The 56,200-nt window shown below is 62.5% G+C and carries 55 protein-coding genes (1 of these 55 cut by a window edge); 26 read left to right on the forward strand and 29 right to left on the reverse strand.

Features of this window, described 5'->3' with window-relative positions; genetic code table 11:
• The first annotated feature begins 117 nt into the window (after window positions 1-117).
• Window positions 118-393, forward strand: coding sequence for a hypothetical protein (locus HK439_RS22540; RefSeq protein WP_190293743.1), 276 nt, complete (start codon window positions 118-120; stop codon window positions 391-393).
• 119 nt (window positions 394-512) lie between these two features.
• Here the strand turns inward: HK439_RS22540 and HK439_RS22545 are convergent, their stop codons facing one another.
• The 6 genes from HK439_RS22545 to HK439_RS22570 all read right to left on the reverse strand — a co-directional run bounded on the left by HK439_RS22545 (window position 513) and on the right by HK439_RS22570 (window position 6,632).
• Window positions 513-1,667, reverse strand: a complete 1,155-nt coding sequence (locus tag HK439_RS22545; RefSeq protein WP_190293744.1) for a thiolase family protein — start codon at window positions 1,665-1,667, stop codon at window positions 513-515.
• Window positions 1,664-3,103 (reverse strand): AMP-binding protein, encoded by a 1,440-nt coding sequence (locus tag HK439_RS22550; RefSeq protein WP_190293745.1) that lies wholly within the window; start codon window positions 3,101-3,103, stop codon window positions 1,664-1,666. Before HK439_RS22550 ends, HK439_RS22545 begins: the two co-directional genes overlap by 4 nt.
• 25 nt (window positions 3,104-3,128) lie before the next feature.
• Window positions 3,129-3,683 (reverse strand): biotin transporter BioY, encoded by a 555-nt coding sequence (locus HK439_RS22555; RefSeq protein ID WP_190293746.1) that lies wholly within the window; start codon window positions 3,681-3,683, stop codon window positions 3,129-3,131.
• A 2-nt stretch (window positions 3,684-3,685) separates the two neighbouring features.
• Window positions 3,686-4,345, reverse strand: a complete 660-nt coding sequence (locus HK439_RS22560) for an energy-coupling factor transporter transmembrane component T family protein (RefSeq protein WP_190293747.1) — start codon at window positions 4,343-4,345, stop codon at window positions 3,686-3,688.
• Window positions 4,342-5,097, reverse strand: coding sequence for an energy-coupling factor ABC transporter ATP-binding protein (locus HK439_RS22565; protein WP_209012008.1), 756 nt, complete (start codon window positions 5,095-5,097; stop codon window positions 4,342-4,344). Before HK439_RS22565 ends, HK439_RS22560 begins: the two co-directional genes overlap by 4 nt.
• A gap of 131 nt (window positions 5,098-5,228) precedes the next feature.
• Window positions 5,229-6,632 carry a PLP-dependent aminotransferase family protein gene (locus HK439_RS22570; RefSeq protein WP_190293805.1) on the reverse strand — a complete coding sequence of 468 codons (1,404 nt, stop codon included), beginning with the start codon at window positions 6,630-6,632 and terminating at the stop codon, window positions 5,229-5,231.
• Between the two features lie 87 nt (window positions 6,633-6,719).
• Here HK439_RS22570 and HK439_RS22575 point away from each other — a divergent pair, with 87 nt between their 5' ends.
• On the forward strand, window positions 6,720-7,319 hold the full coding sequence (locus tag HK439_RS22575) for a LysE family translocator (RefSeq protein WP_190293749.1): 600 nt from the start codon (window positions 6,720-6,722) through the stop codon (window positions 7,317-7,319).
• 41 nt (window positions 7,320-7,360) lie between these two features.
• Here the strand turns inward: HK439_RS22575 and HK439_RS22580 are convergent, their stop codons facing one another.
• Window positions 7,361-8,158 (reverse strand): 3-keto-5-aminohexanoate cleavage protein, encoded by a 798-nt coding sequence (locus HK439_RS22580; protein ID WP_209012010.1) that lies wholly within the window; start codon window positions 8,156-8,158, stop codon window positions 7,361-7,363.
• Between the two features lie 248 nt (window positions 8,159-8,406).
• On the opposite strand from HK439_RS22580, the gene HK439_RS22585 reads away from it, so the two are divergent.
• The gene (locus HK439_RS22585; protein WP_190293750.1) at window positions 8,407-8,826 is read left to right on the forward strand and encodes a YcbK family protein; all 420 of its coding nucleotides are present in this window, start codon (window positions 8,407-8,409) and stop codon (window positions 8,824-8,826) included.
• 7 nt (window positions 8,827-8,833) lie between these two features.
• On the opposite strand, the gene HK439_RS22590 is transcribed toward HK439_RS22585, so the two are convergent.
• Both HK439_RS22590 and HK439_RS22595 read right to left on the reverse strand, forming a co-directional pair.
• Window positions 8,834-9,193 carry an ArsC family reductase gene (locus tag HK439_RS22590; protein ID WP_190293751.1) on the reverse strand — a complete coding sequence of 120 codons (360 nt, stop codon included), beginning with the start codon at window positions 9,191-9,193 and terminating at the stop codon, window positions 8,834-8,836.
• A gap of 106 nt (window positions 9,194-9,299) precedes the next feature.
• Window positions 9,300-10,646, reverse strand: coding sequence for an FAD-binding oxidoreductase (locus HK439_RS22595; RefSeq protein ID WP_190293752.1), 1,347 nt, complete (start codon window positions 10,644-10,646; stop codon window positions 9,300-9,302).
• A gap of 120 nt (window positions 10,647-10,766) precedes the next feature.
• Between HK439_RS22595 and HK439_RS22600 the strand changes: the two genes are divergently transcribed.
• The 11 genes from HK439_RS22600 to denD all read left to right on the forward strand — a co-directional run bounded on the left by HK439_RS22600 (window position 10,767) and on the right by denD (window position 25,677).
• Window positions 10,767-12,458 (forward strand): adenylate/guanylate cyclase domain-containing protein, encoded by a 1,692-nt coding sequence (locus HK439_RS22600; RefSeq protein ID WP_190293753.1) that lies wholly within the window; start codon window positions 10,767-10,769, stop codon window positions 12,456-12,458.
• Window positions 12,459-12,523: 65 nt separating this feature from the next.
• Window positions 12,524-14,218 (forward strand): adenylate/guanylate cyclase domain-containing protein, encoded by a 1,695-nt coding sequence (locus HK439_RS22605; RefSeq protein WP_209012011.1) that lies wholly within the window; start codon window positions 12,524-12,526, stop codon window positions 14,216-14,218.
• A gap of 46 nt (window positions 14,219-14,264) precedes the next feature.
• Window positions 14,265-15,434 (forward strand): acetylornithine deacetylase, encoded by a 1,170-nt coding sequence (argE, locus tag HK439_RS22610; protein WP_235988070.1) that lies wholly within the window; start codon window positions 14,265-14,267, stop codon window positions 15,432-15,434.
• Between the two features lie 129 nt (window positions 15,435-15,563).
• On the forward strand, window positions 15,564-17,147 hold the full coding sequence (locus HK439_RS22615) for an ABC transporter substrate-binding protein (protein ID WP_190293754.1): 1,584 nt from the start codon (window positions 15,564-15,566) through the stop codon (window positions 17,145-17,147).
• A gap of 68 nt (window positions 17,148-17,215) precedes the next feature.
• Window positions 17,216-18,190, forward strand: coding sequence for an ABC transporter permease (locus HK439_RS22620; RefSeq protein ID WP_190293755.1), 975 nt, complete (start codon window positions 17,216-17,218; stop codon window positions 18,188-18,190).
• A gap of 16 nt (window positions 18,191-18,206) precedes the next feature.
• Window positions 18,207-19,163 (forward strand): ABC transporter permease, encoded by a 957-nt coding sequence (locus tag HK439_RS22625; protein ID WP_190293756.1) that lies wholly within the window; start codon window positions 18,207-18,209, stop codon window positions 19,161-19,163.
• A 4-nt stretch (window positions 19,164-19,167) separates the two neighbouring features.
• Window positions 19,168-20,889 carry an ABC transporter ATP-binding protein gene (locus HK439_RS22630; protein WP_190293757.1) on the forward strand — a complete coding sequence of 574 codons (1,722 nt, stop codon included), beginning with the start codon at window positions 19,168-19,170 and terminating at the stop codon, window positions 20,887-20,889.
• A 549-nt stretch (window positions 20,890-21,438) separates the two neighbouring features.
• Window positions 21,439-23,238, forward strand: a complete 1,800-nt coding sequence (locus tag HK439_RS22635; protein WP_190293758.1) for an IlvD/Edd family dehydratase — start codon at window positions 21,439-21,441, stop codon at window positions 23,236-23,238.
• Between the two features lie 75 nt (window positions 23,239-23,313).
• Window positions 23,314-24,147: an isocitrate lyase/PEP mutase family protein gene (locus HK439_RS22640; protein ID WP_190293759.1), complete on the forward strand. Its 834-nt coding sequence runs from the start codon at window positions 23,314-23,316 to the stop codon at window positions 24,145-24,147.
• The gene (locus tag HK439_RS22645; protein ID WP_209012012.1) at window positions 24,144-24,632 is read left to right on the forward strand and encodes a GNAT family N-acetyltransferase; all 489 of its coding nucleotides are present in this window, start codon (window positions 24,144-24,146) and stop codon (window positions 24,630-24,632) included. The genes HK439_RS22640 and HK439_RS22645 overlap by 4 nt, the downstream gene beginning before the upstream one ends.
• A gap of 67 nt (window positions 24,633-24,699) precedes the next feature.
• Window positions 24,700-25,677, forward strand: coding sequence for a D-erythronate dehydrogenase (gene denD, locus HK439_RS22650; RefSeq protein WP_190293760.1), 978 nt, complete (start codon window positions 24,700-24,702; stop codon window positions 25,675-25,677).
• 3 nt (window positions 25,678-25,680) lie between these two features.
• On the opposite strand, the gene HK439_RS22655 is transcribed toward denD, so the two are convergent.
• On the reverse strand, window positions 25,681-26,850 hold the full coding sequence (locus HK439_RS22655; RefSeq protein WP_190293761.1) for a citrate/2-methylcitrate synthase: 1,170 nt from the start codon (window positions 26,848-26,850) through the stop codon (window positions 25,681-25,683).
• 78 nt (window positions 26,851-26,928) lie between these two features.
• Between HK439_RS22655 and HK439_RS22660 the strand changes: the two genes are divergently transcribed.
• The gene (locus HK439_RS22660) at window positions 26,929-28,029 is read left to right on the forward strand and encodes a citrate synthase/methylcitrate synthase (protein WP_190293762.1); all 1,101 of its coding nucleotides are present in this window, start codon (window positions 26,929-26,931) and stop codon (window positions 28,027-28,029) included.
• A gap of 261 nt (window positions 28,030-28,290) precedes the next feature.
• Here the strand turns inward: HK439_RS22660 and HK439_RS22665 are convergent, their stop codons facing one another.
• From HK439_RS22665 to HK439_RS22720, 12 genes are all read right to left on the reverse strand, one after another.
• Window positions 28,291-29,940, reverse strand: coding sequence for a TRAP transporter large permease (locus tag HK439_RS22665; protein ID WP_190293763.1), 1,650 nt, complete (start codon window positions 29,938-29,940; stop codon window positions 28,291-28,293).
• 10 nt (window positions 29,941-29,950) lie between these two features.
• Window positions 29,951-30,571 (reverse strand): TRAP transporter small permease, encoded by a 621-nt coding sequence (locus tag HK439_RS22670; RefSeq protein ID WP_190293764.1) that lies wholly within the window; start codon window positions 30,569-30,571, stop codon window positions 29,951-29,953.
• A 112-nt stretch (window positions 30,572-30,683) separates the two neighbouring features.
• A complete protein-coding gene (locus HK439_RS22675; RefSeq protein ID WP_190293765.1) occupies window positions 30,684-31,691 on the reverse strand; it encodes a DctP family TRAP transporter solute-binding subunit in 1,008 nt (335 codons plus the stop codon).
• A gap of 224 nt (window positions 31,692-31,915) precedes the next feature.
• Window positions 31,916-32,836: an RNA polymerase sigma factor SigJ gene (gene sigJ, locus HK439_RS22680; protein ID WP_190293766.1), complete on the reverse strand. Its 921-nt coding sequence runs from the start codon at window positions 32,834-32,836 to the stop codon at window positions 31,916-31,918.
• A gap of 1 nt (window position 32,837) precedes the next feature.
• Window positions 32,838-33,269 carry a carboxymuconolactone decarboxylase family protein gene (locus tag HK439_RS22685; protein ID WP_190293767.1) on the reverse strand — a complete coding sequence of 144 codons (432 nt, stop codon included), beginning with the start codon at window positions 33,267-33,269 and terminating at the stop codon, window positions 32,838-32,840.
• A gap of 80 nt (window positions 33,270-33,349) precedes the next feature.
• Window positions 33,350-34,687 carry a sigma-54-dependent transcriptional regulator gene (locus HK439_RS22690; RefSeq protein ID WP_190293768.1) on the reverse strand — a complete coding sequence of 446 codons (1,338 nt, stop codon included), beginning with the start codon at window positions 34,685-34,687 and terminating at the stop codon, window positions 33,350-33,352.
• A 6-nt stretch (window positions 34,688-34,693) separates the two neighbouring features.
• Window positions 34,694-36,484: a sensor histidine kinase gene (locus tag HK439_RS22695; protein ID WP_190293769.1), complete on the reverse strand. Its 1,791-nt coding sequence runs from the start codon at window positions 36,482-36,484 to the stop codon at window positions 34,694-34,696.
• A gap of 7 nt (window positions 36,485-36,491) precedes the next feature.
• Window positions 36,492-37,622, reverse strand: a complete 1,131-nt coding sequence (modC, locus tag HK439_RS22700; RefSeq protein WP_190293770.1) for a molybdenum ABC transporter ATP-binding protein — start codon at window positions 37,620-37,622, stop codon at window positions 36,492-36,494.
• The gene (gene modB / locus HK439_RS22705; protein ID WP_190293771.1) at window positions 37,615-38,322 is read right to left on the reverse strand and encodes a molybdate ABC transporter permease subunit; all 708 of its coding nucleotides are present in this window, start codon (window positions 38,320-38,322) and stop codon (window positions 37,615-37,617) included. The genes modC and modB overlap by 8 nt, the downstream gene beginning before the upstream one ends.
• Before the next feature lie 54 nt (window positions 38,323-38,376).
• Window positions 38,377-39,162, reverse strand: a complete 786-nt coding sequence (gene modA, locus HK439_RS22710; RefSeq protein ID WP_190293772.1) for a molybdate ABC transporter substrate-binding protein — start codon at window positions 39,160-39,162, stop codon at window positions 38,377-38,379.
• Between the two features lie 37 nt (window positions 39,163-39,199).
• A complete protein-coding gene (locus HK439_RS22715) occupies window positions 39,200-39,580 on the reverse strand; it encodes a winged helix-turn-helix domain-containing protein (protein WP_190293773.1) in 381 nt (126 codons plus the stop codon).
• 40 nt (window positions 39,581-39,620) lie between these two features.
• The gene (locus HK439_RS22720) at window positions 39,621-41,234 is read right to left on the reverse strand and encodes a GMC family oxidoreductase N-terminal domain-containing protein (protein WP_190293774.1); all 1,614 of its coding nucleotides are present in this window, start codon (window positions 41,232-41,234) and stop codon (window positions 39,621-39,623) included.
• Between the two features lie 196 nt (window positions 41,235-41,430).
• Between HK439_RS22720 and HK439_RS22725 the strand changes: the two genes are divergently transcribed.
• Window positions 41,431-42,606, forward strand: a complete 1,176-nt coding sequence (locus HK439_RS22725; RefSeq protein ID WP_190293775.1) for a hypothetical protein — start codon at window positions 41,431-41,433, stop codon at window positions 42,604-42,606.
• Here HK439_RS22725 and HK439_RS22730 read toward each other — a convergent pair.
• The 3 genes from HK439_RS22730 to HK439_RS22740 form a co-directional block, all read right to left on the reverse strand.
• Window positions 42,593-43,060 (reverse strand): DUF1203 domain-containing protein, encoded by a 468-nt coding sequence (locus HK439_RS22730; RefSeq protein WP_190293776.1) that lies wholly within the window; start codon window positions 43,058-43,060, stop codon window positions 42,593-42,595. The genes HK439_RS22725 and HK439_RS22730 overlap by 14 nt on opposite strands.
• 75 nt (window positions 43,061-43,135) lie before the next feature.
• Window positions 43,136-43,867 carry a tellurite resistance TerB family protein gene (locus HK439_RS22735; RefSeq protein ID WP_190293777.1) on the reverse strand — a complete coding sequence of 244 codons (732 nt, stop codon included), beginning with the start codon at window positions 43,865-43,867 and terminating at the stop codon, window positions 43,136-43,138.
• A gap of 107 nt (window positions 43,868-43,974) precedes the next feature.
• Window positions 43,975-44,442 carry an Lrp/AsnC family transcriptional regulator gene (locus HK439_RS22740; RefSeq protein WP_190293778.1) on the reverse strand — a complete coding sequence of 156 codons (468 nt, stop codon included), beginning with the start codon at window positions 44,440-44,442 and terminating at the stop codon, window positions 43,975-43,977.
• A gap of 124 nt (window positions 44,443-44,566) precedes the next feature.
• Between HK439_RS22740 and hppD the strand changes: the two genes are divergently transcribed.
• Window positions 44,567-45,679: a 4-hydroxyphenylpyruvate dioxygenase gene (gene hppD, locus HK439_RS22745; RefSeq protein WP_190293779.1), complete on the forward strand. Its 1,113-nt coding sequence runs from the start codon at window positions 44,567-44,569 to the stop codon at window positions 45,677-45,679.
• Between the two features lie 78 nt (window positions 45,680-45,757).
• Here hppD and HK439_RS22750 read toward each other — a convergent pair whose 3' ends face one another.
• Window positions 45,758-47,191 (reverse strand): aminotransferase class V-fold PLP-dependent enzyme, encoded by a 1,434-nt coding sequence (locus HK439_RS22750; protein ID WP_190293780.1) that lies wholly within the window; start codon window positions 47,189-47,191, stop codon window positions 45,758-45,760.
• 123 nt (window positions 47,192-47,314) lie between these two features.
• On the opposite strand from HK439_RS22750, the gene HK439_RS22755 reads away from it, so the two are divergent.
• A complete protein-coding gene (locus tag HK439_RS22755; protein ID WP_209012013.1) occupies window positions 47,315-47,785 on the forward strand; it encodes an Lrp/AsnC family transcriptional regulator in 471 nt (156 codons plus the stop codon).
• Window positions 47,786-47,794: 9 nt separating this feature from the next.
• On the opposite strand, the gene pyrF is transcribed toward HK439_RS22755, so the two are convergent.
• Complete coding sequence (pyrF, locus tag HK439_RS22760) at window positions 47,795-48,523, reverse strand: orotidine-5'-phosphate decarboxylase (RefSeq protein WP_190293781.1); 729 nt, start codon at window positions 48,521-48,523, stop codon at window positions 47,795-47,797.
• A gap of 236 nt (window positions 48,524-48,759) precedes the next feature.
• Here pyrF and hisB point away from each other — a divergent pair, with 236 nt between their 5' ends.
• From hisB to coaA, 8 genes are all read left to right on the forward strand, one after another.
• Window positions 48,760-49,353: an imidazoleglycerol-phosphate dehydratase HisB gene (gene hisB, locus HK439_RS22765; RefSeq protein ID WP_190293782.1), complete on the forward strand. Its 594-nt coding sequence runs from the start codon at window positions 48,760-48,762 to the stop codon at window positions 49,351-49,353.
• A gap of 15 nt (window positions 49,354-49,368) precedes the next feature.
• Window positions 49,369-49,863, forward strand: a complete 495-nt coding sequence (locus HK439_RS22770; protein WP_190293783.1) for a DUF2628 domain-containing protein — start codon at window positions 49,369-49,371, stop codon at window positions 49,861-49,863.
• A complete protein-coding gene (gene hisH / locus HK439_RS22775; RefSeq protein WP_190293784.1) occupies window positions 49,860-50,528 on the forward strand; it encodes an imidazole glycerol phosphate synthase subunit HisH in 669 nt (222 codons plus the stop codon). Before HK439_RS22770 ends, hisH begins: the two co-directional genes overlap by 4 nt.
• Before the next feature lie 12 nt (window positions 50,529-50,540).
• Entirely contained in the window at window positions 50,541-50,828 is a 288-nt protein-coding gene (locus HK439_RS22780) for a DUF1330 domain-containing protein (RefSeq protein WP_190293785.1), read from the forward strand.
• 65 nt (window positions 50,829-50,893) lie between these two features.
• Window positions 50,894-51,640: a 1-(5-phosphoribosyl)-5-[(5-phosphoribosylamino)methylideneamino]imidazole-4-carboxamide isomerase gene (gene hisA / locus HK439_RS22785; RefSeq protein ID WP_190293786.1), complete on the forward strand. Its 747-nt coding sequence runs from the start codon at window positions 50,894-50,896 to the stop codon at window positions 51,638-51,640.
• The gene (gene hisF, locus HK439_RS22790; protein ID WP_190293787.1) at window positions 51,637-52,416 is read left to right on the forward strand and encodes an imidazole glycerol phosphate synthase subunit HisF; all 780 of its coding nucleotides are present in this window, start codon (window positions 51,637-51,639) and stop codon (window positions 52,414-52,416) included. Before hisA ends, hisF begins: the two co-directional genes overlap by 4 nt.
• 35 nt (window positions 52,417-52,451) lie before the next feature.
• Window positions 52,452-52,775, forward strand: a complete 324-nt coding sequence (locus HK439_RS22795; RefSeq protein WP_190293788.1) for a phosphoribosyl-ATP diphosphatase — start codon at window positions 52,452-52,454, stop codon at window positions 52,773-52,775.
• A gap of 44 nt (window positions 52,776-52,819) precedes the next feature.
• Window positions 52,820-53,785: a type I pantothenate kinase gene (coaA, locus tag HK439_RS22800; protein ID WP_190293789.1), complete on the forward strand. Its 966-nt coding sequence runs from the start codon at window positions 52,820-52,822 to the stop codon at window positions 53,783-53,785.
• Window positions 53,786-53,890: 105 nt separating this feature from the next.
• Here coaA and HK439_RS22805 read toward each other — a convergent pair whose 3' ends face one another.
• The gene (locus HK439_RS22805) at window positions 53,891-54,283 is read right to left on the reverse strand and encodes a DUF2380 domain-containing protein (RefSeq protein WP_190293790.1); all 393 of its coding nucleotides are present in this window, start codon (window positions 54,281-54,283) and stop codon (window positions 53,891-53,893) included.
• 182 nt (window positions 54,284-54,465) lie between these two features.
• A protein-coding gene (locus HK439_RS22810; RefSeq protein WP_190293791.1) for a hypothetical protein crosses the window boundary here: on the reverse strand, window positions 54,466-56,200 show its 3' portion. The gene runs 101 nt beyond the window's last position; only the last 1,735 of its 1,836 coding nucleotides appear in the window; its start codon lies beyond the right edge, outside the window — the gene reads right to left on this strand; the stop codon is at window positions 54,466-54,468.

Raw genomic sequence — 56,200 nt, forward strand, 5'->3', positions numbered from 1 at the left:
CGGCTTCCTGTCTAGAAGATCAGCGTACCTGCGTAACTTCCTCTCAAAACCAGAGCCCTAAAGCTCCAGCTCCGCAAGAACAACGCCGTCCACGCTTCCCTTCCTTCAATAATCAAATTGTCAAAGAGCGCTGGCTCGCTGAGCCAGTTGGTCATTCCGTACCACCCGAAGGCGTTTTCCGAAGAACCGTGTCCCGAAGAACGAGGCGCTTATGCCGAACTTTCATTCGGCCGTCAAGCCATCTTTTCGGGTAATTTAGAGCGCAAGGCCCTGTCGCCAGCGACGTTGCCGCCGTCGATGAACGTGGTTATAGGGGTGGCCGCCGGCCCGGTCAACAAGAATTTTGAAAAATTTTTCAGCCCGAAAAATTTGCCGTTCGGGGCATGTGGATAACCCTGAATTCGATCGACAAAATACCAAGGAAACCTGCGGGCTGAAGGCCGGGCAAACGTTTTGAACAGGGTGAAATCGTTAACAAATCTTAATGCCGCATCGGGCCCAAGCGCCGGATTTCAAGCGCTCAAATCGATGCCTTGAACAGCCACGGCCGTCCCCAAGCCACCGGCGGCTGCAATTGCGGCAAGACCGGTCTGGCCCGCTTTCCGGCTTTTCAGGTCGTGGAACAGGCGGACGGCCAGGATCGCGCCGGACGCTCCGATCGGATGGCCTCTCGATAGAGCGCCGCCGTGCAAATTCACCCGGGCCGGATCGATCCTCAGATCGGTAACGGTCGCCAAAGCCTGTACGGCATAGGCCTCCATCAATTCGACCGCGTCGAAAGCATTCGGCTCAGTATCCAACATTTCGGCAAGCTGCCGGATTGCGATCTGCGGCGCGAGTGCCGGCTGCGTGGGGTCGCCGGCTGCCATGACACCCTCCAGAACCAACAGGCCCGTTATCCGCCCGATGTCCCGAGCCTTCTTTTCCGACAGGACGGCAACGATTGCCGCCGAATCCGCCTCGACAGCCGTGGTCGCGGCGGTCACCCCGGTTTCCCGGTCGCCGGCAATGACCGGTGCGCGTAGCGCCGTCTTCAGGTCCAGCTTGCGCGCAAAGGCATCAGTAGACAGACCCGCGACGGGAACAATTTCCGATCCGCCTTTGCCCCATTCCAAATAGGCCAAGGCCTTCCTGTGGCTTTCGACCGCAAAGGCCGCCTGAGCCTCCCTCGAGATCTCTCGAAGACGGGCCAGATCCGCGGCCGCCTCACTCAGGTCCGGATCCCGGTCCGGCCAGGGCGAAAACGGCGGCCGGTCGTAGGCGACCGGGATTTCTTCTTGCGTATTCGGACGGTGCATCCGGATGGCGGACCGGCTGAAGCTTTCAGCGCCTCCGGCCAGTACACAATCCGCTGCACCCGCTTCCACCAGCCGGACTGCCTGTAAAATGGCGTCAAGGCCGGAGCAGCACTGGGTATCGATCGTCATCGCCGGAACCGTTTCCGGCAGACCGGCGCGCAGGGCCGCCAGGCGGGCCGGATTGCCGCCGCCGTATAAAGCATTTCCCAGGATGACCTGATCAACATCCGTGCCCGCCAGCCCTGCATCCGCCAGGACGGCTTCGATGACAGGGGCCGCCAGCTCGTCGGCCTGCAGATGCCGGAAGGCGCCGCCTCTTGGGGCCACCGCGGTCCTGCGGGCCGCCACGATGACCGCAGAGCCGGTCATTCCGCGGCCTCGGCGCTTGCGGCCTGAAGCAGCCTTTGCTCCAGCTTTTGCAGATCGGTCTTGCCACCAGGGGTCAACGGCCAGTCGGTGACCATATGAAAGGTGCGCGGCGTTCGCGACCGGCCGAGTTCGCCGAGACAAAGCCGGCGCAGTTCGGTTTCGTCGATCCTCGAACCCGGTTCCGGCGTGACGGCTGCGACCAGCCGGCTGCCGCGCACGGGATCGGGGAGGCCGAAGACGGCCGCCCCGCGGACGGCTGGATGGGCGGCCAGGACCTGCTCCACCTCTTCGGGATAGATGTTGAGGCCGGAGGTGACGATCATCCGCTTTTCCCGGCCGGCGAGATAGAGAAAGCCGTTGTCATCGAGGAAACCGTGATCGCCGACGGTCAGCCAGCCGTCCTTCCAGCACACCTCGTCGCCGCCACCACAGATATAGCGGTCGAACAGCAGGCCGCTTTTCACCCAGATCGGCCCGGTCGTCCCCGGCGGTACCGGCGGGCTGCCTGGCGCTCCGATCCGGATCGACACGCCTGCCGCCGCCCGTCCGACAGACCGGTCGGGCACGTCATCCTCAGGTGCCGAAATGGTGATGAAGCTCATTTCGGATGCACCGTAGAATTCGACGAGCCTGGCTTTCGGGAAGACCGCCGCCATGGCCCTTCTATCCTCGGCGCGCCATTTCGCACCGCTGGCCAGAACGAGCCCGACCGTTTCCGCCGGCCCGGACCGCGTCAGTTCCTCGGCCACATAGTGGATCTGGGTCGGCGTGGCATAGAAGACGCTCCCGTCTTCTTCCCGCAGCCGGTCGGCGAGCGTTTTCGGGGAAAACCGCGGGCACAGCACCACGCTGGCGCCGGCATGCAGGCCATGGACAGCCCCGTAAAGATGCAGAGAATGAACGAGGCTTCCGGGAATGACGATCCGATTGTGCGAACCGATGGCGAATTCCGCCCGGCTCAACTCGAAACTTTTCAGCCAGGAGCGGTGGTTCCGGCAAAAGCCCTTCGGGTCACCGGTCGAGCCGGAGGTAAAGCCGGCGTAGAACGGGACCGTTTCGTCCGGTGCCATCAGCGGTGCTGACGATTGCTGCGCCCGATCGCGGAGTTCGACAAGAACAGATGCGTCAAGAACAAGGTCCGGCGCCGTCTCCCGCTCCACCCATGTTCGGCGGGAGGATGGCCAGACCGGATCGAACACCATGGCGAGCCCGCCCCGGCGGATGACGGCGAGAAACGCGACCAGCAGATCCGCCGGATCGGTCAAAGAGAGGCCCACGCGGGCGCCTTCGGGGGTGCGGGACGCCAGTTCCCTCGCAAGTGCCTCGACCTCATCGAACAGGCCGGCCCAGGTCCAGGAGCGCCGGTCACAGGTCAGGGCCCACGCCTGCGCGCGCGCTCTGGCGTGATCCTTCAGGCTGTCCCCGACGAAAGCCATCCTCACCCCTCTAGAGCCGGGCCGCTCAGCCGCGCGAGATCAGGGCCCGGGGCAGGCCGCGCGCCACCGTTTCGGCGACAACGGCGGTGATGGCGACCTTGATCAGGTCGCCCGGAATATAAGCAGCACTGCCGATGGCGGCTTTCACCAGGGGCAGGTCCGCCATGATCGCGACACCCGGAATTCCGAACAGATAGACGACGCCGACCCCGCCGATGAGAGCGGCAAGAGCAGCGGCCGGAAGGACCGACAGTGTCCTCGTCTGCTGCATGATAAGGCCGGTCACGAAAGCCCCGATCGGCCAACCGATCAGGAAACCGACGGACGGCGAAGCAAAAACGCCGAGGCCTCCCCGTCCGCCGGCCAGAAGCGGCGCGCCGAGGGCAACAAGGAACAGGAACAGAAGCACCGCGAGGGCGCCGCGGACCGGGCCGAGCATCACCCCGGCCAGCATGACACCGAGTGTCTGCGCCGTGATCGGCACGCCACCCATGAAAGGAATGGCGACTTTCGGCAGCAGGCCGAGGGCCGCGATCAGGGCTGCATAAAATGCGATCTGGACCAGCGAACGGTCAGTCATTTTCACAAGTTCCTTTTCAGCATCCGGCGGCGCTCCGCCGTGTTCGCAGTTGTCTCTACCGCCAGCCCCTCCGCCCCACCTCGGGCGGTCAGTGCTTCGGCGACGTTTTCCGACAGTCTGAGCGCCTGAAGCGCAAACGGGGCGATCAGCCGCCAGCTGCCGCGTTTGCCGGTGCGGGCCCGGTAGGCTTCCGCCAGGGAGGAGTATACCGAGAGCAGCACCGGCGCAAACCGGATCACCAGGGTCACGGCAAGCGCCGGCTTCTTCGGGGAAACGCCGAAGACCTTCAGCGGATAGAAAAGCGACATGACCGCTTCGAGCATGTCGTCCATGCGGGTGGTGACGGAAACGAGATTGGCGAGCAGCACCATGGCAACGAGGCGCAGCACGGCCACAAGGCCTTCCATCCAGGATCCGCCGATCCCATGCAGAAGGAAGATGATCAGGAGAAGAGAGACCAGCGGTTTCAGGAGGGTCACCTGCTTCAGCCCCTCCGGCCCGAGCGTGGCGTAAAGGACAAGGACACCTGCCAACACTGCACCCAAAACAGCGGGATCGTGAACCGGCAGGATCGCCATGCTGATGACGGCAAGCGTCAGCAGCTTGAGACGCACCGGTATCCGGTGGATCCAGCTTGCGCCGGGCAGATAGACGGAAATCACAGGTCGACCTCGTCTGTTGCAGCACCGGCTCTCCGGTCGAGATCGGTCACATAGGCCGGCAGGACATCGCCCGGGACACCGTCCATGCGCACCCGTCCGTCCTCCAGCCAGATCACCCGGTCGAACCCGTCAAAGACCTGCAGATCATGGCTGATCAGGACGATCTTCTGGTCGAGCGACTTCAGTTTCTGCTGGATGCGGCGCGCGGCCAGACCGTCGAGGCTCGCCATGGGTTCATCGAGAACAAGCAGCTCCGGCTGCATGACGAGAACCGCCAGGATGCAGATGAGCTGCTTCTGGCCTTCGGACAGCTCCGCGAAGGGCTTTTTGGCAAGCGGCTGGCAGTGATGCCGTTTCAGGAAATCGGCCGCGCCTTCCCGTGCGGCCTGCTTGTCGGCGCCGAGCTGGGTCAGGCCGAAGGCGATTTCCTCTTCCACCGTCGGGAAAATCGCCTGGTGGTCCGGGTTCTGGAAAACGAAGCCTACATGGCGGGGCAGCTGCGCCCGGACTGCCGCCGTCTCTGCACCGAATATGCGCACACTGCCGCAGCCCGGCAGGTGCAGCCCGTTGAGGAGGCGCACAAGGCTGCTCTTGCCCGACCCGTTCAGACCGACGATGCCGATGCGGCGTTCGGAGAGCGAAAGGGAAATATCCTTTAGGACCTCGCGGCCGCCCAGGGTCAGGCCGGCGCCCTCAAAGACGGCAAAGTCCGCAAGCGCCGGATCGAAGCGCTGCTCTTCGTCTCGTCTCATCCTGTGCGGGGTCCAGAACGCCATATCGCCTTTCAAGCCTTTGGGCCGGCCGGTGCCGGTCGCCCGCTTATTCACGCCGAACACATGCTTGTCAAAGGCTGTTCACTCATCATTTGGCTTAGTGTCTGATCCTATCCAACCGGCTGGGACAGTTCCGGCCCTGTGACGAAACGGCCGATCGTTGCCGCCACGCGATCGAGCGCCTCGGTGAACCTGTCGTCATCGACAATGGAACCGAACGTCACACGCATATAGGGCGCAAGCTTCTGCCCCGGTGTCTGGAAGTATCTGGACGACAGGATCGACAAGCCCTGGTGGGCGAGTGTCGCCTCGACCGCGTCCGGATCGACACCTTCGGGCAGGCGCAACCAGCTGAAGACCTTGCTTTCTCCGCCCTGCAGCCTGTCGGCACCCAACCGCTCCACCGCCTGTTCGTAGCGTTTCCGGTTCGCCCGGCGCTTGGCCGCCAGGGCCTTTTCCAGCGAGCCATCGCGGATCCAGCCGCCGATCAGTTCCGCGGTGATCGGCGAGGCCATCCAGGTGCTTTCGCCGATCAGGTTGCGGACCGAGGCGCCGTAAGAGGCCGGGACATGGACGAAGCCGATCCGGCTGCCGGGCGAAATCAGCTTGGAAATACTGGCAATCGATGCGGTCAGTTCCGGCGCCAGCCTGCCGAAGGCGGGCAGGCTCTCGGTGATGAACGGCGTATAGGGGTCGTCCTCGATGATCTTGAGACCCGCCTTGCGGGCGACACCGACCAGCGACTCGCGTTCGGCGAGGCTCATGGTGTGGGTGGTCGGGTTCTGCATGTTGGGCATCAGGAAGACGCCCTTGACGCCCTGAAGGCGCGCCGCTTCCAGAAGCGCGTCCGGGTCCATCGCCAGATAACCGCCGTCCGGACCGCGCCGAGCGGGAACCGGCACGAGGCGCAGCCCGAGGTGGGGCGCGGAATTCAGGATCGACGGATAGGTGAAGGCATCCACCGCGACAGAATCGCCGGGGCGAAACAGCGCCTGCAGGAGGATCTGGATGCCGTGCTGGGCGCCGCAGGTCAGCGCGATCCGGTCCGGATCGGCCTCAAGGCCGAATTTTTCAAACAGGAGCGCGCCGGTTTCCCGATGCGATCTCAAGCCTTCGGAGGGGACGAAGCCGTTCAACCGGTCGATGCCGGGCGTGCGCGCCAGCCGGATCAGGCCCTCGCTCAGGCTCGGATTGAGATGCGGATAGGCGAAGTTCCGGCCGAGATCGAGGCTTTCGTCGCCGTCCTCAAGGGGAATCAGCGGCGAAATCGCCTGGGTTTCCGGAGCGACATAGGTACCCCGCCCGGTCTCGCCGCGCAACAGTCGGCGGCGTTCTGCCTCCCGATAGGCGCGCGTCACCGTTCCAAGGGTAATGCCAAGCTGGTAGGCGAGTTCGCGCTGGGGCGGCAGCCGGTCGCCCTGCGCCAGGACGCCGGTTCTGATATCCGTTTCGATGGCATTGGCGATGGCGAGATAGATCGGGCCATCGGCCCTGGAGATTTCAGGCACCCACATTGTCATAAGGACAATAAATACATTGACCGGAACAATTGCTCAAGTATCTCTATCGGAAACCCTTATTGTATCTATTGTAATAACCCCATGTCCGATGCATCGACCCTGACCGCCTTCGCCCTTTTCGTTGCCGTCATGACCGGAACGCCGGGTCCCGGCAACCTGACCTTCATGGCCATCGGTGCGGCGTCCGGTTACCGGACGGCCTTCCCGGTCATCATGGCCTCTCAGATCGGCTCGATCTTTCTCAACATGTGCGTCGGCTACGGACTCGGACAGGCGATGGCCGGCGGCGGTCCGCTGGTCATTGTCTTCAAGGTCCTCAGCATGGCCTATATGACCTATCTCGCCTGGCGGATCGTCTCTCTCAGCATCAGGCCGAAGGGCGAGGTCACCCTGCCGAGCTTCTGGGAAGGCCTGCTGATCCATCCCTTAAGCCCGAAGACCTGGGCCATGAGCCTGGTTGCCTACACGACCTTCTTTGCCGGCAACGGCCTTGGGCTGACGGAAAACGCGCTCGTCCTGACCGGCGGCTTCATTCTCGGCGGCACGATCGCCCATTCCATCTGGGCCCTGCTCGGCGTGTCGATCCTGGCGTTTCTCGGCGAAGGTCCGGTCCTGCGCACCACAACGATCCTGATGGCCGCGGGCATGCTGGCCGCAACGCTGTGGGCCTTGCTGCTGTAACGTAGTTCGACCGGACTGCTTGCCCCGGACTAATCGGATGCTCAGGCGGGTCCGCCCAGGGCCGTCACCAGATCGCGAACCCGGTCCGCATTGTCCGTGGCCAGCTTGCCATCCCGGTTCCACAGGCCGTTTTCAAAACCGATCCGGGCCTTGCCGCCCTTTTCCATGGCGTAGACAAGGCAGTCCGTTTCCTTATGGCCGAAGGCGCAGATGGCCCAGTCGAGGTCCAGGCCCGCCGGACACCGGGCGAGTTCTGCGAGGAAAGGATCGAGATCCTCAGGACCGCTTTCCTGATTTTCCGCATAGCGTCCCAGAACGAACAGGACCTGTGCCGATGCGCCCGGAACCACGCCTTCGCCCACGAAGCGCAGGAACCGTTCGACGTCTTCCGGACTGTAGAGAATGTGTTGCACGGCGATCCCGGCTTCCGCGGCCCAATGATAAAAGGTCCGGGCCTCGGCAGTCTCCTCGTCCGGGCACATTTCCCGAAGCGCGATGGATACGGCAGCCGGCATAACATCGCGAACAAGGGCGCGCTGCTGCTCCGGGCTGTATATGCCGACCGCCTCGGTCGTGATCTGAACGTACATGTCGGGAACGGCGGCAGCCATCTCTTTCAGGAGTTCGCGGTAGAGACCGGCATCGAGAACATGTTTGCCCTGTCCATCGCGCACATGGGCATGCAGCCCTCCGGCCCCGGCCTTGAAGCAGGCCTTTGCCGCCCGGACCGTTTCTTCGACGGTGATCGGCAGGGCCGGGTGATCGCTCTTCATTTTACGGGCGCCATTGGGCGCCACCATGATGCGCGGAAGGGGCGGAAGGGGTGCGGAAGAAGTCATGAAATCAATACCGTTATGAGTGGCCTTGGCAGGTTTGTGCCTGATCTGCATGCAAACCGTCAACAAGGAGCCTTGGCCCGAAAGTGACAGAACCCTCTGGAAAACCTGTTTTCCAGAGCGCCAAATCGTTAACGCCCGAGCCTTCCAAAAGCCATGGATTGCCTAACGCTTAACCATGTTTTTCATGACAATTTTAACGTCTTGCGCCGATCTTGAGGTCATCCTTCCTCGAACCAAGACAAAACATCATGGCGCGTCTCCGTCCGATTACACTGGCTGTCCTGATCGCAATCGTACCGCCGCTGGCAGGCTGCGGCACCGTCGCCGGCGTGACCGGCCTCGGCTGGATGACCGCTTCGCACAACAACATCCGCTATACGGATACGAAGTGGTGCGTGCCGCGGAAACTGAAGAAGGTGCTGAACCGGGTCTCCGACCGTTACGGCCGGGTCACGGTCACCTCGACCAAGCGCTGGTGGCTGGAGAACTGGTGGAAGGGCGGCGCCGGAGATTCCTATCACCTGAACTGCCGGGCCGTGGACTTCACCGTCGCCGGCAATCCGTCATCGGTGGTCGCGTTCCTGAAACGCCAGAGCGAAGTCGGCGGCTACAAATACTACCGGTCCGGCCATTATCACATCGACGTCGGCCCGAGACGGACCTGGTAGGCGTCGCCTATTTCAGTTCGCCGAGTTCCAGCGCCATTTCCCAGGCGACCGGATCGAAGCCGATGAAGTTCTTCATCTCGCCTTCGACGATCGGACGCTTGATCATCGACGGATTTTCGATCATCAGCGCGATCGCACTCTGCGCATCGCTGACGCTTTCCTTCACCTCGTCGTCGAGCTTGCGCCAGGTGGTTCCCTTCCGGTTGAGGACGGTGTCCCAGCCGAATTCGCCGACGAAGGCGGTGAGCTTGTCGGCATCCACTCCTTCCTTCTTGTAGTCATGGAAGGTGTAGTCCACTCCGGCTTCCTCGAGAAACTTGCGCGCCTTCTTGACCGTGTCGCAATTCTTGATGCCGTAGACCTTCATGGAGCCGCCTCTGGTTCGGTTGATCGTGGCCCCAATGTGCCGGTCTCACCTCCGCTTTCAAGGGTCTCGGCAAAAAGGTTCGGGAAAACTGCCTTGGCTACGGCGGTCAGACGGCGAGCTTTCCCGGATTCATCAAGCCATGGGGGTCGGCAAGACGCTTGAATTCCGGCTGCGGCGCATCGATCCGTTTCCAGCCGGCATTGTTGAGCACATAGCTGTGCGGATCCGACACCAGCGCACCGGTCGCATTGATGGTCGCGATGATTTCAGCCAGCCGTTCATCGGTGGTGTAGCGGACCAGAGGCAAGGCGGAAAAGGCCACCTTGCCGAACCGGCGCTGGAACTCCAGATGCATGAGAACTTCCTCACCAAAGGTTTCCGCCAGGCAATTCAAGACGTCCAGGCTGTTTTCCGGCGGGAATTTGATCTGCAGATAGGTGATCGATGCATCGCGTTTGAGGGCGTGCAGGGTCGTGTGATTCCAGGTGTATTCGTAGAGCGGGCCATAGCTGCCCGTTCCGTCGAAGGCTGCCGCCTGCGCGTCCGCAGCCCCCCGTTCGAAAACGACTGTTCCGCCGAAGTCGCCGGCGATCGCCGCCATGGCCTCGGCCTGGGGCTCGCTGACCATGACGATAGCTGCCGCCCGCCCCTCCGGCACCAGCTTGCCGACCCGGCCGAGCTTCGGCGGGATCGCCGGGTCGAACACCGACACGAGCTTCTTGGCGATGCCGTCGGCTTCCGTGAAGGTCTGGCCGAAGGCGGCCGCGGACCTGAGATCGGGAAAGCCGACAATCCGTTCGGCCCAGGGATGGGCAGGGGCGAGCGGAACGGTCACGGACAGGATAATGCCGTTGATGCCGTAGGCATGAAGCACCTTGAGGACGTCCCGGCCTTCCAGCCTGATGACCTTCGGCTCCTCTTCCACCGTCACCACTTCCACCGCAATGACCGCGCCCGGATCGCCAAGCTGTCCCCAGGTGCAGGACCCGGCGCCGGCCGCGCCTCCGGCGACGAACCCGCCGATCGTCGCCTGTTTGCGTGTCGAGGGATAAAAGCGCAGCTCCCAGCCTTCAGGTGCAAGCGCCTTGTCGATGTCGAGCATCGTCGCACCGGCTTCGAAGGTGCCGACGCCCGGCTGCACGTCGAGCACCCGGTTCAATCCGCCCATGTCGAGAACGATACCGCCCTCCAGCGGGACGGCCTGTCCGTAGTTGCCGGTGCCGCCACCCCGCACGGTCACCTTCGTGCGCGTTTTTGCAGCAATAGCCGCGAATTGAAGCACCTCTTCGCGCGTTTTCGGCCGGACGACCAGATCGGCCCGGCACGCATCGAGCTGTCTTTTGAGCACGGGCGAGAACCAGAAAAAATCGCGGCTCTTGAGCCGGAGCGTCGCTGCATCATCGGCCAGTTCAAGCCCCTTCAATTCATCAATCAACGCAGCCGACACCGACATTCCTGTTTCTCCTAAGGGAAAAGCATGCAAGAGCTTTTCAGACCGTCAAAATCTCATCAGGATGAGAATAAAGCAAACCGCGCGCCAAAACAGTCGGCGGTGGAGCAAGGGAAACGATACATGCCGCAATCAAAGCGGAAACACCCCCCGGGGGCTGGATCCCTGGAACAGCAAATCCGCCTCACGGCCGGCCTGGTCTTGTTCACCTTCGCCTTTTTTCATTTCCTGAACCATGCGCTTGGTAATATCTCGCTCGCCGCCATGAACTGGGGCCAGGACCTTCGCGGCATGATCTGGCAGTCGACCGTCGGGATATGGGTTCTTTACACCGCTCTTCTGACCCATGCCGGCCTGGCGCTGTGGAAAACCGCCCGCCGGCGCACCTGGCGCATGCCGCTTTGGGAAGCGGCACAGATCGTGCTCGGACTGCTCATTCCCTATGTGCTGATCAAGCATATCTTCGTCACCCGCGGCGCGATGACCGCCTTCGATTCCTACATCGACTACCGGCACGAACTGTCGGCCCTGTGGCCCGCGGACGCGCTGTGGCAGAGTGGCCTTCTCCTGCTCGTCTGGATCCATGGGTGCATCGGCCTGCACTACTGGCTGCGGATGAAGAGCTGGTATGCCCGGGTCAGGACGCCGCTATTCGGCGTGGCGGTGCTTGTTCCGGTTCTTGCCCTGACAGGCTGGATCACGGCGGCCCGGCGTCTCGTTCTGGAAAACGGCCAGAAACTGAATGTCACCGCTGCGCAGAAAGCGGAACTGATGTCGGTCGTCCAGGACGTCCGGATCGGTTTCTACGCTCTTGTGACCGCCGTCATCCTCCTGTTCCTGATCCGCAAGGCGGTTGCATTCTTCCGCAGCCGAATCACGATCCGCTATCTCAACGGACGCGCGATCAAGGCAGCCCCCGGGCCGACATTGCTGGAAATCAGCCGGATGAAGGGCATTCCGCATATGTCGATCTGCGGCGGGCGCGCCCGCTGTTCCACCTGCCGGACCCTGATCCTGTCCGGATCCGCCGACCTGACCGAACCGGGACGCACGGAAGCCCATGTGCTCCAGCGGATCGGCGCCAGTGCCAACGTCCGCCTCGCCTGCCAGCTCAGGCCGCGGAGCGACATGATCGTCCGTCCGCTCTTTTCTCCCGGCCGTGCAATCGGCCGCGACGGCCTTCATGACCGTTATCGCTGGGGCGTCGAGCAGAAAGTGGCCGTGATGTTCATTGACCTGCGCGGTTTCACCTCGCTCAGCGAAGGCAAGCTTCCCTTCGATGTGGTCTTTATCCTGAACCGCTATGTCGACGGCGTCGTGCGCATCATCGGCAAGAACGGCGGCATGGTTGACAAGGTCATGGGCGACGGGGTCATGGCCCTTTTCGGCGTCGAAGCTCCCTTTGAAAGCGGCGTCCGGGCGGCCGTGGCGACGATTTCGGATCTCACCGAAGAGCTTCAGCGCGTGAACGCGGATCTGGCGGGCCATATCAGCACCCCCCTCAGGGTCGCCGTCGGCCTGCACGGCGGGACGGCCATTCTCGGGCGTATCGGCCTCGACGGCAAAAGCGGCGTCGCCTCCGGCCTGACAGCGCTCGGAGATGTGGTCAACGTCGCAAGCCGCCTGGAAGGCGTCTCGAAGGAGGAAAATGCGATGGCAGCCATTTCCAGCGAAATCATCGAAGCCGCGGGTCTGCAGATAAATGGAAACGTCACGAGGCGCTCGGTCGTGGTGAGAGGCAGACAGGCGCCCCTCGACGTCATCTGCATCTCCGAAACAGACGTCCTTCGTGAAACCCTGAGCGCGAGGGCTTAGGATCTGGCTGCCCCCTCGCCTTCCCGATCCGTTATGGTCGCAATCCGAATGACGAAACCCGCCGCATGACTCCTGGAAAAAACCCGTCACAATCGCCCTCCGGTCAGTCGGGCCGGGGAAACTGGAGGCAGCAGGCCCGCCTCGTCAGCGGTCTCGTTCTGTTCGCATTCTGCGTGTCCCATTTCCTGAATCATATGCTCGGCATCTGGTCCGTCGAGGCCATGCGGAAGGGGGAGCAGCTCCACCATGCGATCTGGGGCGAATTGCCCGGACAGATCGTTCTCCTTGTCGCCGCCCTCACCCATGTCATCCTTGCTTTGTGGCGAACGACACGGCGCCGGACGCTCAGGCTGCCGGTATGGGAAAGCCTTCAGCTCGTCCTAGGGCTCTACATTCCCTGGACCCTCATTCCCCATGTCATTGCAACCGTCGGACTGGATAACGCATTCGATCTGCCGACCAATTATTCGGCTACGCTGGCCCTGCTCTGGCCCGACAATGCATTCGCTCAGTCCGTGCTTCTGATCGTCGTCTGGATCCATGCGATGATCGGCCTGCATTTCTGGCTGAAGCTGAAGCCCTGGTACCGCCGGAACCTGCCCGTCCTGTCTGCGGCCGCCGCGGCATTTCCGCTCCTCTCCCTTTGGGGCTGGATCAGCGGCGCAAGGCAGCTTGCCGCATCCGGCGACACCAAATTGAACGTCACAAACTGGCACCTGGATTGGGTCTATACGATCGCGGATCAGGCCCGGGCAGTGGTCTTCGGGCTGTTCTTTCTCAGCCTGGCGGTCGTACTCGTCCGGATTGCCATCCGCCAATTCGCAAAGACGATCACCGTCGAATATCCGGGCAATTTGCTGGTCCGCACGGCGCCGGGACCGTCCCTGCTCGAAATCAGCCGGGATCATGGCATCGCCCATGCGGCCGTGTGCGGCGGCCGCGCCCGGTGTTCGACCTGCAGGGTGAAAATCCTGGCCGGCGGCGAAAACCTCGACCCGCCCAACCAGGCGGAAGCCGCGGTTCTCAGGCAGATCGGGGCCGACAGCAGCATCCGGCTGGCCTGCCAGATCCGGCCCACGTCCGATCTGCGCGTGCATCCGCTCATTCCCGTGCGCGCCGCCGAACGGGGATCCCAGGCGCATCAGGACGCCTATTACTGGGGTGTGGAACAACCCGTCGTGATCATGTTCGTCGACATTCGCGACTTCACCGGGCTCACGGAAAAAACCCTGTCCTTCGACGTGGTCTATCTGCTCAACCGCTATCTCGACCTGGTCTCCGACGAAATCCGCAGGCAGGAGGGCTACGTCGACAAGTTCATCGGCGACGGCATCATGGCGATCTTCGGCATGGAGACCGGCCTGCGCGAAGGCGCCCGCCAGGCGCTGCGCGCCAGCAAGGGCATCGTCAAGGTGATCGATGCCCTGAACGGCGAGCGCGGCAACAACCTGCGGGCCCCGCTGCGGATCGGGATCGGCCTGCATGCCGGGCCCGTCATCCTCGGCCGCATCGGCGCCGCCGGGGGAAGCGGCGAGCGCAGCTCGATCACCGCGCTTGGAGATGTCGTCAACACCGCAAGCCGCCTGGAGGCGGAAAACAAGGTGCACGGCTCCCTGCTGACCATGTCGGACGCCGTGGTCAAGGCAGCCGAAATCCGGCTGGAGGCCTGCGAAACCCGGGAAATCCTGTTGCGCGGAAAAAGCGTTCCCTTGCAAATCTATTCCCTGACGGATTTGGATAGGGAACCGGTTCCGGTCTGACTCGTTCGGGTCGGGACCCATTCATCTTGCCCGCCTGGAGTGGAATTTGGCCCGCACGTACACACCGCAGGAGATGCTTGCCGCCCTTGTCGGTTTCGATACCGTTTCCGACAAAAGCAACCTTGCCCTGATCGATTTCGTCGCCGGTTATCTCGAAGACCACGGCCTCGTCACAACACGTGTTTTCGATGACACCGGTGAAAAGGCTGCCCTCTTTGCCATGATCGGTCCGAGGCAGCCCGGCGGCGTGGTGCTTTCCGCTCACACGGACGTCGTTCCGGTCGCCAATCAGGAGTGGACCTCCGATCCCTTCACCTTACGCGCGGAAAACGGCCGCCTCTATGGCCGAGGGACCGCCGACATGAAGGGTTTTGCCGCAACCGTTCTGGCCCATGTCCCGAAAATGCTGGCGGCCGGCCTCGCCCGGCCGATCCATATCGCGCTGTCCTATGACGAGGAGGTCGGCTGTTTCGGCGCGCCGCCGATGATCCAGCGCATGCTTGCCGATGATCCGAAGCCTGCGGCCGTGATCGTCGGCGAACCGACCAGCATGAAGGCCGTCACCGGGCACAAGGGCATCGTCGTTCTGAAGACGAAGATCTTCGGCCATGCCGTCCATTCAAGCCAGCTGGACCGCGGCGTCTCGGCCATTTCGGTTGCTGCACGCCTGATCAGCTGGCTCGACCGGCAGACCGCGGAAAACAAGGCGAAGGCCGATCCGGACTGCCCGTTCGATCCGCCCTATACCACCCTGCACTGCGGCACCATCCGGGGTGGGGAAGCCCACAATATCACGGCCCCGGAATGCGAATTCGTGACCGACATCCGGACCCTGCCGGAAGAACGCGGCGAGGACTGGCAGGCGCGGTACGAAGCCTTCATAGAAACCGAAGTCCTGCCGGGTATGAAGGCAATTTCCCCGTCCTGCCGCATCGAAATCACCCGGCTTGCGAATGTTCCAGGGCTTCGCCAGGAAACGAATGGCGAAGCGGAAGGCCTGGTTCGCAGTCTGACCGGCGACAACGGACTCAGTGTCGTCGTTTTCGCAACCGAAGGCGGCCAGTTCCAGGATGCCGGTCTGTCCACAGTCGTGTGCGGGCCCGGATCGATCGATCAGGCGCATCAGGCAGATGAATACATCGAAGCGGCCGAGCTGGAAAAATGTGTCGCCTTCCTGGACCGCCTATGTCGAAAATTGTCTCACAAGCCGGCTTAACCAGGGTTGGAACGTCCCGCCGGCGGTGCAATAGTGGGTACTGTTGGTTTTACGGAGGACAAGTCCCTGCCTACAAACAACCTTTGACAAAAAGGGCGAAAATCCGAAGACCGAAGACGCGAGGGGAACATGAAAACGAAATCACTTATCGTGGCAGCAGCCGCGTTTGTCGGGCTGACGATCTCGTCCGCCCAGGCGGAAACGCTAAAATTCGCCTTCCAGGGCACTCTGAATACACTCGATCCTTACAGCCTGAACGAGACCTTCACGCTGTCCGCCCTGGGGAACACTTACGAGGGCCTGACCCGGCGCAACGAAAAGCTGGAAATCGAACCGTCTCTGGCCGAAAGCTGGGAAGTCATCGAACCGAACCGCTGGCGCTTTCATCTGCGCAAGGGCGTGAAGTTCCAAAACGGCAATGACTTCAACGCGGAAGACGTCGCCTTTTCGCTGAAGCGCCTGCACAGCGAAGGATCCGACCTGGCCAAGCGCGTCAATGCGGACGTGAAGCTGGAGATCGTCGACGACTATACGGTCGACTTCGTCCTTCCGAGCCCGAACCCGATCCTGCCTTACGAGTGGGACACCTGGTACATCATGGACAAGGAGTGGACCGAGGAGCACGATGCCGTTGCCGTCACCTCTGCCTCCGACACCACGCCGAACTATGCGGCCCTGCATGCCAACGGCACGGGCCCGTTCAAGATCGTCAGCCACGAGCCGGGCGTGAAGACCGTCTACGAGAAGTACGACGGCTGGTGGGACAAGCCGACGCATAATCTCGACACGGTCGAATTCACCCCGATCGGCTCCGACGCAACCCGTGTCGCCGCCCTGCTTTCGGGTGAACTGGACATGGTCTATCCGATCCCGGTCCAGGACGTGAAGCGGGTCGAGGACAACCCGGGCACCCGGGCGCTGATCGGTCCGGAACTGCGCACCATCTTCCTCGGCATGGACCAGATGCGCGATGAGCTGCTCTATTCCAACGTGAAGGGCAAGAACCCGTTCAAGGACGTGCGGGTGCGCAAGGCCTTCTATCAGGCGATCGACATCGAGGCGATCAAGTCCAAGGTCATGCGCAATCTGTCGACACCGTCGGCGCTGATGATTTCGCCGTTCCTGTTCGCACGTTCCGACGAGTTCAAGAGGTTCCCATATGACCCGAAAGCGGCCAAGGCACTGCTTGCCGACGCCGGATATCCGGACGGATTCGAGGTCGGCATGGACTGCCCGAACGACCGCTACGTCAATGACGAGGCGATCTGTCAGGCCGTTGCCGCCATGCTTGCCCGCATCGGCGTCAAGGTCGACCTGAATGCCCAGCCGAAAGCGAAATACTTCGCCAAGGTTCTGGCATCGGGCGGCTACGACACCTCCTTCTACCTGCTCGGCTGGACCCCGGGGTCCTTCGACAGCTGGAACATCCTCGACAACCTGATCCAGTGCCGGGACGAAAAGGGAAAAGGCGGTGCCTTCAACCTCGGCGGCTACTGCAACAAGAAGGTTGACGAGCTTGCCGACGAAATCCTCGTGGAGAACGATCAGACCAAGCGCGACGCCCTGATCGCCGAAGCGTTTACGATCTCCAACGACGAGGTCGCCCATATCCCGCTACACCAGCAGGCGCTTGCCTGGGGTGTCCGCGATGGCGTCGAGGTCGCCCAGCGCGCCGACAACCAGTTCCTGTTCCGCTTCGTCACCAAGAAGTAGGCCGGACCTGAAACCCGCATCCCCGGTCTCAGGGCCGGGGATGCCCAACGTCCAGGAAAAGAGCTGCCATGCTTGGTTTCGCGGTGCGTCGTCTCATGCAGGCGATCGTTGTCTTGCTGGTCGTAGCCCTGCTGTCGTTTTCCCTGTTCCGCTTTGTCGGTGATCCCGTGAACATGATGGTCGGGATCGAGACCTCGATCCAGGAACGCGAAGCCCTACGGGAACGTCTCGGCCTGAACGATCCGATCCCGGTCCAGTTCGGCCGCTTTGTCGTCAAGGCTGCGCAGTTCGATTTCGGTACCTCCTACCAATTTCACCAGCCGGTCAGCGAATTGTTCGCCAAGCGCATCCCCGCGACCCTGGAACTGTCCTTCATGTCGGCCCTGTTTGCCCTGGCGGTGGGCGTTCCCATGGGTATCTATGCCGGACTGAACCGCGAATCACGCCTTTCGAAGCTGTTCCTGTCGGTGTCCCTGGTCGGGATATCCCTGCCGACCTTCTTCATCGGCATCCTGCTGATCTTCCTGTTTTCCGTCACGCTGCAATGGCTGCCGAGTTACGGACGCGGCGAAGTGGTCAAAATCGGGTCCTGGTGGACAACCGGGCTGCTGACATGGTCCGGGCTCAAGGCGCTCATCATGCCCTCGATCACTCTCGGCCTTTACCAGATGACCCTGATCATGCGCCTGATCCGGGCGGAAATGCTGGAGGTCATCCGCACCGACTACATCAAGTTCGCCCGCGCCCGAGGCCTGCCCGACCGGATCGTGCATTTCCGACATGCCTTGAAGAACACCCTTGTCCCGGTGATCACGATCACCGGTCTGCAGCTCGGCGCCCTCATCGCGTTCGCCACCATCACCGAAACCGTCTTCCAGTGGCCCGGCATGGGGATCATGTTCCTGCAGGCGGTCCAGAACGTCGATATTCCGATCATGTCGGCTTACCTTCTGCTGACGGCCTTCCTGTTCGTCGTCATCAACTTCATCGTCGACATACTCTATTTCCTGATCGATCCGCGTCTGCGGGTCGAACGGGCCTGACAAGGAGACCGAACCCATGTCCGACGTCTCCAGCAAGGACGCCAAGGGTCCCGACGCCCCTCCCGGTCTCGTCGCCCGGATCATCGACAGCGACATGTTCCACTCGTTCCTGCGCTCACGCATCACGGTGCTGGCCGCCATCGGCACGCTGATCCTGTTTTTCGTGGCGTTTTTCGCACCCCTGGTGGCGCCGCACGATCCTTTCGACCTGGCCTCGGTGTCCATCCTGGATGCCCGGGTGCCGCCGTTCTGGATGGAGTTCGCCGATCCGCGGTTTCCGCTCGGCACGGACGATCAGGGCCGGGATATCATTTCCGCGATCTTCTACGGCATGCGGATCTCGCTGATCGTCGGCTTCTGCTCGGTGTTTCTGGCCGCCGCTCTCGGCATCACCCTCGGGCTGATCGCCGGCTACATGGGCGGCCGGGTAGATGCCGTCATCATGCGCATCGCCGATATCCAGCTCACCTTCCCGGCGATCCTGATCGCGCTTCTGGTCGATGGCGCCGTGCACGGCATATTCGGCACGCTCAACCGGGAGGTGTTTTCCTTCTGGATCCTGATCTTTTCCATCGCCCTGTCATTCTGGGTGCAATACGCGCGCACGGTCCGCGGCTCGACCATGGTGGAAAAGAACAAGGAATATGTGCAGGCCGCCCGGGTGATCGGAATTCCCTCCTCCACCATCATGATCCGCCACATCCTGCCCAACGTCACCGGCCCGGTGCTGGTGATCGCGACCATCAACCTCGCGCTCGCCATCGTCACCGAGGCAACCCTGTCGTTCCTGGGCGTCGGCATGCCGCCGACCCAACCCTCGCTCGGTACCCTGATCGCGATCGGCAACGACTTCCTCTATTCCGGCGAATGGTGGATCGCGATCTTCCCCGGCTTAGCGCTGGCGCTGCTCGTTCTCAACGTCAACCTGCTGGGCGACTGGCTGCGCGACGCGCTCAACCCGAAACTGCGGTGAGGCCATGAGCGTTCTTCAGATCAAAGATCTCAAGGTCGAGTTTCCGGGCCGCAAATCCACCTTCGTCGCCGTGGAGGGCGTCAACCTCAAGGTCGAGGCCGGCAAGATCCTCGGCGTCGTCGGCGAGAGCGGCGCCGGCAAGTCGACCGTGGGCAATGCGGTGATCGGTCTGCTGGCCGAACCGGGACGCATCGCCGAAGGCGAAATCTATCTTCATGGTCAGCGGATCGACAGCCTGCCGGACAAGCAGAAGCGGCGGCTGCGGGGCCGGAAGATCGGCATGATCTTCCAGGACCCGCTGACCTCGCTCGATCCGCTACAGACCGTGGAATCCCAACTGGTCGAAACCATCCGCACCCATCTGGCGCTTTCCAGGGACGAGGCCCGGGCCCGGGCCATCGAGCTGATCGACGCGGTCGGCATTCCCGATGCGCCGGAACGGATCAAACAGTATCCGCACCAGTTTTCCGGCGGCATGCGCCAGCGTGTCGTGATTGCGCTCGCCCTGTGTGCGGAGCCCGAACTTGTCATCGCCGACGAACCGACGACCGCGCTCGACGTGTCCATCCAGGCCCAGATCCTGGAGCTGATGAAAAAACTCTGCGCCGAGCGCAATGTGGCCATGCTGGTGATCACCCACGACATGGGTGTCATTGCGGATATCACCGACCACGTGGCGGTGATGTATCACGGCAAGCTGGTCGAGTACGGCGAGACGGCCCAGGTCCTCGGCCACCCCCAGCATCCTTACACAAAGAGCCTGATTTCCGCGGTGCCCCGTCCGGATATCCGCATCGAGCGGTTTCCGGTGGTCGATTATATCGAAAAGGCCGGCGCGCCGATCCGGCAGATCGACATCGCCACCCATTGGCTCGGCAAGGCCCGCGCCTACGACAAGGCCGAAGGGCCGCTGCTCAAGATCAGCGAGCTTGGCATGCGGTTTCAGGTCGCCGGGTCGATCATCCGGTCCCGCAGGCGCTATTTCGATGCGGTCAAGAAGGTCAGCTTCGACATTGCGGAAGGCGAAACCTTCGGACTTGTCGGCGAAAGCGGGTCGGGCAAGTCGACCATCGCCCGGCTGATCACCGGTCTCTATCACCCGACCGGCGGATCGATCCGCTTTGCAGGGCAGGAGCTCACCGAGCTGAGCAACCGCAAGCAGATCCTCGCCATGCGCCGGCAGATGCAGATGATCTTCCAGGATCCGTTTTCATCCCTGAATGCCCGGATGCGCGTGCGCAGCATCATCGCGGAACCGATCAAGTTCCACAGGCTTGCCTCGTCCGGCGCGCAAGTTCGCCAGATCGTGGACGATCTTCTCGATCATGTCGGCCTGGGTGCTGCGGCAGGTGAAAAATTCCCGCATGAGTTCTCCGGCGGTCAGCGCCAGCGGATCTCGATCGCGCGGGCGCTTGCGACCCGGCCGCGGTTCCTGATCTGCGACGAACCGACATCCGCCCTGGACGTCTCGATTCAGGCCCAGATCCTCAATCTTCTGAAGGACCTGCAACAGGAACTCGGCCTGACCATGCTGTTCATCAGCCATGACCTCGCCGTTATCCGGCAGATGTGCAACCGGATCGGCGTGATGCGTCACGGGGAACTGTGCGAAGTTGCGGAGTGCGATGCCCTGTTCGAAACCCCGGAACACCCCTATACCCGCGAGTTGCTCAGCCTGATGCCGTCTCTCGAGCTGCTGTCTACGGAAAATCTGGAAACGGCCTGACCGGAACGTGGAATTCCGGCAAAGAAAAAGGAGGAGGCAAGCCTCCTCCCGATTTCGCTGAAAAGATTCGAGGTCAATATGCCGGGCCCTCAAATCCCGCGGGCCAATCCAATTTACAGGAAATATCATAGCCAATTTTAACGGGTTCGAAAAGTAGCCTGAAGCAAATTTCCGCCTGTACGCTGCGTAAATTTACGCATCTTAACCAAAACTAACCGCTTTGATTAACCAATACGATATGCTTATTTCAATTCATTAGATTCTCTAATGAATTGAGGGTTTTACCGAGGGTATACGGTAATCCGATTCTCTCGCTCTGATTGTACTTTCTTCCTGCATTCTGGCCGGTTGCAAAGATTTCGATCAACTGCGCCTGAAATTTGCTCAATGGGGCGATTTCCGCCTGCCATCCGAAAATTCCTGACCGCGAACCGGAAACTCCGCGGCCGAAGAACATCTTCGCCGCAAACGCAGCTTTACAGAACGCTGTCCGGGTGATGTTAATCGGTTCAAACCGGCGCAGCCGGTCAAGAATGAGGGAGAGGCTTCATGAGCGGTTCAAGACATCCACGCCTGAGATCCACCGCATGGTTCAACAACCCGGACAACCCGGGCATGACGGCCCTCTATATCGAACGTTACCTGAACTACGGCCTCACCCGCGAAGAACTGCAATCGGGAAAGCCGATTATCGGCATTGCCCAGACCGGTTCCGACCTGTCCCCCTGCAACCGCCATCACCTGGAACTGGCCAAGCGCGTGCGCGAGGGCATTCGCGAGGCAGGCGGCATCTGTTTCGAATTTCCGGTCCATCCGATCCAGGAGACGGGCAAGCGACCGAACGCGGCGCTCGACCGGAATCTCGCCTATCTCGGCCTTGTGGAGCTTCTGTTCGGCTATCCGATCGACGGTGTGGTGCTGCCCATCGGCTGCGACAAGACAACCCCCGCCTGCCTGATGGCCGCGGCAACCGTCAATATTCCGGCGATCGCCCTGTCCGTCGGCCCGATGCTGAACGGCTGGCACAAGGGCGAGCGCACCGGGTCCGGCACTATCGTGTGGAAGGCCCGCGAAATGCTGGCCGCCGGGGAAATCGACTACGAGGGCTTCATGGAGCTGGTGGCTTCCTCCGCCCCGTCCGTCGGCTATTGCAACACCATGGGCACGGCCACCACCATGAACTCGCTGGCTGAAGCGCTCGGCATGCAATTGCCGGGTTCCGCCGCGATCCCCGCTCCCTACCGGGAGCGCGGGCAGATTGCCTATGAGACCGGAAAACGCATCGTCGACATGGTGCACGAGGACATGAAACCCTCCGACATCATGACCCGCGAAGCCTTCGAGAACGCCATCGTGGTCAATTCGGCCATCGGCGGCTCGACCAACGCGCCGATCCACCTCAATGCCATTGCCAGCCATCTCGGCGTACCGCTCGACAATGACGACTGGCAGGCGGTCGGTCACGAGATCCCGCTTCTGGTCAATCTCCAGCCGGCCGGCGACTATCTCGGCGAGGATTATCATCACGCCGGCGGCGTTCCTGCCGTCGTCAACGAACTGATGCGCGTCGGCAAGCTGCCCCATCCGGGTGCGAAGACGGTCAACGGCAGGTCCATCGGCGAGAACTGCGAGAATGCGGAAATCCTGATCCCCGACGTGATCCGCAGCTACGACGCCCCGTTGAAGGAAAATGCCGGCTTTTTGAACCTGAAGGGCAATCTGTTCGACAGCGCTATCATGAAGACCAGCGTGATCTCCGACGAGTTCCGCGAGCGCTATCTGTCCAATCCGGACGACCCGGATGCCTTCGAGGGCCGGGCGATCGTGTTCGAAGGGCCCGAGGACTACCACGACAACATCGACGATCCGGACCTCAATATCGACGAGAACTGCATGCTCTTCATCCGCGGCACCGGTCCGATCGGCTATCCGGGCGGAGCGGAAGTGGTCAACATGCAGCCGCCTGCGGCGCTTCTCAAAAAGGGCATTCATTCGCTGCCGTGCATCGGCGACGGCCGCCAGTCGGGCACGTCCGGATCCCCGTCGATCCTGAATGCGTCGCCGGAAGCGGCCGCCATGGGCGGGCTGGCCCTGATCCAGACGGGTGACATGGTGCGGATCGATCTTGGCAAGGGAACCGCCGATATCCTGATTTCGGACGCAGAACTTGCCAAACGGCGCTCGGATCTGGAAGCCGAAGGCGGTTTTGCCTATGCTGACCATCAGACGCCCTGGCAGGAAATCCAGCGCGGCATGGTCGATCAGTTCGACAAGGGCATGGTGCTGAAGCCCGCCGTCAAATACCAGGATGTGGCACACACGAAAGGCCTGCCAAGGGACAACCACTAGTATACAATTGGGGTCAGACAACCGGAAGACTTTCCGGTACCAGGCTAATTTGTAACTACAGCCTAGAGGTTTCCCATGCAGACGATCGAGGACCGCCGTACCCGTTTCAAGGCGCTTCATGCCGAGCGCAGGGCCTTTCTCATGCCGAACCCTTACAATATCGGCACGACCCGCATTCTGGAGGGCCTGCGCTTCGAGGCGCTGGCGACGACAAGCGCGGGCTTTGCCTTCACGCACGGGCTGAAGGATGCGGAAGGACTGATCACCCGCGACATGGCGCTGACCCATGCCCAGACCATCGTCGGCGCGACTACGCTGCCGGTGAGCGGAGATATGGAAAACGGCTTCGGCGACAGTCCGGAAGAGGTCGTCGAAACCATCCGCGGCGCCATCGACGTGGGCCTAAGCGGCTGTTCGATCGAGGATTTCTCGCCCGATCCGCTCAATCCCTACTACGAATTCGACCTGGCGGTGGAGCGGGTCAAGGCCGCGATCGACGCACGGAACCGTCTTGCGCCGGATTTCGTCCTGACCGCCCGCAGCGAGGCACCGGTCCGGACGGAAGAAAATCTCAGGGAAACGATCAAGCGGCTTCAGGCCTTTGCCGATGCCGGCGCCGATTGCGTCTATGCCCCCGGCCTCGTCGAGAAGCAGCATATCGAAACCGTGCTCGCGGAGGTCCCGGCTCCGCTCAACGTCCTGGCCGGGCGGAAACATTTTCACCTGACCCGAAAGGAACTGGAGGACATGGGCGTTGCCCGGGTCTCCATCGGCAGCGGCCTTGCCCGCATCGCCTTCGGCGCCTTTACCGCAGCCGCGGAAAGCCTGAAGGACAGCGGCAGTTTCGGGTGTTTCGACCGGGAGGAAGGGATGGAGGACTTCGACCTGTTCATGAAAGGTCGTTTGTGATCCTGCCTTCCGAGCCGGCACCAAGACCGGCCGTTCCGGAAGATGCCCCGCACCTGCTCAGTCTTGCCGAGCGGGCCTATTCGCCATGGATCGAGGTGATCGGCGCCGTTCCCCTGCCCATGACCGCCGATTACGCTGCCTTCATCGCAGACCACGAAGCGTGGGTGACCGGCCCTGAAGATGCGCCGACGGGATCGCTCGTTTTGGTCAGGGAACCTGACCACCTGCTGTTATGGAGCATCGCCGTCGACCCTTCCGCCAAGGGGACGGGGCTTGGCAATTTTCTTCTGGATTTCACGCTCAAACGGGCAGAGGAGCTGGGTCTGCCGGAGGTACGGCTGTTCACCAACGTGCTGATGGACACCAATCGCGCCTGGTATGCCCGCCACGGCTTCCGCGAAACCGGCCGCAAGCAGATCGACGACAAGCATGTGGTCTACATGGCGCGGCCGGTCGGTTCGGGCACAGAACACAATCCCCTCTGACCGGCCTTTCCGGCACAGTCGGGCCGAATTAATCTGAGAGAAAATCGAAAATCCGGGAGGGATTGGAATGGTCAAGGTTCTGGTGATCGGTGCGGCCGGAATGATCGGGCGCAAACTCGTCGACCGGCTGGTTAAAGAGCAAAACCTGGGCGGACGGGAGATCGGCGAGCTCCTTTTGGCCGATGTCGTCGCCCCGTCCGTTCCGTCCGGAGCGCCCTGTCCCGTCGAGACGACGGCCTGCGACTTTTCCCTGCCCGGACAGGCAGAGGCCCTGATCGCCAAACGGCCGGAAATCATCTTTCATCTTGCGGCCATCGTTTCCGGCGAGGCGGAAGCCGATTTCGAAAAGGGCTACCGGATCAACCTGCACGGAACGCAACGGCTGTTCGAGGCGATCCGGCTTGCGGGAGACGGCTACTGCCCGCGCGTGGTGTTCACGTCCTCCATCGCGGTCTTCGGCGCGCCGTTCCCGGACCCGATCCCGGACGAGTTCCACCTGACCCCGCTCACCTCCTACGGCACGCAAAAGGCGATCGGCGAGCTGCTGCTGGCCGATCTCACCCGCCGCGGCATGATGAACGGGATCGGCATTCGCCTGCCGACCGTTGTGGTGCGGCCCGGAAAGCCCAATGCCGCCGCCTCAGGGTTCTTTTCCGGCATCATCCGCGAACCGCTGAACGGTCAGGAGGCGCAGCTTCCGGTCGGTGACGACGTGCTGCACTGGATGGCGAGCCCGCGTGCCTCGGTCGGCTTTCTGATCCATGCCGCCAACATGGACGGTGAAAAGATCGGCCCGCGCCGCAGCCTGACCATGCCCGGCCTGCCGGTCACCGTGGGCGAGGAAATCGACTCCCTGCGCCGGATCGGCGGCGAAGAACGCGTGAAGCTGATCCGTCGCGAACCGGACGAAACGGTGCAGCGGATCGTTGCCGGCTGGCCGCGCCAGTTCGATGCCGCCCGCGCTAAGAGCCTTGGGTTTCAGGCCGATACCTCGTTCGATGAGATCGTGCGCATCTACATCGAGGAAGAAGGCATCAACCTCTAACGCCTAGGAAGGCCTCTCGCCGACATAGGCCGCCCGGGGCCGGATCTGTTCGGGGATCCGGTACTGTTCCAGGGCATGGGCGATCCAGCCGACGATACGGCCGCCGCAGAACAGAAGCTTCCCGGCGCCTTCGGGAAGGGAAAACGCTTTCTGTGCTGCGGCCAGAGCGAAATCGATGTTGGGTTTCAGGCCGTAAAACTCGTTGCCGGCATCAATGACGGACGGCAGCAGATCGACGAAGGGTGTGCCGCCCGCCTGTTCCTTTAGGATCGCCAGCAGGCACTCCGCGCGCGGGTCCGGGCCGGAATAGACCGTGTGGCCGAAACCGGGCAGCGGTTCGCCCCGCGCCAGCCGTCCGCCGATTACACGGTCGACATCTTCAGGCTCATCGATTTCCTCAAGCCAGGCCGACACCCGGTCGGAGGCCGCCCCGTGGCGCGGGCCGGAAAAGGCACCGAGACCCGACAGAAGCGTGGCATGGAGCGGCGCGCGGGTGGAGGCGGCACAGCGCGCGGCAAAGGCGCTGGTGTTGAGTTCATGATCGGCGACGAGCACCAAAGCCGCCCGCAGGACCGGCGCCACGGACGGCTCCACGGTCCAGGCCTTCGTAAATTGCTCATGAACCGGATCGGCACTCGGGTCCGTGTCCAGAAGCGCGGCGACGCCATAGCGCAGCAGGTCCGCGCCTTTTTCCGCAAGCAGAACCGGCGACAAGGTATAGGCCGCCCGGTCCTGCGCTGGCCAGGCGGCAACCGCCATCATCAGCCGGTCGATCGGCCCAAGCGCCGGGTCCGCCGCCGGAGGCGGCGCGGGTACCTTGCCGGCGAAGGGATCGGTATCGCAATCCCACAACAGGGTCGCCACCGCCTCCAGGGTCGAGGACCGGGCAAGACCGGTGGCCGAATGGCCACGGTAGTACGGACCGCCGTCCGCGATCAGGGTCAGCCGGGTTTCCAGCACTTCGTCGCCGGACAAGGGGCGGGAGCCGCCCTCGCCCGGCCCATCCTTTCGCCCCTGCAGCCGGCGCACATCCGAGGCGTCGTAGCGGCGCTGCTTGCCGGGGCCGGGGATGGAACGGATCAGCCCGCGGCTGACATAGGCGTAAAGCGTCTGGGGACGCACGCCGAGCTCAGTTGCCGCTTCCGAAGCGGAGAGATAGATCGGTGTCGACATATATTGATTGTATTTATCAATATTGACGATATCAAGCTCTCCGATTTGAGTGTCGCCATCCGAAAGAAGGAGACCGACATGACCCACGCCATCAAACCCGCCGATCTCGTGCCCGATGCCGGCCTGGAAGGCATCGTCGTCGCGGACACCGTGCTGAGCGACGTCGACGGCCAGAACGGAGAGCTGGTTCTTCGCGGCAGACGGATCGAGGATCTTGCCGGCCGCATGCCGTTCGAGGATGCCGTCCGGCACCTTTGGGGCGATCTTGTTCCCACCTCCGGGCCGGATCTGAAGGAAACCTTCGCCCAGGCGAGGCGCATGGCAACAGCCGCCCTGCCCGCCATGGAGAAGGCCCCGGCCGGCATCGGCGTCTACAACCGCATGCGGCTCGGGATATGCGCCCTGCCGGAGGATACGGGCCTGACGGAAGCGGAACTGATCTCCGGCGCCCTCCCCGTTCTTCTGGCATCGGCCGCACGCCTGGAGGCCGGTGACATCCCGATTAGCCCCGATCCGACGCTCTCCTCGGCAGAGGACCTCTTACGCATGCTGGCCGGCATGCGGCCGCTCGCCTATGCGGTCAATGCACTCGACCGGTATCTGGTCACGATCCTCGATCACGGTCTCAACGCCTCCACCTTCACCGCGCGGGTGATCGCCTCGACCCGGGCCGGCATGCGTGATTCCGTCATCGGGGCCATGGGCGCCCTGAAAGGCCCGCTTCACGGCGGTGCGCCGGGCCCGGTGCTCGACATGCTCGACGCGGTCGGAACGCCGGACAATGCGGAAAGCTGGATCGCGGCGGAAATCGAGCGCGGCGAACGGCTGATGGGCTTCGGCCACCGGGTCTACCGCACCCGCGATCCCCGCGCCGATGTCTTGAAGAACGGCCTTGCCGACCTGCCCAGGGGCGACCCGCGGCTGGCTCTTGCCGAAGCGGTCGAAAGAGAAGCGCTTTCCGCCCTTGCCCGCGCCAAACCGGACCGGAAGCTCGACACCAATGTGGAGTTCTACACCGCCGTCCTGCTCGATGCGGTCGGCATCGACCGCAGCCTGTTCACCCCGCTCTTCGCCACCGGCCGTACTCCCGGCTGGTGCGCCCATGTGGTGGAACAGCAGGCAACCGGCAAACTGATCCGGCCCGCGTCGCGCTATGTCGGGCCAGCTGTTACCGGCTGACGGCAAAAGAAAAAGGCCGGAGCACGATGCCCCGGCCTTAGCTTCATTACAAATCTCGATTTCGTCATCCCGGCCGGAGCGCACGCGGAGAGCCGGGACCGGAGAGCCAAAGTCTTCGCGAGATCAACTCTACCAAGTTCGTCAGGCTTCTGCCTCGCCGGCCCCGGGTCTCACTGTGTTCGCCCGGGGTGACGATGGATGGTTTGGCTGGCAATCAGAGGCCGGGGCGCAATGCCCCGTCCTCTTTTTTTCGGACCTAGCTCAATGCCTTGTGACGATTTCCGGACCCATCAGCCAGTAGGGCAGCCAGGTGGAAAGCCCCGGGATGTAGGTCACCATCACCAGGAACACCATCAGGATCGCCACGAAGGGGGCCGCGGCGCGAACCACGCGGAACAGGCTCATGCCCGTTATCCCCGAGGTCACGAACAGGTTCAGCCCGATCGGCGGGGTGATCATGCCGATTTCCATGTTCACCACCATGATGATGCCGAGATGGATCGGGTCGACGCCGAGTTCGAGTCCGATCGGAAACACCACAGGCGCCACGATCAGGAGCAGGCCGGAGGGTTCCATGAACTGGCCGCCGATCAGGAGCAGGATGTTCACGGCGATCAGGAAGGTGAACCAGTTGAAGCCGACGCCGATCATCCAGTCGGTGATGGCCTGCGGAATGCGTTCCGAGGTCAGCACATGGGCAAACAGCAGCGCGTTGACGATGATGAACATCAGCATGATCGTCGTCTTCGCCGCGTCCGTCAGCACCTTCTTGGTATCGCTGTGGAAGCAGCCGGGCAGGAAATAGAACAGGATCAGCCACAGGTTCCGGCCCCAGATCTTGAGCCCTCCCCAAAATGCTTCCGGGAGCTCTCTCGCTTCAAGCTTTTCGTACCAAAGGGGATAGAGAAAAAGCGCCATCAAAAGCGTGATGATCTCGATTATGCCTGCAACCGCAATCCGGAATTCATACCCGAACTCAATTCCCAGATTTGCCAGCAGAGCACACAAGACGAGCCAGGCGATCGCAACAGGTGCGCAAGCGAATACGAACAAGGTCAGCGTCAGGGTTTTAAAGCCCGATATCGCCTTTTCTCCTGTGTCCTCCGTGTACCACGGGTGCTCTTTCAGCGGCCCCATATCGCGGTAAATGAAGACCGCGATAAAAAAGGCATAAACGGCGGCGACAGCGGCGGCTTCCGTCGGCGTGAAGATGCCGGCGTAGATACCGCCTAGGATGATGACGATCAGAAGCAGGCCGAAGGCGGCTTCGCCGGCCGACGACATGACCTCGCTCAAGCCGGCGAAAGGTTGTTTCGGCATGTTTTTCATGCGGGCGTTGACGTAGATCGCGATCATCAGCATCAGGCCGGCGACGAGCCCGGGGATGACGCCCGCCAGGAACATGCGGCCGACGGAAACGTCGGTTGCGGCGGCATAGACGACCATGACGATGGACGGCGGGATGAGGATGCCGAGCGTGCCCGCATTGGCAATGACACCGGCGGCGAATTCCTTGGTGTAGCCGACCTGGCGCATGCCGGCGATGGCGATGGTGCCGATGGCAACCACCGTCGCCGGCGACGATCCGGACAGGGCCGCGAACAGCATGCACGAAAACACCGCCGCGATCGCCAGACCGCCGCGCACATGGCCGACACAGGCGATGGCGAAGCGGATGATGCGCCGGGCGACGCCCCCCGTCGACATGAAGGCCGAAGCCAGAATGAAGAAGGGAATGGCGAGCAGTGTGTAGTTCTGCGATGCGGTGAACAGTTGCAGCGCGACCGAGGAAATCGAGTCGTGCGAGAAAAAGGCAATAGCGATGACGCTGGACAGGCCCAGCGAGATCGCAATCGGAACGCCCAGGAACAAAAGTCCCAGGACCATGACGAAAAGGACTGCGGCTTCCATGATTTCCCCCTCAGTCCTTCAGCGCATCTTTGTTTTCGGCAACGAGGTCTTCCGCCTCGTGGGCCGCAATCACCATTTCACGTTCGCCGGTGACGATCTGCCAGACCGCCTGGATAGAGCGGAACGCCAGCAGCCCCAGGCCGAGCGGCAGCATCAGGTAGGCAATCCAGCGCTGGACGCGGTCCTTGGTGCCGAAAACTTCCTGCATGAAATCCGGATAGCGAAGATCGTCGAGCCCGATGCCGATCTTGTACATCTTCATCCAGTAGTCGATCGCGCCGCCGCGGGCATGGGCGCCGAAGACCTGCAGCCAGTCGGAATAAAGAAGGATGATCGCATAGGCGACGGCGCAAAGGGCGCCGAACACGGCAAAGGCACGGAAGATCGGACGCGGGAACAAGCGGATGATCGCATCGACGCCCAGATGCGCGCCGATCTTGATGCCGTAGCTCATGCCGAAAAGGATCAGCCAGGCGAACAGGATCCGCGTGAATTCCAGCGCCCCGCCCCAGCCGGCATTGAAGCCGTAGCGCGCGACCACCTGCGTGAATGAAACGATGGTCATGGCTGCGAGCAAAAACGCAAGCACGCTTTCCTCAAAGCGCGTGACCCAATTGTCGACGCGTTTCATGTGTCCTCCCCCCCGAGCCGGGCCCGGCTCCGGTCTTATCGAATTTCTGTTTCTTGTCCCGGATCGGTGCGGGAAGGCCTTATCCGGCCTTCCCGCTTCCTGTCAGCTTCAATCAGCTCGCGTCGTTCGAAGCCTGTGCGGCCTCGATCAGATCGGTGCCGATGTCGCCTTCGAACTTGGTCCAGACGGGCTTCATGGTTTCGACCCAGACCTTGCGCTGTTCAGGGGTCAGCACGCGGATGGTGGTGCCGGCGTCCAGGATGCGCTGACGGTTCATGGCTTCCTTCTCGGCAACCTTGGCATTGGCGGCCAGGGTCACTTCGTTAACGATGGTCAGGAACTGGTCACGAATTTCCGGATCCAGGCCCTTCAGCCACTCGTCGGAGGTCACCAGCAGATAGGCCAAGGACTGGTGGTTGGTCTCGGTCACACCGTCCTGAACCTCGAAGAACTTCTTGGTGTAGATGTTCGACCAGGTGTTTTCCTGACCGTCGACAACGCCGGTCTGCAGGGCGCCGTAGACTTCCTTGAAGGCAAGCTTCTGGGCATTGGCGCCCATGGCTTCGATCATGGCGACCGCCACGTCAGAGGTCTGCACGCGGAACTTCAGGCCTGCGGCATCGGTCGGCAGCAGCAGAGGCTTGTTGGCCGAAAACTGCTTCATGCCCGACATCCAGTAGCCGAGACCGGTGTAGCCGACGTCGGTCATGGAATTCAGAAGACCCTTGCCGGCGTCACTCTGGGTGAAGCGGCCGACCGCGTTCAGGTCCTGGAACAGGAACGGCAGGTCGAACAGGCGGAACTTCTTGGTGTAGGCCTCGAACTTGGACAGCGACGGGGCTGCAAGCTGGACGTCGCCGAGCAGCAGCGCTTCCATGACCTTGTCGTCGTCGAAAAGCTGCGAGTTCGGGAACACCTGCATGCAGGCCTTGCCGTCCATTTCCTTGTTGACGCGGTCCGCCAGCATGGTCGCGGCGTCGCCCTTCGGGTGACCGGTTGCCGCCACCACGTGGCTGAACTTGATGACGATTTCGCCGTCGCTGCATTCGTCAGCCGCGAAGGCTGCGCCGGACAAAGCGAAAGTGGCCGCGGTTGCCGCAGCCAGAACGAATTTTTTCATGGATGTCCTCCCAGACATTTCCTGTCACTCCGGATGCGAATGCACCCGGCTGCGCGGTACTCACGCTGGGCCCATTATAGCAACGGCCGTGCCAGACGGCCGGAAGCCTTAAGATTTCAGCAATAATTGAAGAAATCACGCCACGCGCGCCACCGGAATGGCCGGAAGCGTGTCGGTCCCGACCCACGAAGCAGAGCAAATGTGTCGAAATCGACACATAAATACTAGTGGAACCGCAGGCCTCCGGTGGCCGGGTCATGGCGAGCCGGCGCCGTCAGGTGCCGGAGCTTGTCCGGATTTCGGGTGATGTAGATCCGGTCCACCGTGCCCTCCGGCGTGTAACCGATTGTCATGGCGGTCACGACGGTGTCTGCGTCCAGAATGACGAGCCCACCGATGCCGTTGACCTCGCGCCGCTCGATCCTGGCATCCGCCCAGAGCCGGCCGAGAACACGGGCAATGAACTTGCCGACAAGCTCCGGACCTTCCAGCACCCGGCTGATGGCCGTTGCCTTGCCGCCGCCGTCCGTTCTCAGGCTGACGGTCTCGGCCAGAAGATCGCCGAGTTGATCGGCAGTGCCGGTGACAAGGGCGTTCTGGAAGGCCGCCAGAAACGCCTCCTGCTGTTCGGCGGACGGCGCGAACCGCGCCTGATCCTGCCGGACGGATTTCGCGGCCCTGGACACAAGTTGCCGGCAGGCCGCCTCCTTTATTCCAAGTGTGCGGGCGACCTCGTCATAGGGCTTGCCGAAAATTTCCCTGAGCAGAAAGGCGGCGCGCTCCTTTGGCGTCAGCCGCTCCAGAAGCAGGAGAAAGGCGGTGGTCAGCGACTGGGCCCGGTCGAGATCCTCCTCCTGGATGGAAATCGTCTCGGTCTGCAGGGGTTCCGGGATCCAGGGGCCGACGTAGCTCATCCGCGTCCTCGACGCCGATTTGAGAATGTCCAGGCAGCGGTTGGTGCAGACAGTCACAAGCCAGGCTTCCGGGTTGCGGATGCCGGCCAGATCCGCCGCCTGCCATTTGAGAAACGTGTCCTGAACCGCATCTTCCGCATCGGCCACGACACCGAGCATACGGTAAGCGAGGCCCATCAGCTGGGGCCTCGCATCCTCGAACCGTTTCGTTTTGGTCTCGAGCGTCTTCATCTCAGTGATTGGAGATTCCGATCCGGTTCCACAGGTTGATCATGGCCGCGGCCGCGGTGATCGCGCTGATTTCCTCGTCGGTGAAATGTTGCTGAAGGTCAGCGCGCAACCGGCCATAGTCCTCCTTGTCGTCAAGCCGCGTCAGCGCCTCGGTCCAGGCAAGGGCTGCCCTTTCGGCGTCGGTGAAGTCGTCCACATGACGCCAGACCACCAGGCGTTCGAGGCGATCGGCGGTTTCCCCGTCCTTGCGCGCTTCGGCGTTATGCATCTTCACGCAAAAAGCGCATTCGTTGATCTGGGAGGCACGCAGCTTCACCAGATGATGCAGTCTGCCGTCGAGCGGCGTCTTGCAGATCCGGGCATGGGCTTCGGCGAAGGCCCTCAAAACGTCCGGGATATGCTGCTCATGATTGATTAAGGCTGCAGATGTCATCGATGTCTTCCATTCTGATGTGAACTCATTGACACCCGAACGACGAGCCAATTTGCCCAACTGTGACATCGGATCCGGATTTAATCGGCCGAAATCATGTCTTCCTTCGCAAGACCGTATTTGCGCATCTTTTCGTAGAGCGCTTTTCGCGACAGGCCGAGGCCCTCGTAGGTCTCCTTGATCACCCCGCCGTTCTTCTTCAGTTCGGCGGCGATCAGCGCCTTTTCGTAGGCCGCCACCTGATCGAACAGGCTGGCGCCGCTGCCGTTCGAGGCGGTGGCTTCGGTTTCCAGCCCGAGCACGAAGCGGTCGGCGACATTGCGCAATTCGCGCACATTGCCGGGCCAGTCGTGTGCCATGAGTTTTGCCAGGAAACTGTCCGGCATGTCCGGAATCTCGCGCCGGTAGCGGGCCCGGGCCTCGACGGCGAGGTGCTGGAACAGGAGCGGAATGTCCTCCAGCCGATCGCGCAACGGCGGGATCGCCACCGTGACCACGTTGAGCCGGTAGAAGAGATCCAGCCGGAACCGGCCGTCGCGGCCCGCCGCCTCAAGGTCTTCCTTGGTGGCGGCGATGAAGCGCACGTCGAGATCGATGGACTTGTTGGAGCCGAGCCGTTCGATGGTCCGGGTCTCGATCACCCGGAGCAGCTTGACCTGCAGTTCCAGCGGCATGGATTCGATCTCGTCGAGAAACACCGTGCCGCCATGGGCATGTTCCAGCTTGCCGATGCGCTGGCCGCTGGCGCCGGTAAAGGCGCCCTTCTCGTGGCCGAAGAGTTCGGATTCGATGATTTCGGCCGGCAAGGCGCCGCAATTGAGCGCCACGAAGGGCCGGGACCGGCGCGGGCCCTCGTCATGCAGCGCCCGGGCGACCACTTCCTTGCCCGACCCGGTCTCGCCCAGGATCAGGACATCCGCGTCGGTCGGGGCAAGCGCTGCCACCGTACGACGCAACTGGTCCATGGCCGGCGCCCGTCCGACCAACCGCCCCTCGATCCCGGTCCGGTCGGCCAGTTCCTCGCGCAGCTTGCGGTTTTCCAGCACCAGACGGCGCTTGTCGAGCGCCCGGTCGACGACCGAGGCCAGGCTCGACACCGAAAACGGCTTTTCCATGAAGTCGTAGGCGCCGGCACGCATGGCCTCGACCGCAAGCGGCACGTCGCCGTGGCCGGTGATCAGGACCACCGGCAGCGCAGGGTCGATCTCGAACGCCTTGCGCATGACCTGGAAGCCGTCCTCGCCGGGCATGCGGATATCGGTGACCAGCACCCCGTAGAAGTCTCGGGTGATGCGCTCCAGCGCATCTTCCGGATTGCCCGTCGCCATCACCGTCTGGCCGCTGAGTTCCAGCCCTTGGGTCAGCGAGGCCCGGAGATCTTCTTCGTCGTCAATTAGCAGGACGCAGGCCTGATCCATCTGGTTCTATTCCGCAGCTATGGTTTTCTCACCGGCGACCGGCAGCCGGATCGTGAATTCCGCTCCGCCCGCATCCGTGTTGCGGGCCGTCAGGGTGCCGGAAAAATCATGGACGATCTTGTAGGCGATCGAAAGCCCGAGGCCCAGCCCGGCGCCGGTTTCCTTGGTGGTGAAGAAGGGATCGAAGATATGGGGCAGGGTTTCCGCATCGATCCCCTTGCCATTGTCGGTCACCGTCAACCGGACCCGACTTCCCTCCTGCTCCAGCCTGAGCTCGATCTGAGGATCCGGCCGGTCCCTGACCGCATCGAGCGCATTGGTCATCAGGTTCACGATCACCTGTTCCAGGCGAATGCGTCCGCCGGCAACCACAATGTCTTCCTTCGGCAACCGGGTCTTCAGGGACACCCCGCTCCGCTTGATCTGCGGCATAACCAGCAACAGCGCCTCGTCAATCGCCTGGCGCAGGGAAACCGGGCGGATATCGGTGCCCGACCGGCGGGAAAAACCCTTCAGGGTCCGGGCGATTTCGGCCATGCGCGCCACCATGCTGCCGATGCGCGACAGATTTCCGATCGCCTTGTCGGGCGAGCCCCGGGCAATCAGCATTTCCGCGATTTCCGCGTCAGACCGGATCGCCGCCAGCGGCTGGTTGTACTCGTGACTAAGCGCGGCCGACATCTTGCCCAGCGTCGCGAGCTTCGCCGCCTGGACCAGCTCCGCCTGGGCAAGGCGCAGGTCGGCTTCCGCCTGCAGCCGGTCGCGCACCTCCTGTTCCAGCTGCGCATTGGCCTTTCTCAGATCCGCGGTCCGGCTGCGCACCCGCCGTTCAAGCCGCAGCGCGGCGGCCCTGTCGCGCCTGTGCCGGCGGGCCATTTCCTCGCGCCGCGCCAGCATGGCCCAGACGGCGCCGCCGGCAATGATGCACAAGAGGATGGCGATCACCATCGCCCGTGCCGACTGACGCCGGGCCTCGGTGGTATCCGCCAGGATCACCACGGACCAGTCCAGCGCCGGGAGCCTGGTGGCGAGCTGCAGATGGCTCTTGCCGCGGGCCCGGTCCGTCAGTTTCATGACCTCGGTCAATTCGCCGTCGCCATGCGACACGACGACATTGGCCTCCTCCGTCAGCTCCGAGAACTGCCTACCCCGCCAGGCGGGCACATTGGTCACGACCACGGAACCGTGAGGATCGAGGGCGACGATCGGATCCTTGCTCAGCGCCCAGGCCTGCTCCACATCGGCGAGACCGACCCGCACCGCGATCACGCCCGCCACCGCATCATGCTCGCGGACGGCGGAGGCGAACACATAACTTGCCGGCCGGTTTTGCGTGCCCGGCAGGAGCTGGCGCCCGAGCTGTCCCTGGATCGCCTGGCGGAACACGACGCGGATGGCCGCCTTGCCGCTGCCGGTCGCGATCAGGTCGTTGCTGGTACTGGACACGATCACGTCGCCGTTCAGGTCCAGGAACCAGACTTCCTCGGCGCCTGCCATGCCGGCGGCGATGGCGGCCACCTGCTTGCCGCGCTCCGCATCGAGGTTGAGAACGATTTCGGCCGCGTCCGGGCCGCGCGCCATCAGCGGCGCCATCAGGCGGAACTTGTCCAGGAGTTTTTCCAGAACCGCGGCCTGAACGGCAAGGGTCGCGTCGGCCCTCCGCTGAACCTCTCCCAGAAAAAAATCCAGACTGATCAGACCGGTCAGCCACACGACCCCGACGCTCACGGCCAGAATGAAACTTGCCGCGAGAAGCTTGATCCTTCGGGTCAGCCGCCGGCGCGTCAAACTGCTCATGGGTCAGTTATACCAGCGTTTGCTGACCTGTCGCGTCTGTCAATTCGGCGCCCAGTGCGGGTGCGCGCTGACGCCTTGCGATGGCAACGCTCTTGATCAGCAGGAACACCGACTTGCCGGGAGCAAGGCCGAGCCCGGACGCGGAGGCGCGTGTCACGCGCGCTCTGAGGGCCTGATCGCCGACCCTGCAGAGGATTTCGGTATAGGGACCGCTTTCATCGGTAATGCTGGTGATCGTACCTGCAAGCGCATTGCGGATGCTGAGGTCCTTGGGTTCCGACGTCGCGACCGCCACGTCGCGGGCAAGGATACGCAGGCGTATGGCCTCGCCCAGCGGCGCGTCGAGCCCGGGCACCTGAACGACCTGGCCGCCGATGTCGACGCTGCTGAGGCCCCATTCCGGATCGATGCGGGAGACCACGCCTTCAAGCAGGGCCGAGGCCTCGTGCCGACCGGTCGCCCTGCCGAGATCGACACGGGAGAGAATTTCGGCAACGGGGCCGGAGGCAATCGTCTTGCCTTCGGAGACGATCACCAGCGTCTGCGACAGGCGGGCAACCTCCTCCATGGCATGGCTGACATAGAGGATCGGGATCCCGGCCTCGCTCCGCAGTCGGTCGAGATAGGGCAGGATATCCGCCTTGCGGCCCTGGTCGAGCGATGCAAGCGGTTCATCCATCAGCAGGAGCCTTGGCGCCGACAGCAAGGCCCGGCCGATCGCCACCCGCTGGCGCTCGCCACCGGACAACCCGCCCGGCTTGCGATCCAGCAAATGGCCGATCCCCAAGAGGTCGACGACTTCTTCAAGGGAGCGGGTATCGTGGCGGCGCCCGGCCCAGCGCGCGAAGGTCAGATTGGAGCGCACGCTCAGATGCGGAAACAGCCGCGCATCCTGAAAAACCTGACCGACGCGGCGCGCCCGTGCAGGGACGTCGATGCCGCGTTCGGAATCGAAAAGGACCTCGCCGTTGACCGTGATCCGGCCGCTGTCGGGACGCAGAATTCCGGCGATCATGTTGGTGATCGTCGACTTGCCCGCGCCGGACTGACCGAACAGGGAGGTCACGCCGGACGTGCCCTGAAACGCGGCCTCGACCCGGAAACTGCCCACGTGACCTTTCAGATCGACCTTAAACATCGGCGCCTCCGATCCGCCGGCGCAGGCGGCGTGCCCAGATTTCCGAGACGATAAGCGCGCCGAAGGCGACGACGGCCGCAATCAGGGTCAGACGGAAGGCTGCGAGGTCTCCGGACGGGGTCTGGGTCGCCGTATAAAGCGCCAGCGCCAGGGTCCGGGTTTCGCCGGGAATGTTGGAGACGAAGGTGATGGTCGCGCCGAACTCGCCCATGGCCTTGGCGAACCCTAAGATGGCGCCGCCCAGAATGCCGGGCAGGGTCAGGGGCAGGGTAACGACGGCGAAGGTCACGATGCGATGGGCGCCGAGCGAGGCGGCGGCTTCCTCAAGCTTCGGATCGACCGCCTCGAAGGCAAGCCGGACCGGCCGGACGATCAGCGGGAAGGCCATGACACCGGCGGCAAGTGCTGCTCCGGTCCAGTTGAAGGCGAACACGATCCCGAAGGTCTCGGCAAGGAAGCGGCCGACCGGGCCGTTCCGCCCGAACAGGAGCAGAAGCAGATAACCGGTCACCACCGGCGGCAGCACCAGAGGCATGTGGACCAGGGCATTGACGATACCGTGGCCGGGAAACCGGTAGCGCGCCAGCACATAGGCAACGGCGACGGCGAGAGGCACGGCAAAGCACAGGGCCGTTGCGGCCACCTGCAGCGTCAGGACCAACGCCTGCCATTCCTCCGGTTGAAGCTCAAAAAACCCCACGCCTGTCCCGTTCCCTCACGTCCTGGTCCCGACCTCTATATCACCTTCAAGGACTTATCCGCCAACACCGGTGAAGCCGCTGTCGGTGAAGATCGCCTGCGCGTCCGGGCCGGTCAGAAAATCCAGAAAGCCCCGGGCTCCGTCGCCCGCGTTTTTCGTCAATGCAGCCGGATAGACGATAGCGGGATGGGAATTTGCGGGAAAGACGGCAAGGACGCGGACCTTCGGCTCGATATGGGCATCGGACCCATAGACGACGCCAAGAGGCGTGTCGCCGCGGGCGACCGATGCCAGAGCGACACGGACATTGTCCATCGGCGCGAGGTTATCGGCCACTGTGTCCCACAGGCCGGTTGCCTGAAGGGCGGCCTTGCCGTAGCGCCCGGCCGGAACGGTTTCGGTATCGGCGATCGCAAGCCGGTTGCCATCGAGCCGGCCGGCCAGCGCTTTCGGCTCCAGCGCCAGGGGGTCGGCCGAGGCGGGACCGACGAGAACCAGGGAATTCGCCGCAATCGGCCGGATGCTATCCGGCTTCACGGCACCGGCCTTGTTCACATAAGCCATCCAGGCTTCATCAGCGGAGACGAAGACATCGGCGGGTGCGCCTGCTTCGACCTGGCGGGCGAGCGCGCCTGTCCCGGCAAAGGAAAAGACCACCTCGGTTCCGGTCTTGTCCGTATAGGCAGAGCCGATGCGTTTCAGGGCGTCGGTCATGCTGGCGGCGGCGAAAACGGTGATCCGGTCAGCCAGGGCGGGACCGGCCATGGCGCCAAGACCCACGGCGGCAGCCATAGCGATACCAAGGAGATTACGGGGAAAACGGCCGGAGAAACGGAACATGAAAATCCTCGATATGTCCGATGGAACATATCGAACGTTAATCGGATGGCTCGCCGGATTCAAGCGAAGACTTGACCATGCTGGAAAGCGCCTCGAATTCCGTTGCTGAATCGGCCTGCATCCGGGCTTCAACGGTGCGGAAGGTTTCGAGCAGATGCTTGCCGAAGGGCGTCAGACGGCTTCCGCCGCCGCCGCCGGACCCGCCCTTTGCGGTTTCGACAACGGGCTCGGCGAACTGGGCATTCAGGTCCCCGACCAGGTTCCAGGCGCGCTTGTAGCTCATGCGCAGACGCTTGCCGGCAGCGCTGAGCGAGCCGGTTTCCTCAATGCCTTCAAGGAGATCCGCTTTTCCGGGACCGAATGCCACGCCCGGCGCCAGGACGATGCGCAGGCGGACCCTCGGAAAGTCTTTCGTCATCGGTTCGGGTGATCCTTCCCAGCCAATACCGCCTGACAATCTACACGGCAGCGCGGCGATCCGCACGGATCATGTCGGCCGCCTTTTCGCCGATCATGACGGACGGCGCATTGGTGTTGCCGGAGGTGATCGTCGGCATGACGGAGGCATCGGCGACACGAATGCCCTTTATCCCGCGCAGGCGCAGGCGGCTGTCGACCACCGACGCCTCGTCGGCGCCCATCCGGCAGGTGCCGACGGGATGGAAGATGGTCGTGCCGATGTCGCCGGCCGCATGGGCCAGCTCCTCGTCGCTCGTGTAGTCCGGTCCGGGCAGATATTCCTCCGGCGCGTATTTTGCCATGGCCGGTGCGGCCATGATCCTGCGGGTCAGGCGGATGGAATCGGCCGCCACCTTCCGGTCCGCCTCGGCAGACAGGTAATTCGGCAGGATTTCCGGCTGCACGTGCTTGTCCGGCGAGGTGATATGGATATGGCCGCGGCTCTCGGGGCGCAGGTTGCATACGCTCGCCGTGATCGCCGGGAAGTCGTGCAGGGGATCTCCGAACTTGTCGAGCGACAGCGGCTGCACGTGATATTCGATATTGGCCGTCTCATAGGACGGATCGGACTTGGCAAAGGCGCCGAGCTGACTGGGCGCCATGGACATCGGGCCGGACCGGCTCAGCGCGTATTCCATCGCGATCTTGGCCTTGCCGACAAGCGTGTTCGCCATCTGGTTCAGGGTCTTCGCGCCCTTGACCTTGAAGATCGTCCTGAGCTGCAGGTGATCCTGCAGGTTCGTGCCCACCGACGGCAGAGCATGGGTCACGCCGACACCGGCGGAGGACAGAACCTCCGGGTCGCCGATGCCGGACAGTTCCAGAAGCTGCGGCGAACCGATGGAGCCCGCCGACAGCACCAGTTCACCCTTGATCGAAACCTTTGCCGGCGCGCCTTTGACATCCAGTTCGAGCGCCGCCGCCCGGCCGTCCTCGACGAGGATCCGGCTGGCATGGGCTTGGGTGACGACCTTCAGGTTCGGCCGCTTCATGGCCGGGCGCAGGAAGCCCTTCGCCGTGTTCCAGCGGATGCCGGATTTCTGGTTCACCTGAAAATAGGAAACGCCGAAATTGTCGCCGGTGTTGAAATCGTCAATCTTCGGGATGCCGGTCTCCGCGCAGGCCTCCCGGAAGCTGTCGAGCACTTCCCAGGACAGGCGCTGTTCCTCGACCCGGATACCGCCGCCCTGGCCGTGCAGGTCATCGTTCCACTTGTAGTGATCCTCAGACTTGCGGAAGAACGGCAGAACGTCGTCCCAGCTCCAGCCCTCAAGGCCAAGCTGGCGCCACTGATTGTAGTCGCGCGCCTGGCCGCGCATGTAGATCATGCCGTTGATCGACGAACAGCCGCCGAGCACCTTGCCCCGCGGATACATCAGCGAGCGGTCGTTCAGCCCCGGATCCTTGGCGGTCTTGAACCCCCAGTCGGTGCGCGGATTGCCCATGCAGTAAAGATAGCCGACCGGGATATGGACCCAGATGTAATTGTCGTCCTTGCCCGCCTCGAGCAGAAGCACCTTCACATCCGGATCTTCCGACAGGCGATTGGCGAGAACGCAGCCAGCGGATCCCGCGCCGACAATGACATAGTCCCATTCGCCCAGATCCTGCATGGTGCCTCCCGGTCAGTCCTTTTCATTAGACCAATTGGAGACACGTCGCCGACCAAAGGGCAAGCGTCAAGGCTGCACAACGGTTTCGCTTTTACGCATCATGACGATTGCAGACGTCACCATCGGCAAAATTTACGCTATCGTTACCGGAAACAGGCAGGGTCTTCCGGCAATCCCGCACCTTCCGGAGAGCCCCGTGTCCCGTGCCGCCCAGCTTTTGGAAACCGTCTTCCTGACCCTCTATCGAGGCGTCTGCCGGATCTACCGGCCGTTGCGGAGCTGGATCGGCGCCGGGGTCCTGGCCCTCCTGGTGATTACCACGGCCGCGGTCGTCCATGTCTATCCCGTCTCCAACTGGGACATGATCGCCTATACCGCTTCGATCCTGGAGCCGGAAATCACCGATCCGATGGAACTGCACGACAAGTCCTATGAGCTCCTCAAGGAGAATGTCTCTCCCGGCGAGTTTCTGACCCTGACCCAGGACCGGGAGTACCGGATCCGACAGTTCAAGGATCCGCGCGCCTTTGCCACCATGCTGGGCTTCTACCGGCTGAAGGTGCTTTACATCGAAACCGCGAGAGCGCTCACCCGGTTCGTCGATCCGGTGAAGGCCCTGCGGCTGATTTCCATCGGGTCGGCGCTCGCCGTCGGCGCCGTCCTCATGCTCTGGCTGGCGCGCAACGGCGCGCTGATGTACGGACCCGTCGTCGCCGGGCTGCTGGTGCTGTCGAGTTTCGGAGAATCCGCCGCTCTTCTCAGTCCGGACCTCTATGCCTCGGTCTTCATCCTGCTGGCGGCCTTTCTATATCTGGAACGCCAGGACATTCCGGCCGCACTGTCGCTGATCGCCGCGTTTTTCATTCGGCCCGATCATCTCGCCTTCATCGGCGTCTTCTTCGTCTTCGCCTGGATCTACGGACCGGGGCGCTGGGTCATGACCGCCTGTTTCGCAATCTGCGTTGCCGGCTATGTCTGGCTGACCTCGAACTCCGATCATCCGGGCTGGTGGATACACCTGTGGTTCACCCACGTGGAATACGTGCCCACGCTGGAGGGTTTCCATCCGCCGTTTTCCGCAGCGATTTATCTGAAGATGCTGGTGCGTTCGACGGTCCGCTCGATCATGCACCAAAACTGGCTCGCGCTGCTGTTCGCCGAGGTCCTGTTCTTTGCGAAGGTGATCGATCCGGCACAGCTGAGCGAGCGGACGAAGGTGCTTCTCTACGGGATGTTCGCCTCGATCTGCGCCAAATACATCGTCTTTCCGCATTTCGAGACGCGGTTCTATTTCCCCTACCTGATGGCCATGGCGATGATCATGCTCATCGCCTGGCACCGGCAGGAACCGCAATCTGCTAAGCGCGTCTGACCTCGGCGGCAAAGCAGCCGCGGCGGGCGTAATGCAGGTGCAGGTAGTCGACGTCCGGGTTTTCGAACATCTTCCCGATAAGACCGGTCACATCCCGGCCCTCGATCACCTCCGCGTCGATCATTGCATGGGTCTTGTCGAAGGCCCGGACAGACAACAGCCGGCTGGCTATGCTTTCCGGGACCGTATCCGGCTCCGGCTGCCGTGAAACGGCATCGGCCTTGACGAAGATCGCATGGCTTGCCCGGTAAGGGGTGTCGTTCGGCTGGTGTTCGTAATGAAGCAGGAAGACCTTCTCTCCGATTTCCGCATCGGCGAGGCTGACCCGGCAAGGGAACCCGGGCTTTTCATCCGCCACATAGGTCCGAATGTGACGGGCGGCGAGTTCATCCTCGGTGAGGCAGGACAGATAGGCAAAGGCGCCGCCGGGAAGCGGATTGATCTGGAAATGCATGGGCTCACGGCTCCTCGTGTTACCGATGCCGTCTTAGCCATGCAGGGACCTTCCGGCGACCCGATTTGCGAGCGCTCAGGCGCCCTCGGCCTCCCGCACAGCCAGTTCGATTTCCTCGACCAGCGCCGGATCCAGATTGAGCCGTGCGGCGAGCATGTTGAGATAGGCCTGTTCGGCCCGGTGGTCCGGGTCGATGGCAAGGCGCGAGGCGGCATAGATTTCCGCAGCCGATTCCGGAGATGTCACTCCGGCGACCACCTTGTCGAGATCGAGCGGCGCGCGCAGTTCGTCCATCAGGAACGCCTTTGCCTCACTGTCGAGTTCCGCCTCGTCTATCTTGGCGAAAATCCGGCCCTGTTCCTCCGCGTCGATATGACCATCGGCCTTGGCAGCCTGGATCATCGCGGTGAGCAGGGTGAGGGCAAAGGCGTTTTCGCCGCCCGGGGCACGGGCTGCGTCGAAGGGCGTTTCCTTCGGGCCTTCCACCGGCACCGGCTCCATCTGCGGGCGCGGCGCGCCCTGCTGGTTCGCCTGATACCCCTGATAGGCTTTGTAGGCCAGGCCCGCGACCAGGGCGAAGCCACCGTAAGTCACCGCCTTCTTGCCGATTTTCCGGCCGGTCTTGGTGCCGAGCATCAGGCCCGCCAGTCCGCCCAGCGCCAGTCCGCCGCCCTGCGATGACAGGAAGTCCTTGCCCTGGTTGAGAAGATCATTCGATCCGCCGGAGCGCCGGCCGGAGCCGCTCCCTGTCGCGCCGCCGGCGGCGCCACCCAGAAACTGATCGAGCAGGGACTTGGCGTCGAACATTCTCTTTCTCCCGTCTGCAAGGCCCTGCGGCGGTTCCGCGGCGGCCATCTTCTGCTGTTGAACCGTTTCACAGATGGGGAAGGCACCCGCGCTAGGCAAGGTTTGGATCACTCAAGCGGCAGCAGATTGTCGTCCTTCAGGGTTTCCATGGCGATCGACGAACGCACGTTCTGGACCGCCTCATGGGGCAGAAGTTCGTCGTTGATGATCCGGCTCAGGGCCTTCAGGTCCTTCACCACCACCTTCAGCATGTAGTCGACGTCGCCGGTCAGGGTATGGGCTTCCTGCACCTCGGGCATGGCCGTCACCATGAGGCGGAACTTGCGGGCGTTTTCCCGGCTGTGCGCACCGAGCGTCACGCCGACGAAGGCGGTCACCGTCAGGCCGAGCGCGTCCGGGGACAGATCGGCGCGGTAGCGGCGGATGACGCCCTCCTTTTCCAGCCTCTGGCGGCGGCGGGACACCTGGCTCGCCGACAGGCTGATCCGCTGGCCGATTTCCTGGTTGGTGAAGGCCGCGTTTTCCTGCAGGACCGCAAGCAGTTTCAGATCGAAGCCATCGAGTGCGACAGGCATGCATCATTTTCCGTTTTCATGCGCGTTTCGTGCAACAACATACGTTATTTTCCTGACATTGCACACATGTCGCACGGATTTTCGCGCATTCTGATCTTCAATGCGAAACGCAAAGGAGGATGACATGGGCCCGTTTCCGCACGACGCACCGCCTGCGAAGATCACCGAAGACAATCCCGCCGGCACGGACGGTTTCGAATTCGTCGAGTTCTCTCATTCCGAACCGGAGAAGCTAGCCGAGCTCTTCACCAAGATGGGTTACACCGAGGTTGCCCGTCACAAGACGAAGAACATCTCCGTCTGGCGCCAGGGCGACATCAACTACATCCTGAATGCCGAGCCGGGCAGCCATGCCATGAGCTTCGTGGACGAACACGGCCCCTGCGCCCCGTCCATGGCCTGGCGCGTGGTCGACGCCCAGCATGCTTTCGACTACGCGGTTTCCAAGGGCGCCACGCCCTATGAGGGCAACGACAAGGCTCTCGACGTGCCGGCAATCGTCGGCATCGGCGGCTCCCTGCTTTATTTCATCGATCGCTACGGCGTTCACGGCTCCGCCTATGACGCGGAATTCGAGTGGCTCGGCGAACGCGACCCGCGGCCGGAAGGCGTCGGCTTCTACTATCTCGACCACCTGACCCATAACGTCTACCGCGGCAATATGGACAAGTGGTGGGACTTCTACCGCGAGCTGTTCGGCTTCACCCAGATCCACTATTTCGACATCGACGGCCGCATCACCGGCCTCGTCAGCCGGGCGATCACGTCGCCCTGCGGCAAGATCCGGATTCCGTTGAACGAGTCCAAGGACGACACCAGCCAGATCGTCGAATACCTGAAGAAGTACAAGGGCGAAGGCATCCAGCACATCGCCGTCGGCACGGACGGGATCTACGATTCCACCGACAAGCTTGCCGACAACGGCCTGAAATTCATGCCCGGCCCGCCGGATGTCTATTACGAAAAGAGTTTCGACCGGGTCCACGGCCATGACGAGCCGATCGAGCGGATGAAGAAGCACGGCATCCTGATCGACGGCGAAGGCGTGGTGAACGGCGGCATGACCAAGATCCTGCTGCAGATCTTCTCCAAGACCGTGATCGGCCCGATCTTCTTCGAATTCATCCAGCGCAAGGGCGACGAGGGCTTCGGCGAAGGCAACTTCCGCGCCCTGTTCGAATCCATCGAGGAAGACCAGATCCGCCGCGGTGTCCTGAAGGTGGACGCGGCGGAATAGAGCTTAGGCTACGGCCTGGCGCCATAATCCAGAGGAAGAGCCTCCCCGTTTTCGCAAGGAAAGCGGGGAGGTTTTGTTTTATCCCGCCAGCTTGAAGCGGGCGGTGGCGGGATCGGCCTGATAAAGATCGCGCAAGCCTCCGGCCCGATCCGCCAGGTCGCGCACGGAGTTGCAGATATAATCTGCCGTGGCGTCCGACATCAGGTAGCTGAAATTGAGCCGGGTCCAACCCGGCTTTTCCATTTCCCGGCCCTCGCGAATGGCGGTCCGCAGCTCTTCAGACTGCGGTTTCTCGATATCCAGAAGCCGGTGGGCGTAAGGGCCGGCGCAGGCGCAGCCGCCGCGGGCCTGGATGCCGTAGAAATCGCTCAGCATGCGCGTGAACAGCTGCGGATGCACGGATGCGCCGTCGTTGTCAGTGACCCGGAGCGAAAAGATCGGCAGGCGGTTGCGCCTGTCTGCGGCAAGGATCCGGATATTCGGATGGTTCTGCCAGGCGGCAAAGGCTGTTTCGGTAAAGTCCGCGTCCCGGCGCGAGATGAATGCCTGTCCCGCCGCAGCCTTCACCAGAAAGACCAGGGCGGCGCGGATATCGCCGATAACATTGGGCGTGCCGGCCTCTTCCCGGGCAATCAGGGAATTCGAATAATCGTGGCCCCAGGGCGAGACGAAGGACACCGTACCGCCACCCGGCCAGGTCGGGGTTTTGGTCCTGACCGCGTCATTGCGGATAATCAGCACGCCGGATGCGCCCGGGCCGCCCGGAAACTTGTGCGGCGACAGGACGACCGCATCCTTTTCCAGGCCCGGTGCGGGGGCCGTGTCGACCGGGAGATAGGGACCGCCGCCGGCGTAGTCCCAGACGGCGAGCGCACCATGGCGCTTTAGCAAAGCAGTCACCGCATCGACATCGGTCACGATGCCGGTAACGTTGGAGGCTGCGGAAAAGGCGCCGATGACAAGCGACCGGTCCTGAAGGTTGGAAAGGACGAACTCGAGAATATCGAGATCGGGACCGCCGTCCGTTGCTTCCGGGATCGGAATGACATCCGCACCGCTTTCCCGCCAGGGCAGGATGTTGGAATGGTGCTCATAGGGACCGATCAGGACCACCGGCTTGGTCCGGGCGCCGGCCATGGCAGGCAGGCCGAACAGGCTGACGAGCCGGTTGAGGCCCGCGGTCGCGCCCGAACCGGTGAAGATGACCGAATAGTCGGATCCGGCATTGGTAGCCTCGGCGATCGCCTGCCGGGCCTCGGCCCTCAGCCGGGTCATGTAGGCGCCGCAGTAGGAGGCTTCCGTATGGCTGTTGGCGTAAAAGGGCAGAACCTCACCGGCGATGAAGTCCTCCACCTGGCGCAGTGCCCTGCCGGAGGCGGTGTAATCGGCATAAACCAGCCGGGTTTCGCCGAAAGGTCCCGGCAGAATGACGTTTTCCCCGATCAGCCCGTCCCGGAGTTCCGCGACCGCGGTCAGGGGATTTAAGGAATCCCAGAAGTTTGAGAGTGTCATCACTATCCCGTCCAATGATCATGATCGACAGGGATAAATTTTGAGACATTTCGGATCGAATGAATTACTTATTTAACGACCAAACCGGCAAAATAAGCCAAATTTTATCGATGAATTAGCCTAATGATCGATCAATTCAACAAACAGATCCTGAAGGCGCTTCAGGAAGACGCATCGCTGACCCAGAAGGAACTGGCGGAACGGGTCAACCTGTCGCCCAACGCCTGCTGGAACCGGGTTCAGGCCCTGCGCAAGAAAGGCATTCTCACCGGCCAGACGGCCCGGCTCGACCGGACCAAGCTGGACCTGGGGCTTGTGGTGTTCGTCATGGTGCGCACCCGGCACCATTCCGCCGAATGGCTGGAAAAATTCCGCAGGCACGTTTCGTCGATCCCGGAGGTCATCGACTTCTTCCGCATCGGCGGCGACTACGATTATCTGCTCAAGGTCGTCTCGAAGGACATGGCCGCCTATGATGGGGTCTACCAGCGGCTGATTGCGGGCGTGGAACTGGATTCGGTCACGTCCTATTTCGCGATGGAAGCAATCGAGGAGCAGCGCCCCCTGCCGGTCAAGGAAATGACCGGCCTGTAAGCGCCGATATCAGGCCAGCGCCTCCTCGATCTCCGCGACGACCGCTTCCGCCGCGGCCCTCGGATCGTCGGCCTTGGAAATCGGGCGGCCGACGACGAGATAGTCGCTGCCCGCGCGTATGGCGTCGCCGGGGGTCATGATGCGCTTCTGGTCTCCTGCCGCGCTGCCGGCCGGGCGGATGCCCGGGGTCACCATGACCAGTTCGTCGCCCAGAACAGGACGCATGGCGGCAGCTTCCTGGGGTGAGCAGACGATACCGCCCATGCCGGCGGTGCGCGCATCGGCGGCGCGCTTTGCGACCAGTTCCGCCACCCGGCCCCGGTACCCCGCCTCATGCAGGTCGTCGTCGTCCATGGAGGTGAGCACCGTCACGCCGAGCAGGCAGAGATCCGTCACGCCGTCTTCCCGGATCGCCCTGACTGCCGCGCGCATGGTCTTCGGATAGGCGTGCAGCGTCATGAAGCGCATCCCCATCTTGGCGACATTGCGGACCGCGCTGAAGATGGTGTTGTCGATATCGTGCAGTTTGACGTCGAGGAAAATCTTGTGACCTTCCGACGCCAGTTGCCGCGCCAGTTCCAGTCCGCCGGCGAATTGCAGCTCCATGCCGATCTTGTAGATCCCGACCGCGCCGGCGGTCTTTTCGACCAGAACCCTGGCCTCATCCACCGTCGGCACATCGAGCGGCAGCATCAGGCGCTCGCGGGCGGTTTCGGGCTTGAACGGGCTCACGGTCATGGGCGGATCCTCGAATCGGTGGCAAAGCGGGCGGCGGCACGCAGTGCTTAACACCGCAACCGTCGATGGGCCAGATGAAACGCGATTGCGGGTCCGTTTGCATTTGCATCGATCCTCCTGGGTAACGCCCTTGTCCGGATAAGTGTTTCCTTGGGCCGGTGGGCCTGCTAAAACGGCGCCGGTTTGCCGGAACGGCGACCGGCCCGAAGGAAAGGGCCCGTACGAAAGGGAAGCAGATGCGCACAGCGAAAATCTCGCGCAACACCAAGGAAACCCGCATTTCCGTCGACATCAATCTCGATGGCACGGGCGCCTATGACGTGGCGACCGGCGTCGGATTCTTCGACCATATGCTGGAGCAGCTTGCGCGCCATTCGCTGATCGACATCACCATCCACGCCGAGGGCGACACCCACATCGACTTCCACCACACGGTGGAGGATACCGGTATCGCGCTGGGTCAGGCGACTTCCGAAGCGCTCGGCGACATGGCCGGCATCACCCGTTACGCGGACACCCACCTTGCCATGGACGAGGCGCTGACGCGCTGCGCGCTCGACGTTTCCGGGCGGCCGTTCCTGGTCTGGGACGTGACCTTCGACCGGAACAAGGTCGGCGACTTCGACACGGAACTCTTCGAGGAGTTTTTCCGCGCCTTCACCATGAACGCGGGGATCACGCTGCATATCGCCAATCTTTACGGCTCCAACTGCCACCACATCGCCGAGACCTGCTTCAAGGCGGTCGCCCGCACCCTGCGCAAGGCCGTGGAGATCGATCCGCGCCAGGCCGACCGGGTGCCGACCACCAAGGGCCAGCTTGGCGGCTAACGGACGGACCGGCTGATGAGCACTTACATGGTGATGGCGCCGCCGGATGTGAAAGATCCCGCGGCCAGCCCGGAAACGGCGGACCGGCTTGTCTTCATCGCCGACCGCTTTTCCTGGTTCGCCTTCGGCTTTTCCGCGATCTACCTGCTGTGGCACAGGATGTGGCTGGTTCTGCTCGGCTATCTGGTCGTCGCAACCGCCCTGGAACTGTCGGCGGCGATGATCGGGGATGCCGCGCCCGCGGTCGCCACTTTGGCAATCTCGCTGCTGTTTGCCTTCGAGGCCAACGGGTTGCGCCGCTGGACGCTTGAGCGCAAGGGCTGGCGGATGATTTCTGTCGCCTGCGGCGCCGATGTCGAGGAGGCCGAACTGCGGTTCTTCCGCGGTCTGGAACAGGGGACGGCGAAAGCCCCGGCAACGCCGCCGCACCCGACCGCGGCCCCGATCATTCCCCGGATCGGAACCGAACATGTCGTCGGCCTGACACTCGGCCAGGAGACCCGAAGATGAGCATTGCCATTATCGATTACGGCTCGGGGAACCTGCGTTCCGCGGCCAAGGCATTCGAGCGCGCTGCCCGCGATCATGCCCTCAATCCGGATGTCGTGGTCACGGCCGACCCGGACCACGTCCTCAAGGCGGACCGGGTGGTGCTGCCGGGCGTCGGCGCCTTTGCCGACTGCAAGCGCGGCCTTGCGGCAGTAGACGGCATGATCGACGCGCTGGAGGAGGCCGTCAGGGTTCAGGGCAAGCCGTTTTTAGGGATTTGCGTCGGCATGCAGCTGATGGCGGCCCGCGGGCTGGAATTCGAGACCGTGGACGGGCTCGGCTGGATTGCGGGCGATGTCGTCGAGATGACGCCATCCGACCCGTCGCTGAAGATCCCGCACATGGGCTGGAACACAATCAATGTGAGTTCTGGCAACGTACGCCCCGGCGGCCATCCGGTCCTGAAGGACATCGACACCGGACCGGACGGGTTGCACGCCTATTTCGTCCATTCCTATCACTTCGCCTGCGCCCGCGACGAAGACCGCCTGGCCACATTCGACTACGGCGGCACGTTCACGGCGATGGTGGCAAAGGACAACATGGTCGGCACCCAGTTCCACCCGGAAAAGAGCCAGCGGCTCGGGCTGGCGCTGATCGCCAATTTCCTGGACTGGACGCCTTGAGGGGAGGACATCATGGCAAAGGGCTACTGGATTTCCTATGTGACCATCCATAATCCGGAGGAATATCCGGACTATGTCGCCGCGGCCAAGCCGGCCTTCGAGAAATACGGCGCCCGCTTTCTGGTGCGCGGCGGCGACTTTTCCGAAATCGAAGGCACCGTCGGCAATCGCCACGTGGTCATCGAATTCGACAGCAAACAGCAGGCGCTCGACTGCTACAACTCGCCGGAATACCAGGTCGCCGCGAAAATTCGCCAGTCCTGCGCCGACGGCAACCTGGTGATTGTCGAAGGCGCCTGACAAGCCCCGGCAACACGGATCATGGCGGCGCCGACCTGACCGGCGCCGAAGGAACGCAAGAACGAATGACTATTCTTTTCCCGGCCATCGACCTGAAAGACGGTCAGTGCGTGCGCCTGAAGCTGGGCGACATGGAGCAGGCGACCGTCTTCAACGACGACCCCGGCGCCCAGGCAAAGGCCTTCGAGGACCAGGGCTTTGAGTGGCTGCATGTGGTCGACCTGAACGGCGCCTTTGCCGGCGAGAGCCGCAACGGCGACGCGGTCGACGCGATCCTGAAGGCGACGACAAACCCCGTCCAGCTCGGCGGCGGCATCCGGACGCTGGCGCACATCGAAGCCTGGCTTTCAAAAGGCATCACCCGGGTCATTCTGGGCACCGTCGCCGTGCGCGATCCGGAGCTGGTAAAAGAAGCCTGCCGCAGGTTCCCGGGCAAGATTGCCGTCGGCATCGACGCCAAGGGCGGTTACGTGGCCGTTGAGGGCTGGGCGGAAACCTCGGAACTGACGGCGGTCGACCTTGCCAAACGGTTCGAGGACGCCGGTGTCGCGGCGATCATCTACACCGATATCGACCGGGACGGCGTGCTCAAGGGCCTGAACATTCCCTCGACACTGGAGCTCGCCCATGCGGTCTCCATTCCGGTGATCGCTTCCGGAGGCCTGGCCTCGATCGAGGACGTCAAACGGCTGCTTCAACCCGACTGCGCCATTCTGGAAGGCGCCATTTCCGGCCGGGCGCTCTATGACGGGCGTCTCGATCCGAAAGAGGCGATGGACCTGATCCGTGCTGCCCGCAAGGAGGCATCATGACCCTCAAAGCCCGCGTAATTCCCTGTCTCGACGTCAAGGACGGCCGTGTCGTCAAGGGCGTCAACTTTGTCGACCTGATCGATGCCGGCGATCCGGTGGAAGCGGCCAAGGCCTATGATGCGGCCGGGGCCGACGAACTCTGCTTCCTCGACATCACCGCCAGCCACGAGGGCCGGGACACGATCTACGACGTGGTGCGGCGCACGGCGGAGGCCTGCTTCATGCCGGTGACCGTCGGCGGCGGCGTGCGCACGGTGGAAGACATCCGCAAGCTGCTGATTGCCGGCGCCGACAAGGTGTCGATCAACACGGCGGCGGTAAAGAACCCGGATTTCGTGCGCGAGGCGGCGGAAAAGTTCGGCTCCCAGTGCATCGTCGTCTCCATCGACGCCAAGCAGGTGAACGCGGAAGGCGAGCCGGAAAGGTTCGAGATCTTCACCCATGGCGGGCGGACGCCGACCGGGATCGACGCCATCGAATTCGCCAAAAAGGTGGTGCAGCTGGGCGCCGGCGAATTGCTGGTCACCTCCATGGACCGGGACGGCACGAAATCGGGGTATAATATCGCCCTGACCCGGGCGATTGCCGATGCGGTGCCGGTGCCGGTGATCGCGTCGGGCGGCGTCGGCACCCTGGATCATATGGTGGAAGGTATTCGGGACGGACATGCGACCGCCGTCCTGGCCGCCTCTATCTTCCATTTTGGGGAGTACACAATTCATGAAACAAAGGCGTATATGAATGACGCCGGTATCCCCATGCGGCTCGATGCGTGACCGGTCTGCTTTCAAATTCGGAAAAGACTAGACGAATGACGAATTTCACTCTGGCCGATCTCGACGCAATTATTGCTGCACGTGCGAACAGCGACGATGAAAAGTCCTATACGCGCAAACTTGTCGGCAAGGGCGTCGCCAAATGCGCCCAGAAACTCGGGGAAGAAGCGGTCGAAGCGGCGATTGCCGCTGTTCGGGAAGACAAGGGCGAACTGACGGCAGAAGCCGCGGACGTCCTCTATCACCTGCTGGTCGTCCTCAAGGTCGCCGATGTGCCCCTTGAAGACGTGATGGCGGAACTGGCAAGCCGGACCGGGCAGACCGGTCTTGAAGAAAAAGCGTCAAGGCCTCAAGACTAATAGTGAGGCTGGCGGATCTCGGGCAGCACGGACTGCAACTGCACATGGATCAGAAAGTGGCTGCGAATGGAGACATGGACCTGTCTCCCTATCGGGTCTTCACCGAGAAGGAATGGGCACGGCTCAGAGCCGACACGCCCATGACGCTGACGGCTGCCGAAGTGGCCGAGCTTCAGGGCCTGAACGACCCCATGTCCATGGAGCAGGTGGAGAAGATCTACCTGCCGCTGTCGCGCCTCCTGGCCTATTACGCCGAGGCGACCGTCAGCCTGCACCAGGCGACCCAGAACTTTCTGGGCCTGTGGGACCACAAGACGCCGTTCATCATCGGTGTCGCCGGGTCTGTTTCTGTTGGAAAATCAACTACTTCTCGTGTACTACGCGCGCTTCTCGGCCGCTGGCCGGCGAGCCCGAAAGTCGACCTGATCACAACGGACGGCTTTCTCTATCCGAACGCGGTGCTCGAAGCCGAAGGCATCATGCACAAGAAGGGCTTTCCGGAGAGCTTCGACCGGCCGCGTCTTCTGAAATTCCTGTCCGACATCAAGGCCGGCAAGCGCCACGTGCGGGCCCCGGTCTATTCTCACTTCTACTATGACGTCATGCCGGGCCACACGGTCACGGTCGACAATCCGGACATCCTGATCGTGGAAGGCCTGAATGTGCTGCAGACCCGCGAGCTGCCCAAGGACGGGCGCGCGGTTCCGTTCGTGTCGGACTTCTTCGACTTTTCCGTCTATATCGATGCGGACGAAGAGCTTCTGGTGAACTGGTACGTGGAACGCTTCATGCGGCTGAGGGAAACCGCCTTCCGCGATCCCAGCTCCTATTTCCATAAATATTCCCGGATCTCGGACGAGGAAGCGCTGCAGACGGCCCACCAGATCTGGAACGACATCAACCTGGTGAACCTGCGCGAAAACATCCTGCCGACCCGCCCGCGCGCCGACCTGATCCTGACCAAGGATGCCAGCCACCGGATCGCGAAGGTCGCCCTGCGCAAGATCTGAGAACCTCTCATAAAACGGAAGAACCCTGCTTGCCGAATTTAGGAAGTTGGGTGTGAATCGGCACAAAACCAAGCGTACGGTTACCGATATCGCCGCCTGAGAATCTCAAGGCGCCTTGAGATTTCGCACCAAAAATCGTTCGGCCCGTCGCCAGCTCTCATCGTTATCGCCCCGGAAATTGAGTTCCCGCTTCTGCGTAACGGCCCTTTGCGGCACGTCGACGATCTGGACATACATCCGCATGATCAGCGTCGAGGTTTTCACGATCGAAACGAAAAGCGCCTTGTCGGCGCCGGCTGCCGCTGCAGCATCAAGCAGACATTGCGGATCTTCCACAGGGCAGACAGTGGCCACATCCCGGGCCGGGATCATCACGACCTTGCTGTATCGATCTGCCAGATCGTGTTCCAGGGCCTTTTTGATCGCAACAATTCGAGTGTTATGCGCGATGCTCTGATCCGCGACTTCCCCGGATGTATCGAGCATCTTGACGGGCATGACCCCAAGGGTCGTCGCATGTGCGGGAAAGACAAAAACGAGAGCCGCCAATGTCAGCAAAATAATGCGCAACGACAGATCCTCCTGTCTATCGTTACACTTTAGCGCATCTCGCGCAGCTGCACAATCAGCCGTCTCAACCTAAAGTTTAGTCAGGATGTGGCGCGGATATTGCGGAAGCCCTATCTCCTGGCACAGAAGACGTCATTCAATCCCGGGCGGGACCAGGTGGCGTTCTGAGGATCGCCCTTCAGAACCTGCCCCTGCCCGGCATAGTAGAAACCGTTGCCCTGCCTGGCCAGGGTGGCAATCCCATAGCCCATCTCGGCAACGGTTGCGGTCCGTCCGTCCGGCGAGAAGGTCACATGCAGGTCCACCCCTGCCGTGCAGAGATAGTCGGCATCCGTTCCCCCAGCGGTTTGCGGACCGACCGGGTAGTTTCCGCCCGAAGACCCGAATCCGCCACCCACATCGCCGGGCGGGATCGGACCGGGAGGCGCCGATTCATCGGGAAAACCGAAATTGGGGTTCGGCGCCAGCGGCTGCTGCGCACCCTTGATCACCACCTCCCGATACGGCGTTCGGGTGACGTAGATTCCCCGGCATTGACCCGATGCACCGCGCACCATCCACGCGTGCGTGACATAGGTCTGCTGCTCCAGAATCTGGCCGGGTTCCAGACGGGCGTAGGGCCGCTCACCACCCGAATAGTCAATCCAGTTCACTTCGACCGGTTCGCGGCTCAGGTTGCGGAACACGATCTGCCCGGGCCTGACCCCTTCGATGGACCGGATTTGACCAAGTTCGCTGCAGGGCACGTCCGCACCTGCCTCCTCGCCGGTGTTGACGGGGAATCCATTGTCCGAGACGATCTGTTGCGGCGCGCCGCAGGTGGCCACGAACAGCTTCACAGGGTTGGCGCTGCCCTTGAGCGACACCGAATAGGGCGGCACGCCGTCGATCTCGATGCGAATTTCCGATTCCCGGATCAGGGTTTCCCAGAGCGGGTCCGTCATCGGCACCACAGCCTGCGGGAAGGACTGGCCGTACTGGTTGCTGGTCGAAGACCCGACGGCCTCATAGGTCTGGTCGAAACCGCCCGCGCTTACGCGAACCGTCTGATAGGCGCCTTCGCGGGTAATCGACGAGGTCTGGCTGAAGACGATGGTCGCATTGCCCGATTGGGTCTGACAAACCGCGAAGAAGTCGTTGTCGTCGGTTTGCGGCACGCCATGGGTCAGGGTCGTCCGAGCACCGGGCAGGTTTCCGGGTTCCGCGTTCCAGACCCGGTCTTCGGAAGGCGTAATGACGACATCCTGCTGCGTCGAAACAATCGCGGGAACATCGGACGGCGTCTGCGAAAGGTCCGGATTCTGATCCGTCTGCGGCTCGGCGCCCAGTTGCGGAAGATCCTGACCGGTGACACCGTCCTTGGAAAAGGCATCGTTGGATGCCGGTCCCTGGGTTTCCTCCGGCGTCAGCGGTTCGAAGGAATCGGTCTTGCGGCCGGACGCGGTATCGTTGCCGGTGGTTGTTGTCGTGCCCGCACTCGTATCCGTGTTGTAAGCAGGCGTTACCGTTTCGTCGGACTGTTTCGGCGCGTAAACCTGTCCTGCCGTTCCCTCGATCACGCGGGCGCTGCCGGGCTTCCCGTCCGCCGCGACATCCACCGTCAGCGTGTTGCCGGTACAGATGTTGACCTTCCGGTGAAGAACCCGGCTGTTTTCCAGCGTTACCTCGAGTTCGGTTTCGCATGGCGGCGGCGTATCCGCGCTGCCGAGCGTATCCACAATGACGCCCTCATCGTCCCGGTTGATGATCGGCTTGTACCGCTTGCCGAGGGTGATCGAGCGAATGGCAGGTTTCGCCGGCACCACATTGATCCGCATCGTCTCCGACGGTGTTTGCGCATGAAGA

Source organism: Roseibium aggregatum (assembly GCF_014692675.1).
Taxonomy (GTDB): Bacteria; Pseudomonadota; Alphaproteobacteria; order Rhizobiales; family Stappiaceae; genus Roseibium; species Roseibium aggregatum_C.

Bases quoted from the DNA above. Each gene is read 5' to 3' on its own strand.
- HK439_RS22545 (WP_190293744.1), bottom strand. From the start codon at position 1,667: ATGACCGGCTCTGCGGTCATCGTGGCGGCCCGCAGGACCGCGGTGGCC.
- HK439_RS22550 (WP_190293745.1), bottom strand. From the start codon at position 3,103: ATGGCTTTCGTCGGGGACAGCCTGAAGGATCACGCCAGAGCGCGCGCG.
- HK439_RS22555 (WP_190293746.1), bottom strand. From the start codon at position 3,683: ATGACTGACCGTTCGCTGGTCCAGATCGCATTTTATGCAGCCCTGATC.
- HK439_RS22565 (WP_209012008.1), bottom strand. From the start codon at position 5,097: ATGAGACGAGACGAAGAGCAGCGCTTCGATCCGGCGCTTGCGGACTTT.
- HK439_RS22570 (WP_190293805.1), bottom strand. From the start codon at position 6,632: ATGTGGGTGCCTGAAATCTCCAGGGCCGATGGCCCGATCTATCTCGCC.
- HK439_RS22575 (WP_190293749.1), top strand. From the start codon at position 6,720: ATGTCCGATGCATCGACCCTGACCGCCTTCGCCCTTTTCGTTGCCGTC.
- HK439_RS22580 (WP_209012010.1), bottom strand. From the start codon at position 8,158: ATGACTTCTTCCGCACCCCTTCCGCCCCTTCCGCGCATCATGGTGGCG.
- HK439_RS22585 (WP_190293750.1), top strand. From the start codon at position 8,407: ATGGCGCGTCTCCGTCCGATTACACTGGCTGTCCTGATCGCAATCGTA.
- HK439_RS22590 (WP_190293751.1), bottom strand. From the start codon at position 9,193: ATGAAGGTCTACGGCATCAAGAATTGCGACACGGTCAAGAAGGCGCGC.
- HK439_RS22595 (WP_190293752.1), bottom strand. From the start codon at position 10,646: ATGTCGGTGTCGGCTGCGTTGATTGATGAATTGAAGGGGCTTGAACTG.
- HK439_RS22600 (WP_190293753.1), top strand. From the start codon at position 10,767: ATGCCGCAATCAAAGCGGAAACACCCCCCGGGGGCTGGATCCCTGGAA.
- HK439_RS22605 (WP_209012011.1), top strand. From the start codon at position 12,524: ATGACTCCTGGAAAAAACCCGTCACAATCGCCCTCCGGTCAGTCGGGC.
- HK439_RS22615 (WP_190293754.1), top strand. From the start codon at position 15,564: ATGAAAACGAAATCACTTATCGTGGCAGCAGCCGCGTTTGTCGGGCTG.
- HK439_RS22620 (WP_190293755.1), top strand. From the start codon at position 17,216: ATGCTTGGTTTCGCGGTGCGTCGTCTCATGCAGGCGATCGTTGTCTTG.
- HK439_RS22625 (WP_190293756.1), top strand. From the start codon at position 18,207: ATGTCCGACGTCTCCAGCAAGGACGCCAAGGGTCCCGACGCCCCTCCC.
- HK439_RS22630 (WP_190293757.1), top strand. From the start codon at position 19,168: ATGAGCGTTCTTCAGATCAAAGATCTCAAGGTCGAGTTTCCGGGCCGC.
- HK439_RS22635 (WP_190293758.1), top strand. From the start codon at position 21,439: ATGAGCGGTTCAAGACATCCACGCCTGAGATCCACCGCATGGTTCAAC.
- HK439_RS22640 (WP_190293759.1), top strand. From the start codon at position 23,314: ATGCAGACGATCGAGGACCGCCGTACCCGTTTCAAGGCGCTTCATGCC.
- denD (WP_190293760.1), top strand. From the start codon at position 24,700: ATGGTCAAGGTTCTGGTGATCGGTGCGGCCGGAATGATCGGGCGCAAA.
- HK439_RS22655 (WP_190293761.1), bottom strand. From the start codon at position 26,850: ATGTCGACACCGATCTATCTCTCCGCTTCGGAAGCGGCAACTGAGCTC.
- HK439_RS22660 (WP_190293762.1), top strand. From the start codon at position 26,929: ATGACCCACGCCATCAAACCCGCCGATCTCGTGCCCGATGCCGGCCTG.
- HK439_RS22665 (WP_190293763.1), bottom strand. From the start codon at position 29,940: ATGGAAGCCGCAGTCCTTTTCGTCATGGTCCTGGGACTTTTGTTCCTG.
- HK439_RS22670 (WP_190293764.1), bottom strand. From the start codon at position 30,571: ATGAAACGCGTCGACAATTGGGTCACGCGCTTTGAGGAAAGCGTGCTT.
- HK439_RS22675 (WP_190293765.1), bottom strand. From the start codon at position 31,691: ATGAAAAAATTCGTTCTGGCTGCGGCAACCGCGGCCACTTTCGCTTTG.
- sigJ (WP_190293766.1), bottom strand. From the start codon at position 32,836: ATGAAGACGCTCGAGACCAAAACGAAACGGTTCGAGGATGCGAGGCCC.
- HK439_RS22685 (WP_190293767.1), bottom strand. From the start codon at position 33,269: ATGACATCTGCAGCCTTAATCAATCATGAGCAGCATATCCCGGACGTT.
- HK439_RS22690 (WP_190293768.1), bottom strand. From the start codon at position 34,687: ATGGATCAGGCCTGCGTCCTGCTAATTGACGACGAAGAAGATCTCCGG.
- HK439_RS22695 (WP_190293769.1), bottom strand. From the start codon at position 36,484: ATGAGCAGTTTGACGCGCCGGCGGCTGACCCGAAGGATCAAGCTTCTC.
- modC (WP_190293770.1), bottom strand. From the start codon at position 37,622: ATGTTTAAGGTCGATCTGAAAGGTCACGTGGGCAGTTTCCGGGTCGAG.
- modA (WP_190293772.1), bottom strand. From the start codon at position 39,162: ATGTTCCGTTTCTCCGGCCGTTTTCCCCGTAATCTCCTTGGTATCGCT.
- HK439_RS22715 (WP_190293773.1), bottom strand. From the start codon at position 39,580: ATGACGAAAGACTTTCCGAGGGTCCGCCTGCGCATCGTCCTGGCGCCG.
- HK439_RS22720 (WP_190293774.1), bottom strand. From the start codon at position 41,234: ATGCAGGATCTGGGCGAATGGGACTATGTCATTGTCGGCGCGGGATCC.
- HK439_RS22730 (WP_190293776.1), bottom strand. From the start codon at position 43,060: ATGCATTTCCAGATCAATCCGCTTCCCGGCGGCGCCTTTGCCTATCTG.
- HK439_RS22735 (WP_190293777.1), bottom strand. From the start codon at position 43,867: ATGTTCGACGCCAAGTCCCTGCTCGATCAGTTTCTGGGTGGCGCCGCC.
- HK439_RS22740 (WP_190293778.1), bottom strand. From the start codon at position 44,442: ATGCCTGTCGCACTCGATGGCTTCGATCTGAAACTGCTTGCGGTCCTG.
- hppD (WP_190293779.1), top strand. From the start codon at position 44,567: ATGGGCCCGTTTCCGCACGACGCACCGCCTGCGAAGATCACCGAAGAC.
- HK439_RS22750 (WP_190293780.1), bottom strand. From the start codon at position 47,191: ATGACACTCTCAAACTTCTGGGATTCCTTAAATCCCCTGACCGCGGTC.
- HK439_RS22755 (WP_209012013.1), top strand. From the start codon at position 47,315: ATGATCGATCAATTCAACAAACAGATCCTGAAGGCGCTTCAGGAAGAC.
- pyrF (WP_190293781.1), bottom strand. From the start codon at position 48,523: ATGACCGTGAGCCCGTTCAAGCCCGAAACCGCCCGCGAGCGCCTGATG.
- hisB (WP_190293782.1), top strand. From the start codon at position 48,760: ATGCGCACAGCGAAAATCTCGCGCAACACCAAGGAAACCCGCATTTCC.
- HK439_RS22770 (WP_190293783.1), top strand. From the start codon at position 49,369: ATGAGCACTTACATGGTGATGGCGCCGCCGGATGTGAAAGATCCCGCG.
- hisH (WP_190293784.1), top strand. From the start codon at position 49,860: ATGAGCATTGCCATTATCGATTACGGCTCGGGGAACCTGCGTTCCGCG.
- HK439_RS22780 (WP_190293785.1), top strand. From the start codon at position 50,541: ATGGCAAAGGGCTACTGGATTTCCTATGTGACCATCCATAATCCGGAG.
- hisA (WP_190293786.1), top strand. From the start codon at position 50,894: ATGACTATTCTTTTCCCGGCCATCGACCTGAAAGACGGTCAGTGCGTG.
- hisF (WP_190293787.1), top strand. From the start codon at position 51,637: ATGACCCTCAAAGCCCGCGTAATTCCCTGTCTCGACGTCAAGGACGGC.
- HK439_RS22795 (WP_190293788.1), top strand. From the start codon at position 52,452: ATGACGAATTTCACTCTGGCCGATCTCGACGCAATTATTGCTGCACGT.
- coaA (WP_190293789.1), top strand. From the start codon at position 52,820: ATGGATCAGAAAGTGGCTGCGAATGGAGACATGGACCTGTCTCCCTAT.
- HK439_RS22805 (WP_190293790.1), bottom strand. From the start codon at position 54,283: ATGCCCGTCAAGATGCTCGATACATCCGGGGAAGTCGCGGATCAGAGC.